Raw genomic sequence first — 54,513 nt, 5'->3', positions numbered from 1 at the left:
CCGAGCGGAGGGCTCTCCGACCGCCAACCACGTGATTGCCAGGAGGCGGAGGGCATCGATGCCTTCGTCGAGGGGCTCATCGGCTCGGCCGGTCTCTGAGGAGCGGTGCGGTGACATCCACCCTGATCCTGTGCCTCGACGCCCCCATGCAGTCCTGGGGCGCCTCCTCCCGCTTCGACCGCCGGGACACGGCCCGTGAACCGACGAAGTCCGGCATCGTCGGTCTGCTCGCGTCGGCCCTCGGCGTGGCGAGGGACGACGACGATCGCGTCCGGGAACTCGCCACACTGTCGATGGGCGTTCGGGTAGACCGCGAAGGCGAGTTGGAACGCGACTACCACACCGTTTCCAACGTGCCCAACACCAAAGGCGGTGCGAGAGCCACCGTCGTCAGCGAGCGGTTCTACCTGTCGGGGGCGCTCTTCCTCGTGGCTCTCGAAGGAGCGGACGAGGAGGTGCGCGGTCTGTACCGGGCCTTGAGACGTCCTCGATGGCCCCTGTACCTCGGCCGCAAGGCATTCCCGCCCGGTACTCCCGTCGTACACCCGGACGAGAGCCGTGCGGTACACGACGGTCACATGGACGACGTGCTGGAGGGCCATCCTTGGCTGGAGACACGTCCAGCGCGGCTGCGCCGTGCACGCGAGCGCCTGGACGCGGGTACACCGCTGCACCTGCGGACCGTGCGCGACACCGTGCCCGCGTTCGTAGGAGCCGAGTTGCGCCACGACCACCCGATCTCATTCTCGGCACGGCGGCGGCACGGAACGCGCGCGGTACGTGTCGGTCACGTCCCTCTGACCGCTCCGATGCTCCCACGACAGCCGGAGGCCACCTCGAAGTCCGAACAGGTGGAAACAGCATGAGCCTCTGGCTGACCCGGTTGACCCCCGATCTGCGCAGAGGGGACGTGTTGAACGACATGAATGACGCCCACTTGATGCACCGCCGCGTCATGTCCCTCTTCCCCGACCGCCCCTCCGACACCCCCCGCAGCGACGTGGGCGCCCTCTACCGGACGGAGCCCGTGCGAGACGCGGTACAGGTCCTCGTGCAGAGTCACGTGCAGCCCGAGATCGGATGCCTGCCCGAGGGATACGCAGAGACGGGGGTGCTGCACCTGAAGTCGTACCTCAACACGCTCGCGGGGGGCATGCGGGTGCGCTATCGGATCGCTGCCAACCCTTCGAAACAATTGGCCGTTCCCACAGCGGGAGGCGGCCGGGTCGGGCAGCGGGTGGCCTTGCACGGGGAGGCCGCCGAGGAGTGGTGGAGGTTGCGTGCGGCCAAGGCGGGGCTCCGTCTCCAGTCCGGGCTCGTGACCCCCCGGCATCCGCTCGTCAGCCGACTCCGCGCACGCGCAGGCCTCCGATTTCACCTCGCACAGTTCGACGGGGAGGCGGAGATCCACGACGTGTCCGCCCTGCGGGGAGCCATGCGGGAGGGAATCGGAAGAGGCAAGTCCTACGGCTGCGGGCTGTTGAGCATCCTGCCGATCCGGCAACCCACCAGTGAGCCTGCCGATCACGGACGCCTCCCCACCTGACCGCGGCACGCCGTCCTGACTGGCGGGTGGGGTGAAGCATAGGTTGGGGGATGCCGAATCGACTCGTGGGGGAGACTTCCCCCTATCTGTTGCAGCACGCCGACAACCCGGTCGACTGGTGGCCCTGCCCTGGGGCGTTGCCAGAAGGTAGTCACATGGACACTTACGATGAGCAGCTGGGCGCAAGTATCGACGCCTGGGTGGAGGCCGAATTGGCCGCCTCACCAGAGTGGGGGCCCGAGAAGTACGCTGCCATCCGCCAGTGCCTGGAGGGCAGCGGACCCGCCGTCACCGTTGAGGAGTATGGGCACGGGACCGCGAATTGCGGCTCAGGCGTCAGTGCTGTGGGCGAAGGGCGATAGGTCCTCGCCCACAGCACTGTCCGTAGCGGCGACGGTGGTCGGCGAGCTGGCCCGCTGCGGGTCAGGGACGTCTGCGAAGCCCTCGAAGCACGAACTGCTGCCGACGAGGCACGCCGTCAGGGTGACGGGCATCAAGCGGGGGCGGCTCCCCACGCGGCTTGTCCCCGGCGAGACAGTGTGGGTCGGCATCTGGTTGAAGCTCTGTACCTCCCCCACCGCACCGTCTACGACGCCTCTGGGCTGAGGGGGGCCGCCGCCCAGAGGCCCCCGGTTGTGGACATGTCTTAGTCCACAGGGCGTCGGAGACGTCGAGGGTGCGGGCGATTCCTCGTTGCTTACAGCGCCCCAAGGTCGACCGTGACAGGGAATGGCGCAGCGCCCTTCACGGTGCCGGTGAACATCTCGCCGTCCCGGTAAGCCTTGGTGGCGGGGTCGAGGACGTAGGTGTAGACGATCGGGACGCCAGTGGCGGCCTGCTCGATGCGCCAGTAAAAGGGGATGCCGGCCTTGGCGTACTGGTCCACCTTCACGATCCGGTCTGTGGTTTCTGACCCTGGGGACACGACCTCGACGACCAGGAGGACGTGCTCCGGGCGGGTGGGCGTGAGGTCGATGGTCTCCGCCCGGTAGACGGTGACGTCCGGACGGCGGTTGGTGAGCGGCACGTCCTGCAGGCGGACGTCGAAGTCCGTGTCCGCGTTCCAGTCCGGGCCCGCGGCGGTGTCCAAGGCATTGGCCAGGAGGCGGGCCAGCCGATTGTGCCGCTTGGAGGCGCTCGGGCTCACGACGACCATCCCGTCCACGATCTCGATGCCGGCGCACTGCTCCTCGGACCAGGAGTCGTACTGTTCCGCGCTGATCTGCGTGTGCATCCACGCGGGCGCCACCATCTCGGCGGTCATGAAGTACCTCCTTCGAGGATGCGGTGCTGCTCGACTCAGCGTACTGCCCGCTTCCAGCCGGACACCGGCTTTGGGCCGGGGCAGAGCCTCCAGCGTCCGCAGGGTGACCGGGGGCGCAAAAGGGGCGATCCGCATTCACTACGTGATGGCGCATGAGTGCAAATCGGCCAAGTGGGGCGGGGCTCGCGGGCTGAACCAGTAGGGCCGTGTCGGCGTGAGAGGCTGGGGCGTATGAACCGGTTGGCTGGTGCGACCTCGCCTTATCTGCTTCAGCATGCCGACAATCCGGTCGACTGGTGGCCCTGGTCGCCGGAGGCGTTCGAGGAGGCGCGGCGGCGGGACGTGCCGGTGCTGCTGTCGGTCGGGTATTCCGCGTGCCACTGGTGTCACGTCATGGCGCACGAGTCCTTCGAGGACGCGGAGACCGCCGCGTACATGAATGCGCACTTCGTGAGCGTCAAGGTGGACCGTGAGGAGCGGCCCGATGTCGACGCCGTGTACATGGAGGCCGTGCAGGCCGCTACGGGGCAGGGCGGGTGGCCCATGACGGTGTTTCTGACGCCGGAGGGGGAGCCCTTCTACTTCGGGACGTACTTTCCGCCGCGCCCGCTGCACGGCACGCCCGCCTTCCGGCAGGTTCTGGAAGGGGTACGGGCTGCCTGGGCCGATCGGCGTGAGGAGGTCGCCGACGTGGCCGCGCGGGTCACGGCCGACCTCGCCGGGCGTGGCCTCGGGCTGCCCGAGGGCGCCTCTCCGCCCGGTGCCGAAGCGCTCGGCGCGGCCCTGCTCGGGCTGACCCGTGACTACGACGCCCGCCACGGCGGCTTCGGGGGCGCGCCCAAGTTCCCGCCGGTCATGGTCCTGGAGTTCCTGCTCCGGCACCACGCCCGCACCGGCTCCGACGGCGCCCTCCAGATGGTCACCGACACCGCCGAGCACATGGCCCGCGGCGGCATCTACGACCAGCTCGGCGGCGGCTTCGCGCGCTACGCGGTCGACCGCGAGTGGACCGTGCCCCACTTCGAGAAGATGCTCTACGACAACGCCCTCCTGTGCCGTTTCTACGCCCACCTGTGGCGGGCCACCGGTTCGGCTCTCGCCCGGCGGGTCGCCCTGGAGACCGCCGACTTCCTCGTCCGCGAACTGCGCACCCCCGAAGGCGGATTCGCCTCGGCGCTCGACGCCGACAGCGACGACGGCACGGGCCGCCATGTCGAGGGCGCCTACTACGTGTGGACCCCCGGGCAACTGCGCGAGGTACTCGGTGAGGCGGACGCCGCCCTCGCCGCCGCCCACTTCGGCGTCACCCCCGAGGGCACCTTCGAGCACGGCAGCTCGGTCCTCCAGCTGCCTCCCACGGACGGCACCGACAGCCCGCCCGTCGACGCCGCCCGCCTCGACCGCGTACGGCGTGCCCTGCTCGCCGCGCGCGACGAACGCCCCGCACCCGGCAGGGACGACAAGGTCGTCGCCGCCTGGAACGGCCTCGCGGTCGCCGCCCTCGCGGAGACCGGCGCCTACTTCGACCGCCCCGACCTCGTCGAAGCCGCGCTCGGCGCGGCCGACCTCCTCGTCCGTGTGCACCTCGACACCCACGGGCACCTGAGCCGCACCTCCCGCGACGGTCTTCCCGGCGCGAACTCCGGCGTCCTGGAGGACTACGCCGACGTCGCCGAGGGCTTCCTCGCCCTCGCCTCCGTGACCGGCGAGGGCGTGTGGACGGACTTCGCCGGGCTGCTCCTCGACAACGTCCTCGACCGCTTCCGCGACGACAGCGGCGCCCTGTACGACACCGCCACCGACGCCGAAGCACTCATCCACCGCCCCCAGGACCCCACCGACAACGCCACCCCGTCCGGCTGGAACGCCGCGGCGGGCGCCCTCCTCACCTATGCCGCACTCACCGGCTCCACCCCCCACCGCGCCGCCGCCGAACAGGCCCTCTCGGTCGTCGGCGCCCTCGCGCCCCGCGTGCCCCGCTTCGTCGGCCACGGCCTCGCGGTCGCCGAGGCCCTCCTCGCGGGCCCCTACGAGGTCGCCGTGGTGGGCGACCCCGACGACCCCCGCACCCGCGCCCTCCACCGCATCGCCCTCCTCGCCACATCGCCCGGCGCGGTCGTCGCGGCCGGACTCCCGTCCACGGACCCCGAGTTCCCCCTGCTCGCCGACCGCCCCCTGGTGGATGGCGCCCCCGCCGCCTACCTCTGCCGGGGCTTCGTCTGCGACCGTCCCGAGACGGACCCGGAGGAGGTGGCGCGGCGGCTGGTCAGCTGGGAGGAGTAGGGCCGAAGGGGCGCGGCCCGGGTTCGCGCCAGCTTTCCTCCCGCTCCGCGCCCTCCCTTCCCCGCCACGCCCACGCCCACGCCCACGCCCACGCCCACGCCGGCAACGGTCCGGCCCTCCTGAACCCCGCACGCTCCGCGAGGGTCGGCGACGCGCCCCGTTCGTAGCCCACCAGGGGGAGGCCGGACCTGGTGGCGTGGGCGAGCGCCGTGTCACGAAGCGGCGCTTCCCCGGCGTCCGCCCACACGGGGAGACGCCGATGACCCCGGCTCCCTCGTGGAGAATCGCCCCGCCCCGCAGGGTGGGTCCCCCCGGGCGTCCCGGATCTCCAGGACGCGTTGCGCCCCGTCCCTGAGCGGCGTGGGGCGGGACACGCCGCTCGCCTGCTGCCCGTCCGCCCCGGCCCAGACGCGCTCCCAGCTTCCAGCGCCTCCGTGGTGGTGACGGCGGTCGCCTCCCCGCCCGGGGCCCCCGCCCTGAGGTGCCGATCGCTGCGAGGACCGCGGCCGGGGTGGCGTCCGGCGTCGGCGTCACCGCGTCCGGGCAGTGCGGCGGCGGGCGGCGCGGCACCGACCACAGGGCGCGGGGGCGTACGCCCGTGAGGCCGTGGGCGGCGCACGGCCTCGCACACCACTCGGCGTTGTCGCCGATCGTGAGATCGAGCGGGTGTCACGCGGGCGCCTCCGTCCCCGCGTCGGGACCGTCGGGCCCGGGGCCCGGGGCCGTCCCCGCGTCCGGCCCCCGGTCGCGGTCCCGGTCGCGGTCCCTGCCCTCGTCCTGGCCGACCGTCCTCAGCGCTTCGGCGACGATGCGGGCCAGGCCGCCGTGGTGCGCGCCGCGCCAGTAGACGTGGCCGCAGTCGGGGCACTCCGCGTAGACGTCGTACGTGGCGCGCGTACCGCCCTCGACGCGGTCGGCCACGTCCTCCCCGCGCGCCGGGCGCAGGATGCCGTTGCACGCGGTACAGCGGGTCCACGGGCGCAGGTGGGGGCGGAACCTGCCCAGGACGTCGGCGAGTTGTTCCTCCGGGCGGTGGCTGTACACGTACGCCCCCGCCCACGGTTCACGGCGGCGCAGCAGCCCCCGGTCGCGGCTGAGCAGCACCCGTCTCTCGTCGGCCGACCGGGTGGCGAGGGCCTGGTCGCCCGGGTCCTCCTGCTGGTAGGCGGCGTCCACGCCGAGCAGCCGCAGGCGGCGGGCGAGGGTGCCGAGATGGACGTCGAGCAGGAAGCGGAGCGGGGCGCCGGGGACCCGTTGGGGGCGGTCGACCGGGGCGACGGCGATGTGCTCGCCGCCCTCCGGTATGGCGGAGACCGGCACGGCGGCGCCGTCGCGGCTGAGGCCGCCCACCTCGGTGAGCGGCACGCCGAGCGACTCCACGAGGTGGCCCAGCGTGGAGACGCCGTCGGCGTGCGCCGTCAGGGTCGGGCGGCCCTGCGGGAGGAAGGTCTCCAGGCCGGGCGCGAAGGTGAGGACGAGGTCGTTTCCGTTCACACCTGAAGACTTGCACGGGGTCCGGACAGAGTGCCGGACTTTATCCACAGGTGCTGTTGACCGTCAGGTCGTCATATTGTCGACGGCGCTTCCTTCGTGCCCCGCCCACGCCCGGGCCCCTCACCCGTGCTGGTACGCCACCAGCGAGATCCCCACGTAGTGCACGACGAACGCCGCGAGCGTGAGCGAGTGGAAGACCTCGTGGAAGCCGAACCAGCGCGGCGAGGGGTTGGGCCGCTTGATCCCGTAGATCACCCCGCCCGCGCTGTAGAGCAGGCCCCCGACGAGCACGAGGACGAGCACGGCGACGCCGCCCGCGCGCATGAAGTCCGGCAGGAAGAAGACCGCCGCCCAGCCCATCGCGATGTAGCAGGGCGTGTAGAGCCAGCGCGGGGCGCCCACCCAGAAGACCCGGAAGGCGATGCCCGCCGCAGCGGCCGCCCAGATCGCCCACAGCAGCCACGTGCCCTTGCCGTCGGGCAGGAGGAGCAGCGTCAGCGGCGTGTAGGTGCCCGCGATGATCAGGAAGATGTTGGCGTGGTCCAGCCTGCGCAGCACCGCTCCGGCCCGCGGCCCCCAGTTGCCCCGGTGGTACAGGGCGCTCACGCCGAAGAGCAGGCAGGCCGTGAGGACGTAGATCGCGCAGGCGACGCGGCCCCTGCCGGAGTCGGCGAAGGCGGTCAGGACGAGACCGGCCACGACCACCGCGGGGAACATCCCCGCGTGCAGCCAGCCGCGCATCCGTGGCTTGACCAGGGACGGGAGGGCGGGAGCGGGGGGCGCGGAGCCGGCCTCGGCCGTCGCCGCGGAGGGATCGGGGGCCGTCGTGGAATCGTGCGTCGTGGTCATCTGCCGCGTGTCCTTCGAGCCGGTGTCCGGGAGAGGAGAGGTGTGCGCGTGCCCGCGCCGTGCGCGCGGACCGGCGGGGCCGGGAGGTGGGGGAGCGAGGGCCGGGGCGGTGCGCCCGGCGGGTCGGGGCAAGGGCGCGTCGCTTCGGGAGCGGGCGCGGTCATATCGGCATCGTAGCGAGGCGGGTTGAGCGGGTGGCGTCCCGCCCGCTCAAGGACGCGGAGGGCGGCGCGCGGGCACGGAGTGTGGCGTGCCCCGTACGTCGCCCGGTGCCCGCTCGCGTACGTCGCCCGGTGCCCGCGGCCGTACGTCGCCCGGCGCCCGCGGCCGTACGGAATCCGCGCATCCGTACACGTACACGCCCACGTATCCATGCCCGTACCCGTACCCGACCCGTACCCACCCGCCCCCGTACCCGTACGTCGCCCCGCGGCGACCCGCCGTCCGTACGTCGTCGCCGTGCCGGTACGGAGCCGACGCCCCCGCCTCAGCCGTGTCCGGCGTCACTCCGCTCACATGGGCGGCCCCCTGGACAGATGGGCGGAGAAGGCGCAGGATCATATGAGTGCGGTCGGCACCGGATGAGCGGCTACGAGAGCGTCCGGGTCGCGGCCCCCACGGGGCAGACAGACTTCTCACCCTCGCTTAGGAGCAATTCGTGGCGCGCGACATCGCGGCTCCCCTGTCCTCCGACACCCTCGGCACGACCACCGGCATCCCCGCCCCCGGAAGCGCCCGCGCTTCCGGCACCCCGCCCACCCGGCACGCGGAGCTGCGCGCCTGGGTCGCGGAGATCGCGGCGCTCACCGAGCCCGATCAGGTCGTCTGGTGCGACGGCTCCGAGGCGGAGTACGACCGGCTCGCCGCCGACCTGGTCCGCAAGGGCACCTTCCGCAAGCTCGACCCGACGCTCCGCCCGAACTCGTACTACGCCGCTTCGGACCCCTCCGACGTCGCGCGCGTCGAGGACCGGACCTTCATCTGCTCGGAGAAGGAGGCGGACGCGGGTCCGACGAACCACTGGCAGGACCCTGCCATGATGCGCGAGACCTTCCAGGGGGAGAACGGCGTCTTCCGCGGCGCGATGCGCGGCCGCACGATGTACGTCGTCCCGTTCTGCATGGGGCCGCTCGGCTCGCCGCTCTCCGCGATCGGCGTCGAGCTGACCGACTCGGCGTACGTCGCCGTGTCGATGCGCACCATGACGCGCATGGGGCAGGCCGTGCTGGACGAGCTGGGTGAGGACGGCTTCTTCGTCAAGGCCGTGCACAGCGTCGGTGCCCCGCTCGCGGAGGGCGAGGCCGACGTGCCGTGGCCGTGCAACTCCACGAAGTACATCTCGCACTTCCCCGAGGACCGCGAGATCTGGTCGTACGGCTCCGGCTACGGCGGCAACGCGCTGCTCGGCAAGAAGTGCTACGCGCTGCGTATCGCCTCCGTCATGGCACGCGACGCGGGCTGGCTCGCCGAACACATGCTCATCCTCAAGCTGACGCCGCCGCGTGGAGAGGCGAAGTACGTCGCCGCCGCCTTCCCGAGCGCCTGCGGCAAGACGAACCTCGCGATGCTGGAACCGACGGTCAAGGGCTGGACCGTCGAGACCATCGGCGATGACATCGCGTGGATGCGATTTGGCGAGGATGGCAGGCTCTATGCCATCAATCCGGAGGCCGGTTTCTTCGGGGTCGCGCCGGGTACGGGTGAGCACACCAACGCCAATGCCATGAAGACCCTGTGGGGCAACGCCGTCTTCACCAACGTCGCGCTCACCGACGACGGCGACGTGTGGTGGGAGGGGATGACCGAGGAGCCGCCCGCGCACCTCACGGACTGGCGCGGCAACGACTGGACGCCCGCGAGCGACACACCCGCCGCGCACCCCAACGCGCGCTTCACGGTCCCCGCCGCGCAGTGCCCGATCATCGCGCCGGAGTGGGAGGACCCGAAGGGTGTGCCGATCTCGGCGATCCTCTTCGGCGGACGCCGCGCGAGCGCCGTCCCGCTCGTCACCGAGTCCTTCGACTGGAACCACGGCGTCTTCCTCGGCGCCAACGTCGCGAGCGAGAAGACCGCCGCGGCCGAGGGCAAGGTCGGCGAGCTGCGCCGCGACCCCTTCGCCATGCTGCCCTTCTGCGGCTACAACATGGGCGACTACATGGGGCACTGGATCGACGTGGCCAAGGGCAAGGACCCCGAGAAGCTCCCGAAGATCTACTACGTCAACTGGTTCCGCAAGGACGAGACCGGGCGTTTCGTGTGGCCGGGCTTCGGCGAGAACAGCCGCGTCCTGAAGTGGATCGTGGACCGGCTCGACGGCCGTGCCGAGGGTGTCGAGAGCCCCATCGGCGTCCTGCCCGCGAAGGGCGCCCTGGACACCGAGGGCCTCGACCTCTCCGCCGCCGACCTCGACTACCTGCTCACGGTCGACAAGGAGGTGTGGCGCGAGGAGGCCGCGCTCGTCCCCGACCACCTCAACACCTTCGGCGAGCACACCCCGAAGGAGCTGTGGGACGAGTACCGCGCGCTGGTACGGCGGCTCGGCTGAGCCCGACGACGGTGCGGAGGACCCGTGACCCCGACGACGGTGCGGAGACCCCGGTGAGGACCCCGGCCGGCCGGTGAACCCCGAGGGGCGGGGCCCCTCGCACAATGGCGTGCGAGGGGCCCCGTCTCTTGGCCCCGGCCCCGGCTTCGCGCGGGCCGACCCTGGTCCTGCGCGCGTACGTGCGGCGTCGCCCGGCCACGTACGGGGTGCGTACGTGCGGCGTCGCGCGGCCGCGTCCATGCGGCTTCGCCCGGCCACGTACGGGGTGCGTACGTGCGGCCTCGCGCGGCCGCGTCCATGCGGCCTCGCCCGGCTGTGTGCGGCCGCGTACGGTCAGGCCGCCAGGGCCTCGCGCGGCGCCTGCTCGGTGAGATCGGCGGCCGCCGCGTGGGCCTCCATGCGGCGGGCGGTCAGGATCGCCGCGCCCGTGTCGGCGCGCGAGGCCGCGACGACGAGCGCGCGTCCGGCGAGCGCGTGGGCGCGCCGGTGCAGGGCCGCGCGGTCGTGTCCGTGCACCGCTCCCGCGGCGGCGCGTACGGGGCTGCCGCCGCGCAGCCTGCGGAGGTGGTCGCTCAGTTCCTTGCCCGCTTCGCCCAGCTCGGCCGCCTCGTCCGCGGGGGAGAGTGCGCGCAGCTCGTCGGTGAGCGCGAGCAGGGCCGCGAGGTGACCGGCGAGCTGGATGTCCAGCTCCTCCTCGCGCGAATGACGGGGAAAACGGGACTGCTCGCCGGAGGTGGAATGGATGGATTTGGTGCGGATCGGCTCGTACATGAGGGACCTCCAGGGTTGCCTGAGAGCATCCTACCTTGGAATCCGTCTAACTTAGAATCCGTCCAGAGAAGGAGTCTGTACGAGCCTGTGCCGGTCGGTGGGCGCAGGGAGGGAGCCGGGTGCGGGGCGTCCGTGCCGGGGCCAGGGGTGAGCGGCGGGGCCGTCCGGGGCCGGGGCTGGGGGTGGAATGAGCGCGGGGCCGTCCGGGCCGGGGCCGGAGGCGGGGTGGGAGTGGTGCGGGGCGAGTCGGGGGCGGAGGGGCTCAGTTCTGCCCGTACCCGCTCAGGAAGTGGCCGATCCGGCCCACCGCCTCTGTCAGGTCCTGCACGCTCGGCAGCGTGACGATCCGGAAGTGATCGGGTTCGGGCCAGTTGAAGCCCGTCCCCTGCACGACCATGATCTTTTCCTTGCGGAGCAGATCGAGGACCATTTCCCGGTCGTCCTTGATCTTGAAGACCTTCGGATCGAGGCGCGGGAAGAGATAGAGGGCGCCCCGGGGCTTGACGCAGGTCACGCCGGGGATCTGGGTGAGGAGTTCGTACGCGGTGTCGCGCTGCTCGCGCAGTCGCCCGCCCGGCAGGACCAGCTCGTTGATCGACTGGCGCCCCGTGAGTGCGGCGACGACACCGTGCTGGCCCGGCATGTTGGCGCACAGCCGCATGTTCGCCAGGATGTTCAGCCCCTCCAGGTACGAGGAGGCATGGGCGCGCGGCCCGGAGACGACCATCCAGCCGACGCGGTAACCGGCCACGCGGTACGCCTTCGACATGCCGTTGAACGTGAGCGTCAGCAGATCGGGGGCGAGCGCGGCGGTCGGGGTGTGCGTGGCGCCGTCGTAGAGGATCTTGTCGTAGATCTCGTCGGAGCAGACGAGCAGGTTGTGGCGGCGGGCGATGTCGGCGAGCCCGCGCACCATCTCCTCGTCGTAGACGGCGCCCGTGGGGTTGTTCGGGTTGATGATGACGAGCGCCTTGGTCCTGTCGGTGACCTTGCGCTCGACGTCGGCGAGATCCGGCATCCAGTCGGACTGCTCGTCGCAGCGGTAGTGGACCGGAGTGCCCCCGGCGAGCGAGACGGCCGCGGTCCACAGCGGGTAGTCGGGTGCGGGGACGAGGACCTCGTCGCCGTCGTCGAGCAGGCCCTGCATGGCCATGACGATCAGTTCGGAGACCCCGTTGCCGATGAAGACGTTCTCGACGTCGGACTCGACGCCGAGGGTCTGGTAATGCATCGTGACCGCGCGGCGCGCGGCGAGCAGGCCCTTCGCGTCGCCGTAGCCGTGCGCGGACGAGACGTTCCGGAGGATGTCCTCCAGGATCTCGGGCGGGGTCTCGAAGCCGAAGGCCGCCGGGTTACCGGTGTTGAGCTTGAGGATGCGGTGGCCCGCCGCCTCCAGTCGCATCGCCTCGTCGAGCACCGGGCCGCGGATTTCGTAACAGACATTGGCGAGCTTCGCCGACTGGATCACCTGCATGCCGGTCACCTTACGACCGTGTTAACCGGCCCGCATGACGTATACGGCGGGGCGGGACAGGGGCGGGCCTGTGACGGCTTCCATTCGTACGCGCCGGACGCCGACAGCCGTGGCTCTGCGGGGCGGCGGCAGCTTTACGGCTTGGATTCCCACCTATGGGGGATGAATTTCACCTGTACGGGTGAGTTCGGACACCTGCGGGATCTTGGCGGGTGCCGCCCCCGTTCTCCAGGCAGCACGCGCAGGCGAGGACGTCGGGTGGCACGCGCGTGCCAGTACGTCGGGCGGCACGCGCGTGCGGGTACGTCGCGGAACTCACGAGGAAGTGGAGGTGGTCCAGCCGGGGCAGCGCCCTGTGGTCTCCAGGAGTACACCGATCCGCTCGGGCGGTACGGGACGCGAGTAGAGGTAGCCCTGCCCCATGTCGCAGCCCATCGCCCGCAGCCGCTCCGCCTGGCCCCTGGTCTCCACGCACTCGGCGGTCACGGTGAGCCCGAGGCGGTGGGCGAGGCCGACCAGGGCCTCGACGATCACCTCGTCAGCCGGTCGTCCCTCGGCGGTCGTGGACCGCGCGGGCCCGCCCGCGATCGCCGTCGCGGCATCCCGGTCCCTGGCGCCGGGGGTGCCGGGAGTGCCGGGGGCGGTGGGGCCGGGGGTGGCAGGGGCGGCGGGACCGGGGGTGGCAGGGGCAGCCGGGACGGCTGGCGCGGAGGTGTCGGGATCGGGGACGGAGCCGGTGAAGGGGAAGCCGCGTACGAAGGAACCGTCCAGCTTGAGAACGGAGACAGGGAGGCGACTGAGATAGGAGAGATTCGAATAACCGGTGCCGAAATCGTCGATGGCGATCCGCACCCCCATGTCGCTCAGTTCCTGGAGCGCCCGGAGCGGGCGGCCGGTCTGCCCGACCACCTCGGACTCGGTCAGCTCCAGTTGCAGCAGGGACGGCGGCAGCCGGGTCTCGGCGAGCACGGCGGCGACATCGGCCACGACGTCCGAGTCCCACAACTGCCGCACCGTCACATTGACGCTGACGTAGGGAGGCCGTGCTCCCGGGCGGGCGAGCTGCCAGGTGCGGGCCTGGGCGCAGGCGGTACGGAGGACCCAGCGGCCCAGCTCGACGATGGAGCCGTCCCGCTCGGCGACGTCGATGAACCGGTTCGGGGCGAGCCGGCCGAAGCGGGGGTGCCGCCACCGCACGAGGGCCTCGACGCCGAGCAGGGTGCCGTCGGCGAGGGCGACGAGTGGCTGGTACTCCAGCTCGAACTCGCCGTCGCGCACGGCGGGGCGCAGCGCGGTGGCCAGCAGGTCCTCGCGGGTACCGTCCTCGCTGCGGGCGGAGTCGAAGAGGGCCCAGCCGCCCTTGCCCTCGGCCTTGGCCCAGCCGAGCGCGGTGGTGACGGCACGCATCAGCTCGGCGGGGCTCGTCTCGCGGGCGGGCAGTTCGGCGACTCCGGCGGAGGCGGAGACGGAGAGGCGGCGCCCCGCGATGTCGTAGGGCTCGCGCAGTTCGCGCAGCACGGTGGTGGTGAGTGCGGTGAGCTGCGCGGGGCCCGTCGACTCGCGGACGAGGACCGCGAACTCGTCGCCGCCGAGGCGGGCGAGTACGGGGGCCTCGCCGTGCGGGGACGCGAGGCGCGGGGCGAGCCGGGCGAGTCGCGCGGCCACCGCGCGGAGCAGGTGGTCGCCGACGCGGTGGCCGTGGGCGGTGTTGACGTGCCGGAAGCCGTCCAGGCCGAGGACGCACAGGCCCACGCGCCCCCGGCCGCCGCGCAGCCCGTGCTGCTCCAGCGTGTCCGCGAGGCGGTCGAGGAAGTGGGCGCGGCCGTCGAGCCGGGTGAGCGGGTCCTCGCGTTCGGCCGCGAGCAGGCGCGCCCTGAGGTCGTGGCCGAGCGTCGTGTCGCGGACCGTGAGGAGGGCACCGCGTGCGGGCGGGAGGTGTTCGACGCGCAGCTCGGCCCAGGCCTCGCCGCCCCGGGGGGAGGCGATCCGCCGGGTGCACACGAGGTGGTGGCGGCGGCCGGAGAACACCTCCGGGAGGCCGGGGGCCGTCTGCGGGGTGAGGCCGAGCGGGGTGAGGTGGGCGAGCGGGCGCCCCGCGAGGGAAGCGGCGGGGAGGGCGAGGTACTGGTGCAGGGCGGGGTTGGCCGCGGTGATGGTGCCCGCCTCGTCGACGAGGGCCATCGGCAGCGGGGCGGCCTCGAAGGCGGCACGGTGAGCGGCATCGGGGGACGCGGCGGGGTGGGACGGAGCGGGGGCGGGGGCCTGGGGCGCGCATCCTGCGGGCGGGGCGGGCGGGGCGGGCTGGTACGGGGGGCCCGTGGGCGCGGGGGTCCGGTGCGGGACGTCGCTGCGCGGGGGAGCCGGAGGCGCGGCTGCCCAGGGGGCGGGGCCGGGCGGCGGGGCTGCCTGCGGGGAGGAGGGCGCGGGCGCGGTGGACAGGGAGGTGAGGTCAGTGGGCGCCGTGGGCCGGGGGGCGGGGCTCGTTCGTGCGGCGGCCTCGTACGCGGGCGCCCGCGACGCGGCGGCGGGGGGAGCCGGGGTGTCCAGGGAATGGGAGGCGTCCGGGGTGGGGTCCGGCGAGGTCCCCGGCAGGGGCGGGAGCACGGCGGGCAGCGGGGTGTGGTGGTCCTCGGGGTGGGGACGGGCCTGGGTGCGGGGGAGGGAGTGATCGGGAAGGAGGGGGAGGCCCTCGGCGAGGACGGTGAGGTGGCGGCCGCCGCCCAGGCGCTCGCGGGGCGCCGCGTGGCGCGGGCGCGGCGGGGGCGGGGGCTCGGGTGAACCGGCGCGGGGGCGGGTCGGGCGGTGCGCCGCGTGCGGGGAGGGCTCGCGGTGCGGCGGTTCGGCCGGGGGCCGGGCCGGGGTGTCCCGCTCGTGGGGGTGGGGCGGCGGGAGGGGGGCGGAGGCGTGGGCGCGGGAGGCGGCGGACTGCGAGGTGGGGAGCGGCCACCAGGCGGGCGTGGCCTCGGCGTGGGCCGGGTCCGCGCCGAGGCCGTGTGCCGCCCCGCGCACGGGTTCCGCCGGGCGGTGCGTGGACTCGCGGCGAGTGGGCTCGCGGACCGGGGTCTCGCGGTGGGGGCTGTCGCGGTGCGGGGCTTCGGGGCGCCGGCCCTCGCGGTGCGGGGCTTCGTGAAGCGGGCCCTCGTGGTGCGGGGCGTCGCGGACCGGGCCCTCGCGGTGTGGGGCTTCGCGGTGCGGGGCTTCGCGGTGCGGGGCTTCGCGGTGCGGGGCTTCGGGGCGCGGGGTCTCGCGGCGCGGGCCCTCGGGGGCGGCCGTCGGCGCGGCGTGGGGCTCGGGGGGCGGGTGGTGTGCCGCCTGGCCGTGGGTGGGCGGGGCCGAGGGGTGCGAGGTGCCCGCTCGGGTGGGGGCTGGAGGTTGTTCGGGGGGTCCGTTCACCGCTCGCTCCCGCCGTTGGCCAGGGTGTCCGTGCTGGAAAGTGTGCCGATCATAGATGCAGGCCAGAGGCCGTCGCAGCGGCCATTCGGGGGTGTGGGACTGCGGGCGACCGGAGTTGAACGGTTTGCTTTCGCTCCCGTTTCTTCTGGTGGGTGTGAAGGGCGGAAGTGTGCGTTCAAGGCGCGTAGACGACGCTGCGTGAAGCTTGAACTTTTACCCCACCGTTGGTCGTGTCCCGTGGTGCCGTCCCCGGCGTCCGGGTCGCCCGGGTGGCGGCGGGTGGAGGGCCGAGCGGGTGGCCCTTCACCCGCGTAGATCAGACAAACAGTGCATATGTACTTATAGCGCTCCAAGGTGGGGGGCGTGTTTCGCCATCGACCGCGCCCCGAGCACCGCGTCCCCCGGCCCCGAGACCCGCAGACCGCCGCGAGCGGCGCGTGGCGGGACGCGGGCCGGAGGGGCGGCGGTGCGGCGCGCTCGTGGCGCCTGCGGATCGGGGCGGCCGCGACCGCTTTCCTGGCGCTCGTCTCCGGGTCCCTCGTCCTCGCCCCGGCTCCCGCGCTCGCCGGCCTGCGTTCCGGGCCCTGTGTGCTGCCCCGTACCGGCGTGCACCACTCGGAGGGCCTCGACACGTGGAACGCCGCCTACCCCCGCCCGGCCGGGCGGCTCGACGCTGCGCTCGTGTACCTGTCCTTCCCCGGCGCGACGCCGCACGCGACGCCCCGCGCGCTGAGCCGTGACTACTTCCCCGCGACGACGGGGTTCTACGCGCGTGCCTCGTACGGGCGCATGAAGCTCGTGCCGCACGTGCGGAGCGACTGGGTGCGGATGCCGCGCCCGGCGAGCGATTACGCGATAGAGCGGGACTGGAGCGACGGGGGGCGTTCGGCGTACCTGCGCGACGCGCTCGCGGCGGCCGACCCGGGAACGGACTTCAGCAAGTACGACCTCGTGTACCTCGTCGCGGACCCGGACGCGCCCGGTGTGAACTCGGACGCCACGAAGGTCGTCAATCTCGGTACGCCCCTGCACGCCGACGGGACCGAACTGCGCCGCTTCGTGACCGTATTCGAGCAGCATCCGCCCGACCACAACGTGCTCGCCCACGAGACGGGTCACGTCTTCGACCTGCCCGACCTCTACCGCCGCCCGGCGGACGGCAAGGGGGACTGGGACACGCACGTCGGTGACTGGGACCTGATGGGCAGCCAGTTCGCGCTGGCCCCGGAATTCTTCGGCTGGCACAAGTGGAAGCTGGGCTGGCTCGACAACGCCCGCGTCGCCTGCCTGCCGGAGGACGGCGACAGCCGCGTCGACCTCGCCCCGCTCGCGGCTCCGCTGCCGAAGGGGATGCGCGGCGCGCCGAGGCTCGCCGTGGTCCGTACGGGTCCGTACCGGGCGCTCGCGATGGAGGTACGGACCGCGCGCGGCAACGACGCCACGACCTGCGCCGAAGGCCTCCTCCTCTATGAGGTACGCACCGACACGGCCTCCGCGCAGGGTCCCGTCAAGGTCTTCGACACGCACCCGCGCACGCAGGGCTGCGCCGCCCGCTCCGTCCAGCCCGGCCTCGCGGACGCCCCGCTCGGTGTGGGCGAGACGTACACCGTCCCGGGCGGCGCCCTGAAGATCACGGTCGAGGCGAAGACCCCGGACGCCGAATGGACTGTCCGCGTCCGCAGGCCCTGACCTCCGGCGAGGGCCCCGGCGCCCTCCATCCCGAACGGGCCGCACCCGGCCGCACCCGGCCGCACCCGGACCCACCCGGACCCACCCGGCCGCACCCGGACCCACCCGGCCGCACCCGGACCCACCCGGCCGCACCCGGACCCACCCGGCCGCACCCGGCCCCAGCCTCCGCCGCGCGGGCTGCGCCGCGCGCCGCTCACCCCGCGCCGTCGTCCCCGGCTCCGGCGCCCTCCGTACGAAGCGCCGGGCTGCCACTTCCCGCGCTCGTGCGCGGCGCCGCTTCCGGTGGGGCGGGAGGGCGGGTGAGGCGCACCGCCAGGCGGGCGCGGCCCGCATCTGGCGGCCCTCGCCCGTAGGTGGCCGCCGTTGCCGACGTCCGCCACGCGGGGCGCCGGACCGGTACGGCGGCGGGGGGCGCGCCCGATCCGGAATCGGGTCCGGCCTCCTGGTCGCCCGGGTCGTCGCGTGGGCGCGGCTCCGCGCGGGGGCAGCGCCGCCGGGCGCGTGCGGGGGAGAGGGGCGTCGGGTCCCGCTTGTGCCACTGCGGCTTTGTGCCACTGCGGCTCGTCCCGTCGTGGTTTCCGGGCGGACCGGGCGCAACGAGAAGGCCCCCCGATCACTCGGGGGGCCTTCTCCGTCTGTGCGCCGCCAGGGACTCGAACCCCGGACCCGCTGATTAAGAGTCAGCTGCTCTAACCAACTGAGCTAGCGGCGCCTGCTGACGTCGTAGACATTAGCACCCTGGTCGGCGGCGCGCGAAATCGATATCCGCACACCTGTCCTGGCCGCCCACAGCAGGGCCTCCGGGCCCCGGAGCCAGGGGCGCGGCCCCTTCGGAGGGACCAGCCAGCGGTCTCGCGACCCGCCGGGGGCCAGGGGCGGCAGGCTCGCGAGGTCGCCGCGCCCGTGGCAGAGGAGGGGCGGGAGGGGGTGGCGGGGGCTGCCGCCCCACTGTTCCCAGCGCAGCAGGGCGGCGAGGCGGTCGGCCGTGCCCGGCGTCGCGAGGAGCAGGAGGCGGTCGCCGCGTTCCGCGAGCGGGCCGCAGCCGGGGCCCTCGGCCCACAGCCGCTCGACCATGCGGCGCCCGAAGAGCAGGGGCGCGCTCACGAGGTCGAAGGCCGTGCCGCAGGGGAGGCGGAGCGGGTCTCGCGGACGCGCGGACCAGGTGCGCAGTGCCGCCTCCGGGTCGGGCGTCGCACTCGCGAGCCAACGGGCCCCGCCCGGGTCCCGTACGCCCTGCGCCTCCGCCTCGCCCGTGATGCCGTGCCGCTCCCGCTGTGTGCTGCTCGTCATGTCCCCACGGTCGCCCGGCCCGCCCCGCGAGCGGACGAAGTTCGCAGAAACGGGGACAAGACGTGCCGTACGGGCGTACCGTGCCCTGTCACTCGGCATATGCCCCGCGCGCGTGCCTCGCGCCCTCGGGCGTCAGGCCCTGTCGGCCCCACGCCGCGCCCTTGGCAGGGACGTCACCCCTCCTCCGGCTCCCCCTTGAGCAGATCCCGCCCGAACTCGATCATCTTCCGCGCGTAATCCTCCGTCCACTGCGCCCGCTCCCCGATCGACGCCGCCGAGAGGCGGTCGAAGCGGCGCGGGTCGGCGAGCTGCGCGGCGGCGATGGCCTGGTACTCCATCGCGCGATCCGCGGCGGCGCGGAAGGCGAGGCTCAGTTCGGTCGCCCGGTCGAGCAGGTGGCGCGGGTCATCGATCGCTTCCAGGTCGAAGAAGTGCTCGGGATCGGCCGCCACCTCCCTCGGCTCGTGGAGCAGCGGCGCGGGACGCAGCCGCGGTCGCCGTTCGGGCTCCGCCATAGAAACTTCCTCCATCGCACAGGTGGGAGCGGCGCGGACCACCTCCGCACCACCGACCATTGTCCCCCGGCCCCGCAAGACCGGCCCTTGGCCTCCGCCCGGGCACCCGCGCCCGGACACCCGGCACCCGGCACCCGGCACCCGCGCCCGGACACCCGGCACCCGGGCCCGGAAACCAGGCCCCGGACCCGCAGGCCCTTCGGCCCCCCCGGCTCGCAAGCCCCCAAGCCCCAAGTCCAAGCCCCAAGCCCTGGCCACCAAGCCCTGGCCACCAAGCCCTGGCCCCCAAGCCCCGAGCCGACTGAACCCCGCCCCCGTTCACGCCCGCCCCTCACACCCCCACCCGATGCTCCCCCAACCTCGCCAGCACCGCGTGATGCGCCTCCCACCCGTCCGGGAACCGCAGCTCGACCCCCAGCCGCACCGGCTCCGTCGAAGGGTGCGCGTCGAGCAGTTCGGCGACCCCCGCCCTGCACACCACGAGGCACGCGTGCCGGTGCCGTGAGGTGAGCACGCACAGGCGGCCCGTCTCCAGGTGGAAGGCGGTCGCGTCCGGGCGGCCCGAGAGCGGGTGCAGGACCACGGTGACGTCGTACTCACGGCCCTGGAGCCGATTCGCCGTGTCCACGGTGACGTCCGTGACGCCGAGCGCGGCCAGCGCCTCCCGTACCGCCGCGGCCTGGTCGCGGTGCGCCGTGCCGACGGCGATACGGGCCGCCGTGAGCGGCACCGGGTCCTCGCCCGGCGAGACCGAGGTGCCCTCGCGGTCCAGGAGCCGCCGTACGAGCCGCGCGATCGCGGTGACGGCCTCGGGGTCCGTACGGGGCGTGAGCTTCGCGGGGAGTTCGAGCAGCCCCCAGCCGCTCGCCGCCCCCTCGTCGATCACCGCGTCGTACGGGGACCCGTCGCCGGGCCCGGCGAAGCCGAGGTGCCGGTCGCCGGGGCCGGTACCGCTGCGGAACGGCGTGTACGGGTAGAAAGCCTCGCTGACCAGCGGCGCCGCCGACGCGGGCAGCCGCCAGGAGACCGGCAGGCGGTGCTGCGGGAGGCCGGGGTTGTGCGCGAGGAGGGCGGCGACGGCGGAGGCCGAGGGATCGTGGGCGAGCCCCGCCCACTGGTCGGCGCCGACGAGTGCGAACGGGTCGAGCTGTCCCGGGTCGCCGACGAAGAGGGCACGCTCGAAGAGGCCGGCGACGGCGAGCAGCGCGTCCGAACGCATCTGGTACGCCTCGTCGACGATCGCGTGCGGCCACGGCTCGACCTCGCGCACGTGCGCCCACTTCGCCGCCGTCGACACGACGACGGGCAGTTCCGCGAGATCGCCGACGCGGCTCGACTTCACGACCTGCGTGTGCGCGTCGAGCGCGGCGTCGTACGCGTCCTGGTCGCTGCTGTGCAGGCGGCCCACAGGCAGCTCGGGGTCCTTCGCGACGAGCCGCAGCACGAGGTCGTCGACCTGCGCGTTCGTCTGCGCCACGATCATCAGTCGCCGCCCGGCCGCGACGAGTTCGCGCGCCGCGCGCACGACGAGCGTGGACTTCCCCGCGCCGGGCGGCGAGTCCACGACGACACCCCGGTGCGTCCCGTGCAGCGTGTCAGCGAGGATCGCCTCCGTCGCCCGCGCCGCCTCGGCACCCGGGTCGAAGACGGCCTCCGCGCAAGCCACGGCGTCGTTCGTCACAGCACGTCCTCCTCGGTCACCGCGTCCGCCGCCTCGGCCACGGAGGCGGGCGGCCCGCCGTGCGTCCACGGCGTCGCCTCCGCGTCCGGCAGCCCCGGCCCCGGCCGCTGATCGTGCGGGAACAGCGTGAAGCACAGGGTCTCCCCGGCCACGGGCACGGACCCCGCGTCCGGCTCCGCGCCCCGCCCCATCCGGTCCCGCACCGTGAGCAGCAGCGCCCCGTCCTCCGTGCGGCCCGTGACGTCGCAGGTCTGCGGCTTCCCTTCGAGTACGCGGAACACCGGCGTCCGTTCGGCGAGTTGCGGCAGGTCATCGGTCCGCACGGTCAGGACGGGACGTGGTCGTGGCCTGCGGCCCTCGGTGTACGTCATCTCGACGGACTCGACGCGGCCGTGGAACGCCTCGCCCGCGAGCCGCCGTTCGGCCATGACGAGCGGGTCGTCGAGGGCTTCCTGCGCGTCGAGCCGCGCCTGCTCGCGCTCGCGCGCGGCGAGCTTGCGCGCGGCGGTCACGGCGTCGTCGCGCCGCGGCTGCGGCGGCTCGCCCGCCGCGAGGCGGTCGCGGTGGCTCGTGTACGACAGCCGGTCGCGCGTCCAGCGCTCCCGCGCGTACGGGGCCTCGGGGAGCGTACGGAGCAGGTCCAGCCCGTGCCACACGGCGTCCCACGTGGGCCGGGTCGCGCGCAGGACGAGCTGCCCGATCGCGTGCTCGGCCTCGTGGAGGGCGCCGAGGAGCGCGTCGGCGCGCTCGGGGTCCTCGGCGGCGGCGAACCGCAGGCGGGCCGCGTCGTAGCGCTCGATCGCGGGGGCGAGGAGCTTGTTGTCGAAGGCGGGATCGGTCGCGGGCCCCGCGGGCGGGTGCCGCAACTGCCCCTGCTCGTCCCTGTCCAGCTCGGCGGCGAGCGCCGCGGCGGCGCCGTCGCTGCCCTCGGGCGGGTCGAGCCAGCCGAGGAGCGCGCCGAGGTGCTGCTCCTCCATGCGGCTCTGCCCCGTCGCCCAGTGCCGCCCGAGCAGCCCCGTCATCGGCAGCAGCAGCGCCGAGCCGGGCACCCGCGCCCGCTCCCCGAAGTGCGTGAGCCACCGGCCGAGCAGCGGCACGCGCGCGGGCGCGGGATACGGCTCGTCCGGGTCCTCCTCGGCGGTCCGCCGGAACCGCATCGAGCGCCCGAGCAGCCGCACGAACTCGACACCGGCCGTACTCGGTACGAGCAACTGGGGCGCGTCCCTGCACAGTTCGGCTTCGACCGTGATCTTCTTGCCGCTCTCGGGATCGGTCTCCTTGCGCTCGACCGTCTCGACGTCGCCCGCGAACGACTCGACGTAAGGGAGCACTTCGGCCGCGAGCGCCGCGAGGAAACCGAAACGCAGCTCACGGTCGCGCGGCTGCGGCACGTACAGCAGCCGGGGCCGCTCGCGCGCGGTCCCGACGAGCGCGCCGAGCGGGGCGCCCGTCTCCCCCGCCGTGGTGAGCGGGACGAGGACCAGGGGGCGCTCCGACAGGTGCCGGTGCAGGCGCGTGGCGAGCGGCTGCGCGCGCCCGGCACGCACCGCTTCCAGCCGGGCCAGGGTGGCGATGAGCGACATCAGGCCGCCTCCCCGGCGCGGGCCTCGTCGGCGGCGGTACGGGCACGGGGCGCCCCGAAGGAAACGGCGCCGCCGGGCCCCGTACCCGTACCGCCGAAGGAGCCGGAGCCGAGGCCCGAGGCCTCCAGCGCCTCGCCCCGCAGCCGGTGTGCGCGCCGCAGGGCAGCGACCGCGGGGTCCGCCGGGTCGCCCGTCTCGCCGTGGGCGGCCGCGAGGACCGCGCCGATCGTCGCGAGACCGCCCAGCTCGCCCCGTACCGCCCGCCCGAGCGCCGTCACCTCGTCGTCCGAGCGCGCCGACGCCCGGCAGTGGAAGGCGAGTTCGCACGCCGAGAGGCACTCGGGGGCGTACGCGGCGGGCACGGCGGCGACGGCGGCGCGCAGCTCGTCGGCGGGCAGCGCAGGGTCGAGGACCGTGCCCTCGGGGAGCGCGGCGAGCAGCTCGGGGACGCGGGTGAGGCGGGTGAGCTGGCGACGCGTGACGGAGAGCTGCTTGCGGACGTCGACGGGCGCGGCCGTGGGGAGGTTGGAGAAGTCGCGCGGGCAGACGAGCAGCGCCTTCTCGCGCACGCGCGCCCCCTCGGGGGCCAGCCCCTCAAGCGCCAGTACGTACACCGCCGACTGCCGTGCCGCCGCGCCCACCTTCGCCGGGTCGGCGGCCCCGTCGATCATCGGGAACGACTTGATCTCGACGACCGTCCACGTGCCGTCAGGGGCCACGACGACCGCGTCCGGCTCCAGATACGCGGGCGAGCCCGCCACGTCGAGCACGAGCATCGGGTGGTCGAGCAGCGTCCACGCCTCGCGCCCGGCCGCCTCGCGCAGCGCCCCGGCCGTGCGCGCCGTACGTGCCTCGGGGCCCTGTGCCGCGAGATCGGGTACGTGCCGGGTCGCGGGCGTCGGCTCGGGGCCACCACCGAGCAGCGCGTGTGTGAGGCGCAGGAGTTCGGCGCCGCCGTCCGCCTTGACCCGTGCCTCGAAGGCGTTGCCGCGCATGAAGGCGAACTGGGACTGCCCGGCGTCCGAGGGCGCGCCGAGCGTGGTGGCGAGCGCGTTCTTGTCGATGCCCGCGCCGTCGAGCAGGGCGCGGCGGTCGCAGCCCGGGTTCGCGGCGAGCGCGGCGAGCGCGCGGGCGTCGAGCGGGCGTGGCTCCGTCCCGGGTCCGCGCAGCTCAGCGAGCCGCCGCCGGAGCCCCGCCGGGGTGCTCGGCCGGGGTCCTGTGCGAGGGTCGTTGCTGGGGTATTCGCTCACCCGGCGAAGTCTCGCATTCCCCACTGACAACAGCCCCACCACCGACACTCGTGCCGGTCCCCGCGCTGCCGCCGCCGGGGGTCCCGCCCGTGGCCACCGTGTACGCCGCCCCGCCCGCGAGCAGCGCGGGGCGCAGCTGCCGCGGCAGCCGGGGCCGCAGCCACTCCCGTACCCGCGCGGCGCCGCGCAGCACCGGGCGGGTCAGGAGCGCGCCCGCGCCCATCACGGCGGCGCCCGCGAGCGCGTCGAGCAGGTAGTGGTTCGCCGTGCCCATCACGACGAGCGCCGTGATCGTCGGGTACGCGATGCCCACGGCCCGCATCCACCGGGTGCGCGCGTGGCGCCACAGCAGGAAGCCGCACCACAGGGCCCAGCCCACGTGCAGGCTCGGCATCGCCGCGTACTGGTTGGTCATGCCGCCGAGGCCGCGCGGCGCGCTCGCCTCGCCGCCCCACCAGCCCCAGTTGCTGAACTGCGCCATCGTGTCGACGAAGCCGTGTCCCGCGGCGAGCAGCCTGGGCGGGCACGTGGGCAGGAACGTGAAGCCGACGAGGCCGATGAGCGTGGAGGTCATCAGCCAGGTGCGGGCCGCGCGGTAGACGGTGTGCCGGGCGCGGAAGAGCCAGATCAGCACGAGCGGCGTGACGACGTAGTGCAGCGAGGCGTACCAGAAGTCGGCGGGGACGCCGAGCCAGGGCTCGCGGGTGAAGAGGCGGTTGAGCGGGTGTTCGAGGTTGAGGCGGAGGAACTTCTCCAGGCGGAGTATCGCGAGGCCGTGGCCTATCGCGTCCTGCACGTCGCCGCGGGCGAAGAGGCGGCCCGCCGAGTAGACCCCGTACAGAAGGGCGAGCAGGCATATCTCGCTCCACCAGCGCAGCCGCACCCCTCGCGGGGCGGCGACGGGTATCCGGGAGTCCGCGGGCTCGCGGTCCCCACCCGGTTCCCGGCGTACGGGGCCGGGCCCGCGTGGGGCCGGGGCCTCGGTCTGCTGCATCCGTTCGTTCTCCTCGCTCCGCTTCCAGGCCGGGTGCCCGCGCCCGCCGCACCCAGACCTCGCCCCGGCGCGGCGGCCCACTTTACGTACGGATGCGGCCCTTGTGGCGGGGGTGGTCCCTTCCTCGTGCGATCCTCGCGCTTCACGCGGGCTTACGGGGCGGTTCTCCCGGGGTTTCCCCGAAAGGATCACGTCGGGGGCGAAGAACGGGGGGACACCGCCCAAGCGGGACGAACCCGCGCGGAGCGGGCGCGGGCGGCTGCGCGATGATGTGTCGGCGCGCCGTCGACCCGTACGCCCCGCGCCCGTCCCCACCCGTACAGGAGAGCCCCGTCATGTCATCGCCGTCCGCCGCCCGTGTCCTGCTCGTCCGCCACGGGCAGACCGCCTGGTCCCGCTCCGGGCAGCACACCGGGCGCACCGACATCCCGCTGCTCGACGACGGCAGGAGGGACGCGGCGCTGCTCGGCAAGCGGCTGCGCGGCGTCGAGGGGCTGGAGGACGCGGTGGTGCGGACCTCGCCGCTCGCGCGGGCCGCCGAGACGTGCGACGTCGCCGGGTTCGGCGGGCGCGCCGAACCGTGGAACGCGCTCATGGAGTGGGACTACGGCGCGTACGAGGGACTGACACCGGCCGAGATCCAGGAACGCGAGCCCGGCTGGTTCCTGTGGCGCGACGGCGCTCCCGGCGGCGAGTCGGTCGGTGGGATGACGGAGCGTGTGGACTCGGTCGTGGAGTGGGCGCGCGCGGTGGGCGGCACGGTGGTGCTCTTCGCGCACGGGCACGTGCTGCGGGCGGTGTGCGCGCGGTGGCTGGGGGAGCCGCTGGACTTCGGGGCGCGCATCCGCCTGGCACCGGCCTCGCTGTCGGTGCTGGACTGGGCGTACGGCCGCCCGGCGATCGACGTCTGGAACGACACGGCCCACTTGGCGGGGTGAGCCCGGGCACGGGCGCGTGGCGGGACCCCGCAGTGCCCGTCGCGCGCGGGGGGCGGTGTGCTGGGGCCGGGGCACCCGGGTCGGCGCGCTCGGGCCGCCCCGCTCACGCCGCCGCCAGGAAGCTCGCCACCTCTCCGCTTCTCCCGCCCCCGTACCTGGCCAGGCGACCCCGGGTCGTACGCAGCAGCTCGTCGATGCGCGAGGAGCGGACGTCCCGGCTCAGGAGGCGCAGGACCGCCCGGCCTGTCGCCGCCGCCTCCTCCGGGTGGTCCGAGGCGCTGAGGCTCTGGGCGAGTTCGGCGGTGTAGAGGGCCTGGTTGCGGGTCAGGTGCGGGGTGCGCGTCGCGGCGTGGGAGGCGGCGCGGCGGGCGTGGGTGAGGGCGCGGGGCCAGTCGCCGAGGCTGCTCCAGCACTGCGCTTCGAGCCAGTCCAGCTCCGCTTCGCTGTAGAAGGACAGGAGCCACTCCGGGTCGTCGGGCCCCGGGCCCTTCGCGTAGAGCCGGTGGCCGCGGGCGAGCGCCTCCTCGCAGGCGGCGCGGTCCCTGAGCGCCGCGCGGCCGCTCGCCTCGCGCAGCGCGAGCAGCGAGGCGAGGCGCGGAGCCGCGAGCCGCCGCGCGGCCCGTGCGCCGGCCTGGGCCGCGAGCACCGCCTCACGCGGGTGCCCCGCGTCGCGCGCGAGGAAGGCCGAGTTGCAGAAGGCGTGTGCCTCCAGGCCCGCGTCGTCCGCGAGACGGGCGGCGGCGAGCGCTTCCCCGTAGTGCGCACGCGCGTCGGCGACGCGGCCCGAGTCGTGCGCGAGCCAGCCCACCGAGAGGGACAGCTCGCCCGCCGCCGCGTGCAGTCTGTCGCTCGTGGACTGCCGCGCGGTGCCCGCGTCGAGGAGCGCGTGGGTGGTACGGAGCACTCCGGCCGCCTCCTGGAAGAGACGGCCGGCGCCGTGCCTGTCGTCGATGCGCCTGATCTCCCGTACGGCCTGCTCGACGGCGGCGGCCTCCCGCTCGCCCGCCCGCTGTCCCGGGACCGTGGCGATACGTGGTGCGGCGGCCGCCGTACCCGCCGCGCCGAAGAGCCCGGTCGCGAGCGCGCCGGCCGCTGCCGCCCCTGAACCGATGAACGCGCGACGGTGCACGTCGCTCTCCTCGTCGTACGGGTACGGCTCGCCGTCGTCGGGCGCGTGCCGGCGCTTGGCCGCCCGCTGCGCGCCCGGTCGCGGCGGCGCGTACGGCGGATGCTGGCCGGGGGGCGCGGGGCGAGCCGCTCTGCGCCCCCGTACCGTCTCGCGCGGAGCGAAACCGAGGTCACTGAGTGTGTGCCCGGGAAACAGGTGCAGGAACACTCGTTCGTAGGCGTAATTCGGGCAGCGGATCTCGCCGGACTCGACGCGCCCGATGTACCGGGCGTCGCACGAGACCGATTCGCCGATCTCGCGTCCCGCGCGCCGCACCCGTGCCGCGAACTCGCCAGGCGAGAGCGGACCGCGCAGGGCGCGGAAGACCGTGTTGGGCCGTGGCGCGCGCTGCTTCGGCACCTGCGGGGGCGTGGCGGCACCCCGCTCTCCCGAAGGCTCCTGGAACGAAAGCGGTTGCGGTGCCGACGAGGTCATGACCGGCCTTTCGTGCGGTACGGGGCGGGGCGTGGCGGCCGTCGAGCCGTGGCCACTCGTGTTCCGACGGAGCAGAAAGATACCCGCTGTGACCGAATCGACACAGGGGGTTTCGTCGAGGTCAGAGGGAGGGAGCCATGATCCGCCATGAAATGCCATGCTTCGCGGCGGTGTCGTGCCGTAGCCCCTGACGCGGTGTGCGCGTTGGACGGTGCGGGGAACGAGGAGCCGTGCCCCCAGCCTGTCGGCCGGGAGGCACCCCAGGCTTCGCAGCGACCAAGGAGGGGTTCCCGTGCCGGAGTCCACTGCGTCCACCGATCCGATGTCCGCCCAGCCGCCGTCGGGCCCGCCCGCCTGGGACCTCGTCACGGTCCCCGTGCGGCAGGGCCTCGAAGCGGTCGACATCCTGCGCCGCAGCACACCACTGCTCGGTCCCGTCGTGCACGACGCCCCGTGCGAGACGCTCGGCTTCGTCGTCCCCGAGGGGACCGCGCGCGGCTGGGACGTCCCCGGCAGCGCGTGTACGGAGACGGCGGGGCGAGGGCTGCGGCTCACCACACCACCGGACGCCTGCGGGCACACGGGCAACGCGACGGGTACGTGGCTCCTGCCGCCCGAGGAGAGCGGCGAGTCCACGGACCCGGCGGTCCTGCGCCACGCGCTCGGCGAGGCGGCCCGCACGATCGAGGCGGCGGACGGCAGGCGCTGACCACCGGAGGGCGCCGACGGCGCCGGGTGACGGCGGCCGGTGCCCGGCGTCCGGTGGCCGCCACGCCGCCACCGGTGCTCGCCGCCGCGCACCCCTGGCCCGCACCCCGCGGCCGCCCCGCGCCCGCACCCCGCGGCCGCCCCGCGCCCGCAGCCGTCGTCCCCGCGCCCGGCCCCTGCTCCCCCTGTTTCCCTACTCCGCGAACACCCCCGCGGGCGGGGCGGGGGACCGTTTCGCCGAGGCGTCCCGCACCACCGCCGCGCCACCCGCGAAGTCCCGGAGCGCGCGGCCGTGTTCGACGCGGCCCGGGTGGGGGTCGGAGGCGACCGCGCGGGTGTAGGGGGCGAGGGGCAGCGGCGTGGCCGAGGCCGCGAGGACCGCGTTGCCGAAGCGCTTGCCGCGCAGCACGGCCGGGTCGGCGGCGAGGGCGAGTTCGGGGAAGACCTCGGCCGCCGTCGCGATCTGGCCGCGCAGGAAGGCGAGCGGCGGCCCGTCGGTGAGGTTCGCGACGTACGTGCCCGAGGCGGCCAGGACGCGGCGGATCTCGCCGAGGTACTCGGCGCTCGTGAGGTGCGCGGGCGTGCGGGCGCCGGCGAAGACGTCCCCGACGACCAGGTCCGCCCAGGCGTCGGGGAGCTTGGCCAGCACCTCGCGCGCGTCGGCGGCCCGTACCCGTACCCGCGCCTGCGGGTCGAGCGGCAGGTGCTCCCGTACGAACGCGGTCAGCTCCGCGTCGACCTCGGCGACCTGCTGCGTCGAGCGCGGGCGGCTCGCCGCCACGTACCGCGCGAGCGACAGCGCCCCGCCGCCGAGGTGCAGGACCCGCAGCGGGCGCCCCGCGGGGGCGATCAGGTCGGCGAGGTGGCCGATGCGGCGCTGGTAGGCGAAGTCGAGGTGCTGGGGCGCGTCGAGATCCACGTACGACTGCGGTGCCCCGTCCAGCGTCAGCGTGAAGGCCCGCGCGCGCCCGCGTTCCGGGACCAGCTCCGCGTGCCCACCGGCCACCTCGGCGGTGAGCCGCCCGGCCTCGCTCCTCTTCCGTGCCATCCGGGCATTTTACCGGGGTCGCGCGACGATCCCGCAGGTCACGCCCGGGCGCACGCGCCCGCACGAGCCGTACCCTGGCGGCTCCCGGCGCGGAACACCACCCGTCCCACCCTCCCCTATCGCGTCAACATCACGCCCGCCAGGGCCGTTTGGGCCCTTGTGGGGGACCTGCGCGGACCGGATGGGCTACCGTCCCTGCCTATGGCGCGTGTGCTCGTGGTGGAGGACGACCAGTTCGTGCGTTCGGCCCTGATCCGGCACCTGTCGGAGGCCGCGCACGCGGTGCGCAGTGTCGGCACGGCGCTGGAGGCGCTGCGCGAGGTCGCCCAGCACGAGGTGGACCTCGTCGTCCTCGATCTCGGGCTCCCCGACCTGGACGGCGCCGAGGCGCTGCGGATGCTGCGCGGCCTCACCAACGTGCCCGTCATCGTCGCGACCGCCTGCGAGGACGAGGCCGAGATCGTCCGCCTCCTCAACGACGGCGCGGACGACTACCTCGTCAAGCCCTTCTCCGCCGGCCACCTCCTCGCCCGCATGGCCGCGGTGCTGCGCCGCTCCCGCCCGGGCCGCGAGGAGCCCGCCGGGGTCCTCACGGTCGGCGGCCTGCGCGTCGACCCCTTGCGCCGCCGCGCCGAACTCGACGGCACCGTACTGGAGCTGACGCGTCGCGAGTTCGACCTCCTCGCCTTCCTCGCCGGGCGCCCCGGCGTGGTCGTCCCGCGCCGCGAACTCCTCGCCGAGGTGTGGCAGCAGTCGTACGGCGACAACCAGACCATCGACGTACACCTGTCCTGGCTGCGCCGCAAACTCGGCGAGACGGCGGCGGCCCCGCGCTACCTGCACACGCTCCGGGGGGTCGGCGTGAAGCTCGACCCCCCGCCGGTGCGGAGCGACGTCCCGCCGGTGCGGAGCGACGTCCCGCCGGTGCGGAGCGACCCCCCGCCGGTGCGGAGCGACCCCCCGCCGGTGCGGAGCGACGTCCCGCCCGTGACGGGCGAGGCGCCGTCCGTACGCACCGTGTGAGCGCGCGTCAGCTCCCCGACCGCTGCCGCCACTCCTCGGCGTACTCGTCGAAGACGGCCCGCACGTAGTGCCCGATCCGCAGGTAGTCGAGGTCGTCGAGGTTCGCCAGCGAGACCCGTACCGACCACTCCGGACCCTCGAACCCGCCCCCGTTGAGGAGGACCACGCCCGTCTGCTCGGCGAGGCGGAAGAGCGGGTCGATGGGCTCGTAGGTGTCCTGGAGCCAGCGCGCGAAGGCGGGGCCGCGCATGCGTTCGGCCTCGGCGAGGAGGTCGAGTTCGATGTAGTACCCGGCTCGCAGCGGGTCCTCGGCGATCTTCATCTCGGCGCCCTCCAGGAGCAGGCGGAGGCGGTCGGCGACGACCTGCCGGACGCGGTGCTTGTACGCCCGGCCCTCGTCGAGCAGGCCGAAGAGCGAGAAGAGTGTCATGAGGATCTGCTGCGGGGTCGAGAGCCCCGCCGTGTGGCGGAGCGCGACGTCGCGCGAGTCGGCGACCAGGCGGTCGATGAAGCGCATCCTCTCCGGTTCGAGCGTGAGCGTCCCGTACCGCTTCGCGAGCCGGTCCTTCGCCTCCCCGGGCAGGGCGGCGATGCGCCGGTCGATGACGTTGTCGTCATGGAGCGCGATGACGCCGAGCCGCCAGCCCGTCGCCCCGAAGTGCTTCGCGTACGAGTACACGAGCAGCGTGTGGTGCGGGAGGTCGGCCGCGAGCGAGGTGAAGCCGTCGACGAAGGTCCCGTACACGTCGTCCGTCACGACGACGAGGTCCGGATTGGGTCCCGCGACGATCTCCTTGAGCTGGTTCCTGACCCGCTCGCTCAGCGCGAGGGACGGCGGGTTGCTCGGGTTGACGAGGCACACGAGCGTGATCGAGGGATCGGCGAGCTTCGCGACCTCCTCCTCGGGGTAGCGCCACTCCCGTACCCCGTCCTCGGCGTACATGCTCGCGCGCACGAGGACGACGTCGAAGCCGAAGGTGTCGAGCGCGGGGATCTCGATGTACGGCGTGAAGACGGGCACCATGAGCGCGATGCGGTCGCCCTTCTTGACGACCTCGTTCTTCCGGAGCGAGTCGAAGATGTAGCAGATCGCGGCCGTGCCGCCCTCGGTCGCGAAGAGGCTCACGCCGCCTTCCGGCAGTGTGCCCCCGTACATCTCCTCGCCGAGGTAGCCGCGGATGATCCGCTCGGCGCACGGCAGGACGCGGTCGGGTACGGGGTAGTTGTCGCCCGTGACGCCGTCGGCGAGTTCGTGGACGAGCGTGTCCTTGTCGAGCCCGAAACGCCGCAGCGCCTCGTCGACGCACCGCTCCAGGAGTTCCACACCCGGCAGGCCAGGGTGGCGGCGCAGGAACGAGTCGAAGCGCCCGCCCGCGCCGTGCGCCTCGGGCATCCCGCCGAGGTTGTCGGCCGTCCACACGCGCCGCGACTCCTCCAGGGCGAAGTAGCCGAGGGCGTGGAAGGCCTCGCGCGGCCCGGTCGCGACCCAGTTCGGGTTGCCGCGGCCCGCGTTGAGCATCTGCGTCTGGGAAGTGCCCTTCTGGCCCGGCTCGTCCGCCTGCTTGTGCTGGGCCAGGTCGATGAAGACGTTCCTCAGCTCGAACGGGCTGAGCCGCCCGTACCGCCGGATCTGCTCGCGGCTGTAGCCGGAGGAGTGGCCGACGGCGCGGGACGCGGGCTGGTTCATGCGTACTCCTTGGAACGGTGAGGGCTCGGCGGTTCAGCGGGACGAGGACCGCGCCGGGGAACGGCGGCCGCCCCCCGGCCCTCGCCCTCGCCCGGGTGCGGGTTCGTGCCGCGGTGGAGGAAGCCGGACGGCAGGAACCCCTGCGCCCCACGAACACCGTCCTGGCGAGGAGATCCCCACGCGCTCAGCCGGGGGAAGCGAAGGGAATACCGGGCATAACGGAGAAATTAGCAGTGCGCGCCGGGGGCGGCAGGGGGCGCGCGGAGCGGAAGGAGGTACGCGGCGGGGCGGGGCGGTACGGGCACGCGGCGCCGTACCCGCGGGGCCCGGCGTCCGGACCCCCCTCCCGCCGCGCGCGCCCCATGCGCACAATGGGCGCGCGCGGGTGTGCCGGTGTCGAGGCGCCCGTACGGCAGGGCGAGTGGCGGGAGAGTGCGATGACGCGGGTGAAGCGGGGCGCGGGGCGGCCGACCCTGGAGGAGGTCGCGAGCCGCGCGGGCGTGGGGCGCGGCACGGTCTCCCGGGTCATCAACGGCTCACCGAAGGTCAGCCCGCAGACCCGCGCCGCCGTCGAGGCGGCGGTGCTCGAACTCGGCTACGTGCCGAACACCGCCGCTCGCGCCCTCGCGGCGAACCGCAACGACGCCATCGCGCTCGTCGTCCCCGAGCCGCAGACCCGCTTCTTCGCGGAGCCGTACTTCTCCGACATCGTCCTCGGCATCGGCAGCGCGCTCGCCGACACACCGCTCCAGCTCCTCCTCACCTTCGCGGGCGGCGAACGCGAACGCGGCCGCCTGGCCGGATACCTCGACGCGCACCGCGTCGACGGCGTCCTCCTCGTCGCCGTCCACGCCGACGACCCGCTCCCCGACCGCCTCGCCGAACTCGGCATGCCCGCCGTCATCAGCGGTCCCCGCTCCGCGGCCGAGACCCTTCCCTCGGTCGACTCCGACAACTACGGCGGCGCGGTGGCGGCCGTCCGCCACCTCCAGAGCCGGGGCCGCCGCCGCATCGCCCACATCACGGGCCGCCTGGAGGTCTACGGGGCCGAACGCCGCCTCGCCGGCTACCGCGCCTCGATCACGGGCGAACCCCTCGTCGCCGAGTCGGACTTCACGGAGGAGGGCGGCCGCCGCGCGATGGCCGAACTCCTGGACCGCGCCCCCGACCTCGACGCCGTCTTCGCCGCCTCCGACCTCCTCGCCTCCGGCGCCCGCCACACCCTGCGCGCCGCGGGCCGCCGCATCCCCGAAGACGTCGCCCTGATCGGTTTCGACGACAGCGCCATCGCCCGCCACCTCGACCCGCCCCTGACCAGCGTGAGCCAGCCGACCTCCGAAATGGGCCGCGTGATGACGCGGATGCTCCTCGACGAGATCGCGGCGCGAGGCCCGGGGGGCGTACCCGCCGCCGCGGAGGGGGCGGGCGGACGGCAGACGGTGCTTGCCACACGGTTGGTGGTGCGCGAGTCGAGCTGAGCGTCCGCGCGGGCCGGGCGGGGCGGGGGGCGGTTCGGGGGCGCTTCGCCGAGCGGGTCCCCGGCCGCCGCGTCCTGACCCTGCGGGCGCGGCAGGTGCCCGGTCCCGCTCGCCGCCCGCGCCCGGCCCGACCGCTCGCCGCCCGCGCCCGGCCCGACCGGTCGGCGAGGCGCGTACGGCGGCGTTCCCGTGCGCGGGCGAGGCCCGCCGTTGCCCACCGGGTTCAGCTCCCGGGCCCGCGTGCCCGGGTTCAGCTCCCGGGCCCGCGCGAGGCGTGCTCCTTCACGTCGTCCACCACCTTCTTGTCCAGCGCCGCCCGGACCAGCGCCGCCGCGAACGTCGCCGGGTCGTCGGTCAGGCGGGCGAGGCGGCGGGGGTCCTGGGGGAGGTCCAGGCGGGCGGCGCCCTGGAGGGCCTTCGCGTCGAAACGGGGGGCGTATTCGGGCCAGACCGCTTGGGCCTCGCGGAGGAAGATGTCGACGCCCGTGGGGCCGATGCCCGGGACTTCGCGGAGTTCCGACGTGAGGGCCCGCGCGTCGCCGTTCGCCTTGTCGCGGGCCTTGCGCAGGTCTCCCGACCATTCCGCGCGGATCAGGTCGGCGCCGTCGCCCAGTTGCGTCGCCGTGCGTTCGTCGTAGCGGCGGTAGTGGCCCTCGCCCAGCGCGTCCACGCGCTCCTGCCAGCTCGCCTCCTCCATCGCCTTCGGCGTGCGCAGGCCGTGCGCGAAGAGCGCGCGGGCCGCCGCCGTCGCCACGTCGGCGCGGATACGGGCGGACAACAGCAGGCTCAGGACGAGGAGTTGGTAGAGCGGTTGCGGGGTGTCGCGGAGCGTGATGTCCGCGTCGGCCGCGTAGGTCGTGCCATGACGGTCCAGGAGGGTCGCCGCGGTGCGGGCTTGGGTCGTACGTGCCACGGGTCGTCCTTTCACTCCTCGTCGGCCACCTGGCCGAGCGTCCTTCCGGTACGGGCCGAGCGGGCGCGGTGCGGGTCCGGGGTGCCGTGACCCTCGCCGGGGCGCAGGCCCTTCTCGCGTGCCTTGATCAGGAGCCACGCCTCCTCGCCCTTGCCGCCCGTGCGGAAGCGCGTCAGCGCGTACTCGCCGTGGAGCTTGTCGCCCTCCAGGCGGAAGGTCGCGTGGCCGGATTCCAGCGCCTGGTCGAAGGGGAGCGGGTGCCCGCGCTTGTCGTGGCTCAGCGGCTCGTACGTGCCCTGGTCCCAGACGAGGACCGTCCCGCCCCCGTACTCGCCCTTCGGGATCACGCCCTCGAAGGTGCGGTACTCCATCGGGTGGTCCTCGGTGGGGACCGCGAGGCGCTTGTCGCGCGGGTCGTCCGAAGGGCCCTTCGGCACCGCCCAGGACTTCAGGACCCCGTCGACCTCCAGACGGAAGTCGAAGTGCATCCGGCGGGCGTCGTGGATCTGGACGACGAAGCGCGGGCGGGCCTTGCCGTCCGCCGCGAGCGATCCCGGGCTGCCCGACGGTTCCTTGGTACGGGCGAAATCGCGCCGTTCGCGGTACGTGCCGAGCGGTTCCATGTGCGGGCCCCTTCCGGCGGAGGCGGCGGTCCCCGTGTCCAGCATGACGCGTACGGGCCCGTCCCGCCTGCGGGCGAGCCCGCGCGCAGGCACGCGGGCGGGCCCGCGCGTGGAGGCACGCGTGCGAGCCCGCGCGTGGAGGCGCCCGGGTACGCGTGCCGGGGCGCGTCGAGAGCCCGGACGGGGTGAAGGGGCGCGACGCGCTCCGGCCGGAGCGGCTTCGGTCAGGGCCGCGGCCAGGACCGCCCGCTCAGCCGCTCGATGTCCGTGTTGAAGCGCCGCAGGTAGGAGGCGAAGGCGGCGATGTCCTCCTCCGGCCAGTCCTTCATGACGCGGTCCAGTGAGGCGATCAAGCCCTCGCGTTCCTCGGCGAGTTGGCGTTCGCCCTCCGCCGTGAGGCGGAATTTGCGGGCCATGCCGCCCGCCGGGTCGGGGATGCGCTCGATGAGGCCCGCGCGGGTCGCCGCCGCGGTCTGGCGGTTGAGGGTCGAGGCGTCGAGGCCGAACGCCTCGCTCAGTTCGCCGATCGACATCGGGGTGCCCTGGACGTCGATACGGCTCAGCAGGAGGTAGGCGCTGCGGTCCATGAGGCCGTCCTGGCGGCGGCCCCCGCCTCTGGCCAGGTAGCCGTGTCTGCTCAGCAGCAGCTGTTCGTACTCGACCTCGGCCGTCGGCCGCACGTCTCACCTCCGCACCTCACTGGGCCTCCATCCTCCCACGCAGGGGTCCACGCGACTCCGGCATGTGCACGTTACATGTCGCATGTACGATGCACAGCCTCCGTACTCCGAACAGCCCGAGGACTTCCCCATGAGCACCGTGGACACCGCCGGTACCGCCACGTCACCACCCCACAGCAAGGGCGTGGTCGCCACCCTGGCCTTCGCCGGGATCGTCGCGGCGATCATGCAGACCCTCGTCACGCCGCTCCTCGCCGACCTGCCGCGGATTCTGCACAGCAGCGCGGGCAACACCGCGTGGGTCATCACCGTCACCCTGCTCACGGGCGCCGTCTGCGTCCCCGTCGTCGGGCGCCTCGGCGACCTCGTCGGCAAGCGCCCGATGCTGCTCATCTGCTGCATACCGCTCATCGCCGGGTCGGTCGTCTGCGCGCTCTCCTCGTCCGTGCTGCCGATGATCGTCGGGCGCGCGCTCCAGGGCATGGGCATGGGCGTCCTTCCGCTCGGCATCGCGCTGCTCAGGGACGTCGTGCCCGCCGAGAAGCTGTCCTCGTCGATCGCGCTGGTCAGCGCATCGATGGGGATCGGTGGCGGGCTCGGCCTGCCGATCGCGGCCGCCGTCGCGCAGTACGCGAACTGGCGCGTCCTCTTCTGGGGCTCCGCGGTCCTCGCCGCCGCCGTCACCGCGCTCCTGTGGTTTCTCGTCCCGAACGTGCCCGCGGGGGCGCGCGGCCAGCGCTTCGACCTGCTCGGCGCGCTCGGCCTCGGCGCGGGGCTCGTGTGCCTGCTGCTCGGCATCTCCAAGGGCGCGGACTGGGGCTGGGGCTCGGCCACGACCCTCGGCCTGCTCGGCGCCGCGGTCGTCGTGCTGCTCCTGTGGGGCGTGTGGGAGACCCGTACGCAGGACCCCGTCGTCGATCTGCGCACGACCGCGCGGCCCCGCGTCCTGCTCACCAACGCCGCTTCGATCTTCACCGGCTTCGGGATGTACGCCTCGATGCTCGTGCTGCCCCAGCTGCTCCAGTTCCCGAAGGAGACCGGGTACGGGCTCGGGCAGTCGATGCTCGCCGCGGGGCTGTGGATGGCGCCGGGCGGGATCATGATGATGTTCGTCTCGCCGCTCGGCGGGAAGCTCTCCAACGCGCGCGGACCGAAGTTCACGCTGGTCAGCGGCGTACTCGTGATCGCGGCCGGGTACGGGCTCTCGCTGCTGCTCATGGGCTCCGCGTGGGGCGTCATGATCGCGCTCATGGTCATCAACAGCGGGGTCGGACTCGCGTACGGGGCGATGCCCGCGCTCATCATGGGCGCCGTGCCGCTCTCCGAGTCGGCCGCGGCGAACGGCTTCAACGCGCTCATGCGCTCGCTCGGCACGTCGATCGGCGCGGCGGTCGTCGGGGTCGTGCTCGCGCAGCTCACGACCGACTTCGGCGGGCACGCGCTGACGTCCGAGAACGGTTTCAGGACCGGGCTGCTCGTCGGCTGCGGGGTCGCGCTGCTCGCGGGGCTCATCGCCGCGGCCATTCCCTTCAAGCGCGAGGCGGAGGGGCCGCGCACGACCGGCACGGTACGGGTGGAGAGCCGGGAGGTGGCGGTCGAGGGCTGAGCCCGTGTCCCGCGACCCCGGGGCTGTCTGACGGCCACTCATGACGACGGGGGCGCCCGGAGCCGGTTCGTACGGCTTCGGGCGCCCCCGCCGCGTACTCCGCCCCGCCGCCCGCGCGCACCCCCGTCACGCGCCGGCCGCCGGGGCGGGGCGTGCGTCAGGACAGCAGCAGGACGATCCCCGCGGCTGCCGAGACGGCCGCCGTGGCGCCGTGCACGCCGAGGTACGCCGAGGCCCGGCCCCCGCCGAAGCGGACCGCGAGCGCGTCGGCGGCCGCGGCGAAGGCGCCCGCCAGCGTCATCCAGCCCGTCAGGTGGTCGCTCGCGCCGAGCAGCGCGATCACGAGCATGAGCCCGAGGGTGATGTCGCGGTTGCCCTTGACGGAGCCCCAGGCGCGCAGAGCGGGCAGCTCGGTGGGGGTGTCGGGGATGCCGAAGTCCGCCACGGCGCGCGGGGTGAACTGGAAACGGACCCCGATGAGCACGATCCCGACGGCGATCACCCAGACGAGGACGGTGGCGGTGGTGGTGACGGCGGTAGGCATGGCGGACGTTCTCCCCCTTCGGCGGGCGCCGACCGTGTGTCGAGCGCCGCTCTCTTCGCTAGCGATGCTAGACGTAGCGTTGGCCTATTGTCTAGCGGCGCTAGAATATGAAGCATGTCCATCACAGGGAACCGTCGCGAACGGGAACGAGCGGAGCGCCACCGGCTGATCCTCGCCGTGGCAAGGGAGTTGGCCGAGACCGAGGGCTGGGAGGCGGTCACCACGCGCCGCCTCGCGGAACGGGTGGAGTACAGCCAGCCCGTGCTCTACAGCCACTTCAAGGGAAAGGACGCGATCGTCGAGACCGTCGCCGAGGAGGGTTTCGCCGAACTGGGCGTGCTCCTGCGCCGGGCGCGGGCCGAGGCGGGACCCGGGCGGCCGGGGCTGCGGGCGGTGTGCCGCGCCTACCTGGACTTCGCCGTCGCTCACGAGGCGCTCTATCAGGCCATGTTCGTCATGCCGACCGGGCTGAAGTTCGCCAGCGAGGAGACGCCGGAGGCGCTGCGCGACACGTTCCACGCCTTCGTCGAGGCGCTGCCCGAGGAGACGGAGACGCGGGAGGGGCGTGCGGAGCTGCTGTGGGCGGCGCTGCACGGCATCTCCGCGCTGTCCGCGACGGGGAGGGTCCCCGCGGAGGCCGGGGAAGCGCGCCTCGACCTGCTGATCGACGGGATCGTGCCCGGGAAGTGAGCGACGGGGACCGCGCCGGTGCCCGCCCCGCCCCACGAGGCACCGGCCCGGCCCCCTCGGGCGCGTCCGGCGATTTTCCGTGCTCCGTCGCTCGTGGGGGCCGCGGGATGGCTGCCGGGCCGGTGCGGTCAGCCTGCGGTGGCGAGTTCCTGGCGGATTCCGTTGAGGAGCAGGCGCAGGCCGTAGAGGAAGCGCTCCTGCGGATCGGCGTCGAAGGCCGCGAGGGCGACGCCGTCGGCGAGTCCGGCGAGGGCGTCCATCTTCTGCGGCCATGAGCCCTCGTCGACCAGGCCCGCGCGGGACTGCTCTTCGATCGTGTGGCCGATCACGTAATGGCTGACCGCCGTGACCGCCCAGGCCGCCTGCTGGGGAGGCAGCCCGGCTTCGAGGAGCAGGGCGGCGGAGGTGTTGCCGAACAGGACGGTGTGCGTACCGGCCGTGTAGGAGCCGGCCACGACGCGGGCGCCGTCGCGGTGGCGCAACAGGGCGTGCCGGAGCCGGCCGGCCAGGATCAGGCCGCGTTCGTCCCAGGGCCCGGGTTCCAGCGTGAGGTCGATCGACTCCAGGATGCGCTCGGCCATCGCGTCCAGCAGTGCCTGCTTGCCGGGGAAGTGCCGGTACAGCGCGCTGGCCCGCACCCCCAGCGCGTCGCCGAGCCTGCGCATGGTCAGGTCGTCCAGCCCCGTGTCGTCCAGCAGGGCCAACGCTCCGTCGACCACGTTCGCCTTCCGCAGCAGCATCCCGACCGCTTTCCGTCGTCGTGTGCGGCCCGGCCGGTGCCGGGGCCGGTCCGCGACAGATTCTCCACGCCCGGAATCGGTTGACACCCGGCTGCACCCATCCTAACGTGAACACCGTTCACCGTGAACATTGTTCACTCATCGGCATGCCCATGCCCATGCCCATGCCCGTGCCCATGCCCGTGCCCGTGCCCCTGCCCGCGCCATGCCCGTGCCTGCGCCAAGCGGCAGGCGTCCGGCACCGCGCGACGGGACGGCCGGGCACGGTCCACCACGCGCACTGATCGAAAGGTGCTCATCGTGCGAGTTCTCATCACCGGCGGCGGGCCGACCGGCCTCACGCTGGCCATCGACCTGGCCCGACGCGGCCTCGACGTCCGCGTCGTCGACAAGGCCGACGACTTCTTCGACGGATCGCGCGCGGACACGATCCAGCCGCGCACGCTGGAGGTCTTCGATGATCTCGGGGTGGTGGACGCCGTGCTCGACGCGGGCTGTCCTCCGCCGGCCTACCGCGTCCACCTCGACGGCCGCGCGGTCGAGGAGCGCCGGATGGCGGAGCCGCGCGCCCCCCGGCCCGACCAGCCGTATCCCAACCCCTGGACGCTCGGCCAGTCGCAACTCGAAGGCATACTCCGTTCCCGGCTCGCCGCACTCGGCACGCGGGTGGAACGCGCGACGGAACTGGTCGGCCTGGAGCAGGACGAGCACGGGGTGACCGCGCGTTTCCGTACGGGCGAGACCGCGCGCTTCGACTACCTGGTAGGGGCCGACGGCGGCGCCAGCACCGTCCGCAAGGCGATCGGCGTCGCTTTTAGCGGCACCACCGACGAGACCGTCCGGCTCGTGATCGGCGACGTGCGCGCACCGGACCTCGATCCGGCCATCGGCCACTGGTTCGCCGCCGCCGCCGACCCCATGACCGGCGTGGCGATGACCCCACTGCCCGGCACCGGCATGTTCCAGCTCAACACCGCCATCGGCACGGACGACCACGCCACCCTGACCGCCATGCAGAGGGCCCTCGACGGCTTCTCCGCGGGCGTACGCCTGACCGGCTGCCACTGGTCCACCGTGTGGCGCCCGAACATCAGGCTCGCCGAACGCTTCCGCGTCGGGCGCGTCTTCCTGGCCGGGGACGCCGCACACGTCCACCCGCCCACCGGCGGCCAGGGGATGAACACCGGCATCCAGGACGCCTACAACCTCGGCTGGAAGCTGGCCGGACAGACCCTGCTGGACAGCTACGAGACCGAACGCAGGGCCGTGGCAGCCACCGTGCTCAAGGTGAGCGACGACCTGCTGCGGCGGTACGCCGCAGGCCACGCCGAGGCCCACCGGCGCGGCGAAGAGCATCTCGGCCTCCACCTCAGCTACCGCGCACAGACCGCCCGCGGCACCCTCGCCCCCGGCGACCGCGCCCCCGACGCGCAGGTCCAGGACCCCACCGGCAAGCGGATCAGGCTCTTCGACCTCTTCCGCGGCCCCCACGCGACCCACCTCGTCCTCGGCGCGCCCGCACCGGACACGGACCACGCCTACGCGGTCCTGCGCCCCGGCGACGACCCGGCCGGCTGTGCCCGGTACGTCATCGACACCGACGGCGGCGCCTTCAGCGCGTACGGCCCGCTCGGCGCGTCGGCCGACGGCCACGTCCTCGTCCGCCCCGACGGCCACCTGGCCCAGCCCCACGCCCCCCGGTAGCCCCCGCGCCCCCGGTGGACCCGCCCCGGTGGTCCCCGCCCTCCCCGGCGGCTCAGCCCCACACCGCCCGCGCCGCCATCAACCCGACGGCCACCGCGCCGAGTCCCGACAGCACCGTCGACGCCGCGTTGCCCGCCGCCCTGACCGTGTGCCCGGTTCTGGCCAGGTGGACGGTCTCCCAGGAGAAGGTCGAGTACGTGGTGAGCGCCCCGCACAGGCCCGTCGCGACGAAGTCCTCGTACCGCGCGCCGCCCTCGCCCGCCAGGAGCGCGCCGGTCAGGACGCCGAGGAAGAGGCAGCCGAGGGTGTTCGCCGTGAAGGTGCCCCAGGGGAACGCGGTGGACTGGCGGCGCTGCACCGCGCGGTCGACGAGGAAGCGGGCGGGCGCGCCGAGCGCGCCGCCGAGCAGGACGAGCAGCCAGTTCACCGGGCGGCCCCCGGCGTGCGGGCCGTCCGCCGTGCGTGGGCCCAGCGCCGCGTGAGCGCCGAGGTGAGGGCGAGCGCGGCGAGCGCGGCGCACAGCGTGCCCGCGTAGTAGGCGAGCGCGATCCCCGCGCGGTCCAGGCGGGCGAGCCGCTCGGTGTCGGCCGCGTACGTGCTGAGCGTCGTGAAGCCGCCGAGGAAGCCGGTGGCGAGGAAGGGCCGCAGGAGCGGTGGCGCCTGCCACACCTCCATGAAGAGCACGACCACGATCCCCATGACCGCGCACCCGGCCACGTTCACGGTGAAGACGGCCCACGGGAAGCCGTCGGGCGGTGCGGGCCAGCGGCGTTCGAGCGCGTAACGCGCTGTGGCGCCGAGCGCGCCGCCGAGGGCGACGACGGCGATGGTGGGGAGGAGCGCGCCTACGGGCGAGCGCCGCTCGCGCGCGGCCACGTCCATGTCGGTCGGCAGCAGCCGCTCCCCGTCGGGGGCGGCAGGGGAGGCGGAGGGACGGGGGTCGTCCTGCGGCTCTTCGGCGGGCATCGCGGGCCTTCCGGGTGGGGACGAGGGGCCTACGGCGGTACGGGGAAGGGGCGACGGCACGGGGCGGGGCGGGCCGTGCGGGGCCGGGCGGGGCGCGCGCGTGCGGCACAGGGGCCCGTACGGCCAAGGGGCCCGTACGGCCAAGGGGCCCGTACGGCCAAGGGGCCCGTACGGGAAAGGGGCGGCCGCCCACCGATCGGTGGACGCCCGCCCCGCCCCGTACCGCCGCTCCCGCCCGCGGCTACCGCCGTCTCACTCCGCGTCGGCGGACGGCAGCTTCCAGTTCGGCCGCGGGAAGTGGCACGTGTAGCCGTCCGGGTAGCGCACCAGGTAGTCCTGGTGCTCCGGCTCGGCCTCCCAGAAATCGCCCTCGGGCTCGACCTCGGTCACGACCTTGCCCGGCCACAGGCCGCTCGCGTCGACGTCCCTGATCGTGCGCTCGGCGATCTCGCGCTGCTCCTCGTTCGTGTAGAAGATCGCGGAGCGGTAGCTCGAACCGATGTCGTTGCCCTGCCGGTCCTTCGTGGACGGGTCGTGGATCTGGAAGAAGAACTCCAGGAGGTTCCGGTAGCTGGTGCGCTCGGGGTCGTAGAGGATCTCGATCGCCTCGGCGTGCCCCTCGTGGTCGCGGTACGTCGCGTGGGCGACCTTGCCGCCCGTGTACCCGACCCGGGTCGAGACGACCCCGGGCTGCTTGCGCACCAGGTCCTGCATCCCCCAGAAGCAGCCGCCCGCGAGGACCGCCTTCTCCGTCTGCGCCATGCCGTCATCCCTCTTCAGTCGTGTCAGTCGCGGCGGACGACCGTCGTCGTCCGCCGTCCGCGCACGGCACACCGTCCGCGGCTCCTACCTTGCCGTCACCCGCGCGAGCGCGCACACCAGGGACCGCAGGAACGCGCCCGCCGGAGCCCGGCCCCGCAGGGACGCACGCGCGGCCCCGCCCGGACGTGCGGGCGGGTGCCCGGGCGTCCGCGGCACCTTCCGCCGCGGGCCGCCCGCCTTGACTGAACGCAGGACCACCACCTGGTATGCCCCACCCCGCCCCGTCCCCGCCCCCTGTCCCCGGCGCCACCGGCGGGACCGGCCGCCGCCCCGCAGCCCTCGGGGCACCCGCCACACCCGCGTCCACACGGTCAGGCCGCTCCGTACCGGCTCCCGCTTGAACATGTTCAAAAACAGGTCTACCGTCATCGACGACGGCACTTTTGAACGCGTTCAAGTGTTCAGCCGGTTCGTGGAAAGAAGGGTGGGGCAATGGACCTCACGGTTGTCACGTACGTCGTGTACCTGGCCCTCAGCGTCGGGCTCACGGTCTGGGTCGCGCGGACGCTCAGCAGCAACGGGCGGGTCTTCCTCGCGGATGTGCTCAAGGGGAACGAGCCGCTCGCGGACGCGGTGAACCGCCTGCTCGTCGTCGGCTTCTACCTCGTCAACCTCGGCTTCGTGGCGCTCTACCTGCGCTCGGACAGGGCGGTGAGGGACGCGTCGGGCGTCTTCGAGGCGCTCTCGGTCAAGCTCGGGGTCGTCCTGCTCGTGCTCGGTGTCCTGCACCTGGGGAACGTGTACGTGCTCAGCAGGATCAGGCGGCGGGGCGTCATGGAGCGGGACCAGCGCCCGCCGGTGCCCCCGCAGCAGTGGCTCGCCCCGGGTGCGGGCGCGGGCGCGGGGGCGTGAGCGGGGCACGGGGGCGGGGGCCGGGCCCGGCGCGGGAAACGGCGCCGGACGCGGCTTCGCGAGCCGCCGGGGCGGGGGAGCCCGGGGCGGGGGAGCCCGGGGCGGGGGACGCCCCGGCGGATGGTGCCCCGGTCGTCGGGGGCGGGCCGGTCGGGGGGCCGGCCCGCCCCGGGCGCGAGGGGTCCCCGGTCCGGGGCCTCACGGTCCTCTACGACGCCGACTGCCCCCTGTGCGCGTACGTACGCAGTGGCTCGGTCACCGGCGGCAGCTCGTCCCGCTCACCTTCGTCCCCGCGGGGTCCGCCGAGGCGGCGGCCCGCTTCCCCGGCCTCGACCAGGCGGCGACGCTCGCCGAGATCACGGCAGTCGGGGACGGCGGGCAGGTCTACCGGGGCCCGGCGGCCTGGATCGTGTGCCTGTGGGCGCTCCGCGAGTACCGGGCGCTGGCCCACCGGCTGAGCACTCCGACGGGCGCGCGGCTCGCGCGGGCGGCGGTGCTGCGTGCGGCGAAGTGGCGTGGGCCGGGGAGCCGGAGCGAGGACTGGGGCGGAGGGGTCTACCGCCGCGCGGACGGCTGGGAGTACCTGCCGGACAGGGGATGGGTGCACAGGGGCGCGGGGCCGGACCGCGGGGGAGGGGGCGAGGTGGCCTAGGGTCGGTTGTCGTGGCCGAGCAGACGAACAGCGAAGAGGCGCGGGGTCCGGAGCCGGAGGGCGCGGGCCCCACGTCGCGTACCGCGAAGGCCGGGAAGGCGGGGGGCACCGGGAAGACCGGGGCCGCGGGGAAGACGGGGGGTGGCGCCCAGCGGAAGAACCCGCCCAAGGGCGAGCAGACCCGGGCCCTCATCATCGAGACCGCGTTGCGCCTCTTCCGCGAGCGCGGGTACGACAAGACGACCATGCGGGCCATCGCGCAGGAGGCCGGGGTCTCGGTCGGGAACGCGTACTACTACTTCAGCGGCAAGGAACACCTCATCCAGGGGTTCTACGACCGCATCGTCGCGGAGCACGCGGTGGCCGTGCGCCCCGTGCTCGACCGGGAACGGGCCTTCGAGGCCCGCTTCCTCGGCGTCCTCACGGCCTGGCTCGACGTGGCCGCCCCGTACCACGAGTTCGCGGGCCAGTTCTTCAAGAACGCGGCCGACCCGGAGAGCCCGCTGAGCCCCTTCTCGCCCGAGTCCGAGCCGGCCCGGCGCGTCTCGCTCGACATCCACCGCGAGGTGCTTGCCGGGTCCAAGGCGAAGGTGGCGCCCGAACTCGTGGACGCCGTGCCCGAGTTGATGTGGCTCGCGCAGATGGGCCTGGTCCTGTACTGGGTCTTCGACCGTTCCGAAGGCAGCGAGAAGACCTACCGCCTCGCCGAGCGCGGCGCCCGGCTCACGGCCCACGGCGTCCGTCTCTCCCGCTTCCGCGTCCTGCGCCCCCTCGTCAACGAAGTGCACAGCCTCTTCAAGGACTTCCTCCCCGGCATGGCCGAAACGGTCGCCCGCCGTGCCGCGTCGCGCGACACCTCGGACTGACCTCATGCTCCCCTCCGCCCCCGCGTCCGCGCGCAAATCCCTTTGCGGGGCGAGCGTGCGGTGCCGACGATGGGGGCCGTCTCATCCTCGGGAGCCACAGTGATCGTTGTGACCGCCGCCGCCGGGCAGTACGGGCGCCTCGTCGTCGAGGGGCTGCTCGCGCGCGGGGTGCCCGTCGCCGCTGTCGTGCGCCGTCCCGAGCGGGCCGCCGGGCTCGCCGCCTCGGGCGCTGAGGTGCGGTACGGGGACTACGACGACGCGCGGCCTTCGCCGGCGCCGAACGGCTCCTCCTCGTCTCCTCGCCCGAGCTGGAGACCGGGCGGCGCGTGGCGCAGCACGTCACGGCGGTGGACGCGGCGCGCGCGGCGGGCGTCGGCCTCCTCGCGTACACGAGCTTCCTCGGCGCGGACGCGCGGGCCGAGGGCATGACGGCGGCGCACCACGCGACCGAGCGGCACATCGAGGCGAGCGGGCTCCCGTACACGCTGCTGCGGCACCCGTTCTACAGCGACGCCTTCCTCCACGCGGGCCTGCGCGAGGCCGTCGCTGCCGGTGTCCTGGAGGACGGTACGGACGGGCGCGGCCTGAACACCGCCTCGCGCGCCGACCTCGCGGAGGCGGCGGTGCGGGTCCTGACCGGTGAACGTGCGTGCAGCTCGTACGACTTGACGGGCGCCCCGTGGACGTACCGGCAGCTCGCCGAGACCCTGACGCGGGTGAGCGGCGCGCCCGTCGCGTACACCGGGCGGACCAGCCCCGTGCCGGGACCGGCGGGGTGGCTCGACGGGCAGATCCGCGCGGGCGCCCTGGAACACTGGACGGACGACCTCGCCGACCTCCTCGGCCGCCCGCCGACCTCGCTGGAGGAGGCGGTGCGGGCGGTGCTGGCGAAGTGAGAGGCCCCTCCCGGCCGTCAGGTTCCGGCGTGCCGTCCGGCATCGAGGCGTTCCGTGCCGGGCTGGCCGCCCAGGTGGCCGGTGGCGCTCCCCTCGCGGCGGGCCACGGTTTCCGTGGCGCTGTCCTCGTCGAGGGACTCAGCGACCTGGCCGCCGTCGAGGCCCTCGCGGCGCGCGAGGGCCGCGACCTTCCCGCCGAGGGGATCGCCGTCGTGCCGATGGGCGGAGCCATGAGCATCGCCGCATACGCGGAGGCCCTCGGCCCGCACGGGCTCGGCCTGCGCCTGACCGGACTGTGCGACGCGAACGAAGAGCCCGTCTACGTCAGGGGATTCGAGCGGGCGGAGGTCCACGACCCCTCCCTGCACGTCTGCGTGGCCGACCTGGAGGACGAACTCCTGCGCGCGCTCGGCACGGACCGCGCCGAGGAGGTGGTGACGGCGGCCGGTGAGGAGCGCCGCTGGCAGACCTTCCGCCGACAGCCCGCGCAACTCGGCCGCTCCCGCCACGACCAGCTCCGCCGTTTCCTCGGCACGGCGAGCGGTCGCAAGATCCGTTACGGCACCCTCCTGACCGAAGCTCTCGCAGCGGACCGTGTCCCGGCCCCGCTGACGGCGCTCCTCGCAGGTCTGTGACCCTCCCACGCGCCCCCGCCCACTCCCTGGACAGATCGGAACCCCCATGCCCGTACGACTCGACGCGCTCAGCCTCCGGGCACAGGACCCGGCGCGCCTCGCCCGCTTCTGGCACGACCTGCTGGGCGGCGACGCCGTACGCGAACGGGCGGACGGGGAATACGAGTTCACCCCGGCCTCGAATCCCGGCCTTCCGCTCCGCCTCCGCCCGGGAGCCGCTCCCAAGACGGACCAGAACCGTCAGCACTTCGACCTGACGAGCGAGTCGCCCGACGACCAGGAGGCCACCGTCGCCCGCGCGTTGTCGCTCGGCGCGCGCCATACGGACGTGGGGCAGCGCCCGGAGGAGGGGCATCGCGTGCTCGCGGACCCCGAGGGCAACGAGTTCTGCGTGATCGAGCCGGGCAACGGGTTCCTCGCGGGCTGCGGCAGGATCGGCGCGCTGGCGTGCGACGGCAGCCACGTGGTGGGCGTCTTCTGGAGCGGGGCGCTCGGCTGGCCCCTGGTGTGGGACGAGGGCGAGGAGACGGCGGTCCAATCCCCGGACGGAGGAACGAAGTTCACATGGGGCGGCCCGCCGCTGATGCCCCGCACCGAAGCTGACCGCTTCGCCCCGGATCTCGTCCCGGAGGTTCCGACCGGGTACGAGGCCGAGGTGGCCCGCCTCACGTCGCTCGGCGCCCGCGTCCTCACGCGGGAGGCCGGTCACACGGTCCTCGCGGACCCGGACGGCAACGAGTTCCGCCTGCTCGACGGAGCGGAGTGACGAAGGCCCCGCGAGCGGCGCGGGGAGATGCGAGCACCTAAGCGGGCGCGCCTGTGGTCGTGGGCACGCACTTGCCGGGGTGGCCCGGGTAGAGGCCGCACGGGTGGGGGCCGGGCTGTTCGCGCGGGCAGGGCGGGAGGCGGCGGGCCTGGTACGGGGGGACTTCGCGCGTGAACGTGACCCAGACGGCCCCGTCGCACAAGGGCCGTACTATACCGACGTGTTCGACCCCGTCATGCGCGGCGAGACCGCACCGGGTACGGGCCACGACATCCCCGCCGGGGACTCCGGAACTCGCGCGCTTCGCGAAGATCCCCATGATCTCGGGGATGTCGGTCTCGGCGTCGCAGCGGACGGGCGGGAGCGGCGCGGGGGCGTCGCTCGCCCGTACGGGGTGGGTCCCGTCCGGGGGAATCGGCCGGGCGCCCAACTCGTACCAGGTGCCGCCGACGTCCGGGCACCGCAACGTGAACGGACAGCCCAGGGCGAGCAGTTCTCGTACGCGTGCCTGCCGCCCCGCGTCCTCGGCCCACGCGCGCAGCGCGGCCGGGGCGTCGGGCCACCGCGCCACGACGGGCCGTACGAGCCCCGGCACGAGCCACCGCGCCACGGGCCCGGGATCGAGCCGCACCGCCAGCCGCAACGCCTCGTTCCGCAACCAGCCGGCCGCCTCGTGATGCGCGAGCACCGGCACCCGCCCGAGCAGCACGGCCTTGCGCACGTCCCCACCCCGCGACACCACGGTGTAGGGGGTGTCCCCGACGGAGACCGCCGCCGCGACGGCGCCCGGGGCCGCGCCGCTCACCTCGACGCTCCCTCGTGCGGGTGGCGAGCGATGAGGACGCGGCAGTCGGTGGCGCGGGACTGATCCCCGCAGGCGACGGCCTCGCGTTCCTCACGGCTGAGTTTCGCGCAGGTGCGGCAATCGCCGGAAGGGCCGATCGGATGCGGCGTCGGGGCGGCCATCGGGCACTCCTCGCTCAAGGGGATGTGGGGTTGCCGGTGCACCCGCCCGGACGGAACCGAAGGCGAGTCAGCGGGCGCGCGGCAAGGCGCAGTTGGACAGTGCGTAACCGTCCGACTACTTGCACAACCATGACCTATGAGAAACGTTGCTCGCAACCGAAAGCGAATAGAACAGATGCCGTCCAGAGAACTGGCATATGCCAAACGTGGCCTTCCGGGTACTCTGCGTGCCCAGGGAGGGTGATCGAGTGGAAGCACGACCGAACGTGCACAGACGCCGTTTCGGCTCGATGATGCGATCGCTTCGTCAGCAGGCCGGTTTGACGATGGAAGCGGCGGCCAACCAGCTCGGCCTGCCGGGCAAGCCCGCGCTGAGCAAGATCGAGAACGGCAAGCAACGCGTCACCGGCCTCGGCCTGACGGCCTTCTTCAGCGTCTACGGGGTGGACTCGGAGGACGTGCGAACCAAGGTCAGGGCGATGGCGACGCAGGCGGCGTCGGGCAAGCGCACGAACCTCCTTGACGAGTACCGGGAGGCGATTCGCAGTCCAGGGTTCGAGGACTACCTCCACCTGGAGGAGCTGGCCTCCCGCGCGGAGTCGTACCTGCACGTCGTGCCGGGGTTGCTCCAGACCCGTGAGTACGCGACGGCGATCGTGGACGGCAGCCGTAAGTGGCACTCGCGGCACGAGGTTCAGCGCTTCGTTGACCTCCGCCTCGCACGCCAGGCCGTTTTGACGCGCGAGAACCCGATCCAGCTGCGGTGCGTCCTGGACGAGTCGGCGTTGCGACGTGACGTCGGCGGGGCGGAGGTGATGAAGGGGCAATTGCAGCGTCTCCTCGACGTCACCGAGGAGAGCGCTCATGTCTCGATTCAGATACTCCCGTTCGGGGCGGGTCCCCACGCCGGGATCGACGGTGCTTTCCAGCTCCTACACTTCGAAGTGGGGGCGCCGGTCTGCATCGTGGAGATGCTGACGACGTCCGTCTACCTGGAGGAAGACGCGGACGTCAGTAGATACACGACAGCCTTGGAACACCTCCGGGCGCAGGCTCTTGACGAGAAGGCGACGCGTCGTTTCATTCATCAGTTGATCAAGGACCCGACACATGAACAAGAAGGTTGACCTCACGAACGCCGCGTGGGCGAAGAGCGAACTGTCCAATGGTGGTGACAACTGTCTGGAGGTCGCGTTTGTCGATGGTGTCGTCGCGTTGCGGGATTCCGTGGACGTGGGCGACCCGGCTGCTCAGGTTCTTATCGTCTCGCGCAAGGACTACGAGCTGTTCACGGCGAGCGTGCGTGCGGGGCAGGCGGACCTGCTTCCGTAGGGGCTGGCCGGTTCTTGGCGGTCCGTCGCGGTCTGTCGGCGGCGGCGGGCTTCGTCGTGTCGCGTGACGGGTATTGGCGTGTCGTCATCGGTCGGGAGCGGGGCACGTCCCCCGCAGCGGATGCCGGTGGGGCGTTCAGTGATGCGCGAGGCGAGGAGAAACCTCATGGCGGCACGACTCCCACGCTGGTTCACGTCCTCCTACAGCGGGCAAGGCGGCGATTGCGTCGAGGTCGCGGCCAACTTGGCGCCCCTTACCGGCACGGTCCCCGTCCGTGACAGCAAGCGCCCCGAAGGTGACGTGATTGCCTTCGGCCGCAGTGCCTTCACCTCGTTCCTCGGGGCTGTTCGCCAGGGGTGATTTCCTGGAGTTCGCCTTCGCGAGAGCCCGTCGTCTCCCCGGCGGGGGGCGACGGGCTCTGCTTGTGCGGGCCGTGGCCAATTTTCCCGGCCGGTGCGGGCGGCCGGTCAACCGGCGGATACTGGCCGAGTGCTGGGGCTCCATCTGGAAGAGCTGGCCTCGCGCGCGGAGTCGTACCCGCACGTGGTGCCGGGGTTGCTCCAGACCCGTGAGTGCGCGAGGGCGATCCCGCACGCCGGGCCGTTGTGACGTGTGAGAACCCCGTCCGGCTGCGGGGCGTCCCGGACGACGTTGTGACGTGACGTCGGCGGGGCGGACGTGATGATGGGGCGATTGCAGCGTCCCCTCGGTGTCATCGAGGAGAGCGCTCATGCCTTGATTCGCAGCTCCTACACTTCGAAGTGGGGGCGCCGGACTGCATGAAGGACCCGACACATGAACAAGAAGGTTGACCTCACGAACGCCGCGTGGGCGAAGAGCGAACTGTCCAATGGCAGTGACAACTGTCTGGAGGTCGCGTTTGTCGATGGTGTCGTCGCGTTGCGGGATTCCGTGGACGTGGGCGATCCTGCCGCTCAGGTTCTGGTCGTCTCGCGCAAGGACTACGAGCTGTTCGCGGCGAGCGTGCGGGCGGGGCAGGCCGACCTGCTTCCGTAGGGTCTGGCCGGTTCTTGGCGGTCCGTCGCGGTCTGTCGGCGGCGGCGGGCTTCGTCATGTCGCGTGACGGGTATCGGCGTGTCGTCATCGGTCAGGAACGGAACACGTCCGGTGGCGCGTTCAGTGATGCGCGAGACGAGGAGAAACCTCATGGCGGAACGACTCCCTCACTGGTTCAGGTCCTCCTACAGCGGTCAGGGCGGCGAGTGCGTCGAGGTCGCTCCCGGTCTCGTCGTCTCCCACGGCGTCGTTCCCGTGCGGGACTCGAAGCGGCCCGCCGGTCCCGTGCTCCGGGTCGCCGTCCCGGCCTTCGCCGGGCTCGTCGCGATGGCGAGGAGCGCCCGGCCCGCCGCGTAGGAGGAGGCGAAATGCCTGCCGACGCGTCGCCGCTGGCGGCGGGGAGGCGTCATTCGGTGGCGCGGCGCCGGGACGGGACCGTGGTCGCCGTCGGCGCCTCCGCCGCCGGTGAATGCCGTGTCGGGCGGTGGCGCGGGATCGTCGCCGTCGCGGCCGGGAACGTCCATGCCGCGCGGAACACGGGCCGCTCCCACACGGTGGGGCTCCGGGCGGACGGCACCGTGCGCGCGACCGGCTGGAACGGGGACGGGCAGTGCGAGGTCTCCGGGTGGGAGGGCGTCACGGCCGTGGCCGCCGGGTGGCGTCGCACGCTCGGCCTGCTGGCCGACGGCCGCGTGCTGGCGGCCGGCCGGGGTGCGGAGGGGCAGTGCGACGTGCGGTCCTGGCGCGAGGTGGTCGCCCTCGCGTGCGGTGACTGGCACTCGGTCGGCCTCCGCTCGGACGGTTCCGCCCTGGCGGTGGGGAACGACCGGCGCGGGCAGTGCGCCGTCGAGGGGTGGCGCGACCTGCGCGCCGTCTCCGCCGGGACGCTCCACACCGTCGGCCTGAGGGCCGACGGGCGGGTGGTGGCGACCGGGGACCCCGGTTCCGGGGCGTGCGAGGTCGGCGGGTGGGAGGACGTGGCGGCACTCGGCGCGGGCAGTCACCACACCGTCGCGGTGACCGCCTGCGGACGGGTCCTCGCGGCGGGGGACAACAGCCACGGGCAGTGCGACGTCGGGGGCTGGCGGGACGTGGTCGCCGTGGCGGCAGGCGCGGCGCACACCCTCGGCCTGCGCGCCGACGGCACGGTGCTGGCGGCCGGGAGCGACGCGGACGGGCAGTGCCGAACCGGCGCCTGGTCCGGGGTCCACGCCGCGTAGCGCCGAGCGCGAGGGGGCGCCCCCGGCCCGCGAGGCACCCGCCGTCCCCCCGGACGCGGCGGGTGCCTCGTGGTGGGGCCCTGCCTCAGCCCCGTACGCCTCAGCCCCGTACGCCTCAGCCCCGTACGCCCCAGTCCAGGCGGTCCGCCAGACCGGCCTTTGTGAAGGCCGCCTCCAGGTCCGTGCGGCCCTCCGTGAAGTGGGACCAGCCCTCGTAGTGGACGGGGACGACGCGGCGGGCGTCCAGGAGACGGGTGGCCTCGGCCGCGCTCGCGCTGTCCAGGACCAGCGGGGCGCCGTCGAAGCGGACCGGGAGGGAGGGCGCGCCCGCGAAGAGGAGGGCCGTGTCCACCGGGCCGACGCGCCGCGCGATGTCGGCGACCGCGTCGAGCGAGGCGTTGTCGCCGCTCACGTAGACCGTCGGCAGGCCCTCGCCCGTGAGGACGAAGCCGACGACCTGGCCCGTCAGGGGCTCGACCTCCTCGCGGCTCCCCGGGCCGTGCACGGCGGGCACGCCCGTGACGCCGACCCGGCCCCCGGCGAGGTCGTACGACTCCCAGTCCGCGAGTCCGCGCGCGTTGCCGCCGAGGCGCCCGGCCCCCGAGGGGGTGGTGAGGACGAGTCCGGCGGAGGGCAGGAGTGCGCGGCCCGAGACGTCCAGGTTGTCGCCGTGCTCGTCGTGCGAGAGGAGGACGACGTCCACCGGGCCGAGGTCCTCGGGGGCCGTGGGGGACGGGGCCGTCTTGGTGAGCAGGGGGCCCGCGCCCGGGAAGTCGCCCGGCTCGTCGAAGGCGGGGTCGACGAGGAAGCGGATGCCGCCGTAGGTGAAGAAGGCGGTGGGGCCGCCGAAGACGCGGACGGGGAAGTCGGCTTCGGTGCGGGACCCGGCAGGAGCGGACGCGGTCATCGGTCGCCTTTCGGAGAGGAGGTCCTCGTGGACCTCGCGGCTTCTCAGTCCTCACGGATAGAGAGCGCTTCATCCGTGAGGAAGTACGCAGGGAAAGGTAGACCGTTCTCACGGATCAGCGCAACGTCATCCGTGAAGTCCGGGACGTAAACTGTCCGGCGTGAGCGCGCGCGAGGAGACCCAGGAGCACGGCAGGAGCGAAGCGCTCCCGCCCGCGCCCGGCGAGTCGGCACACTCCGCGCTCGCCCTCGCCAACACCGCGATCACCCTCCCCGGCGGCCGCGCGCTCGATCTCCTGGCGGTCCCCGCCGAGGCCGAGGACTGGCTCGCCGCGCACGGGCTCGCCCCGGCGGGCATCGGGGTGCGCGAGCAGTGCGCCACCCAGCTCCGCGCCCTGCGCGAGCACGTGCGCTCGCTCCTCGCCGCCCACGTCGAAGGACTCCCGCCGCACCGCTCCGCGCTCGCCGCGCTCAACGAGGCCATGACCCGCGCGCCCGCCGTACCGCTCCTGTGCTGGGACCCCGCGCGCGGCCTTCACCGCGCGGCCCCGCACCCCGTGGACGCCGCACTCGACCACGCGCTCGCCGCGCTCGCCACCGACGCCGCCGACCTCCTCGCGGGCCCCGAAGCGGCCCGCATCGCCGCCTGCGCCTCGCCGCCCTGCAACCGCTTCCTGCTCCAGCACGGCCGCCGCCGCCACTGGTGTTCCACGCGCTGCGGCGACCGCGCCCGCGCCGCCCGCGCCTATGCCCGCCGGACGGGCCCGGGCGCCTGAGCGGCGGTCGCGCCCGGGAGCCACACTGGACGCATGACGCCCCTCACCACCCCGCGCCTCCTCCTTCGCCGCTTCCGCCCCGAGGACGCTCCCGCCCTCGCCGCCTACCGCTCGGTGCCCGGCGTGGCGCGGTACCAGGGGTGGACCGCGCCGGTGAGTGAGGAGGAGGCGCGGCGGCTCGTACGGCAGTTCGCCGAGGCCGACCCCGAGGTGCCGGGGTGGTTCCAGTACGCGGCCGAGGAGCGCGAGTCGGGGGCCCTCGTGGGGGATGTCGGGGTGCGGCTCGACGCGAACCTCCGGCAGGCCGACCTGGGCTTCACGCTCGCCCCCGCCGCACAGGGACGCGGCTACGCCACCGAGGCGGTACGGGCCGTGCTCGGCGACCTCTTCGACCGGCGCGGTCTGCACCGGGTCTCGGCCGTGTGCGACGTCCGCAACGCCGCCTCGGCCCGCCTCCTCGAACGGGTCGGCTTCCGGCGCGAGGGGCTGCGCCCCGCGTACACCTGGCTCAAGGGCGAGTGGACCGACGACCTGCTCTACGGGCTGCTCGCGGACTGGTGGCGCGAGGAGTAACACCCCCCCACGGCGCCACCCGGAGCGCCGGGAACGCCCCGGGAACGCCTGAACCCCCCGATGGCCCGAACCCCCGAACCCCCGGATGGCCCGAACCCTCGAACCTCCGCACGCCCTGAACGCCCCGCACCCCCCGCACTCCCCGCACGCCCCGGGGCGGCTTCGGCGTGCCCGGGTGCTGACGCGCCGTCATCCTCGATGACGCATCGTGGCAGTTCTGTCCCGGCCGTTGACAAATCTTTAACTTGTCAGAAATCTGTGTCCAAGTAGCCGCAAAACATTGACGAGTTCCCTCAAAAAATCACCAACCCGCCCCACCGGCCGGGTACTTCGCGCTGCCCGTGGCAGGGGAGCGGCGGCCGGGACAGCAGAGGACACAGAGGACAGCATGAGACGGAAGCCATCCGTCCGGCGGGCGATCACCGGGCTCCTCGCGGCCTGCCTGATCCCCCTCGGACTGCTCCCCGCGACGGCGCACGCCGCCGCCCCCGACGCCCCCGGACCCAACCTCGCGCTCGGCCGCCCCGCCACGGCGAGCGGCGCCAACGGCCAGTACGGCGCGGGCAACGTGACCGACGGCAACCAGAGTTCGTACTGGGAGGGGCCCAGCGCCTCCTTCCCGCAATGGGTTCGCGTCGACCTCGGCGCCAGGACCTCGG

The 54,513-nt window shown here is 73.9% G+C and carries 52 protein-coding genes, 1 tRNA gene and 3 pseudogenes (2 of these 56 running past the window's edge); 29 read left to right on the top strand and 27 right to left on the bottom strand.

Translation table 11 applies throughout. From position 1 onward, the window contains the following. The 4 genes and pseudogenes from cas7e to ACQYWQ_RS10210 form a co-directional block, all read left to right on the top strand. On the top strand, nt 1–99 hold the 3' end of the coding sequence (gene cas7e, locus ACQYWQ_RS10225) for a type I-E CRISPR-associated protein Cas7/Cse4/CasC (protein ID WP_431033945.1). 1,098 nt of this gene lie to the left of the window's left edge; the window shows 99 of its 1,197 coding nt (coding positions 1,099–1,197); its start codon lies off the left edge, out of view; its stop codon occupies nt 97–99. Between the two features lie 11 nt (nt 100–110). Beyond that, nucleotides 111–866: a type I-E CRISPR-associated protein Cas5/CasD gene (cas5e, locus tag ACQYWQ_RS10220; protein WP_431033944.1), complete on the top strand. Its 756-nt coding sequence runs from the start codon at nt 111–113 to the stop codon at nt 864–866. Further along, the gene (gene cas6e, locus ACQYWQ_RS10215) at nt 863–1,546 is read left to right on the top strand and encodes a type I-E CRISPR-associated protein Cas6/Cse3/CasE (protein ID WP_431033942.1); all 684 of its coding nucleotides are present in this window, start codon (nt 863–865) and stop codon (nt 1,544–1,546) included. The genes cas5e and cas6e overlap by 4 nt, the downstream gene beginning before the upstream one ends. A gap of 50 nt (nt 1,547–1,596) precedes the next feature. Continuing rightward, a pseudogene (locus ACQYWQ_RS10210) lies at nt 1,597–1,671 on the top strand (DUF255 domain-containing protein); the annotation flags it as partial. 572 nt (nt 1,672–2,243) lie between these two features. On the opposite strand, the gene ACQYWQ_RS10205 reads toward ACQYWQ_RS10210, so the two are convergent. Further along, nucleotides 2,244–2,810, bottom strand: coding sequence for a Uma2 family endonuclease (locus ACQYWQ_RS10205; protein WP_431033940.1), 567 nt, complete (start codon nt 2,808–2,810; stop codon nt 2,244–2,246). Nucleotides 2,811–3,041: 231 nt separating this feature from the next. On the opposite strand from ACQYWQ_RS10205, the gene ACQYWQ_RS10200 reads away from it, so the two are divergent. Continuing rightward, nucleotides 3,042–5,093, top strand: a complete 2,052-nt coding sequence (locus ACQYWQ_RS10200; protein WP_431033939.1) for a thioredoxin domain-containing protein — start codon at nt 3,042–3,044, stop codon at nt 5,091–5,093. A gap of 669 nt (nt 5,094–5,762) precedes the next feature. On the opposite strand, the gene ACQYWQ_RS10195 is transcribed toward ACQYWQ_RS10200, so the two are convergent. Then, nucleotides 5,763–6,587, bottom strand: coding sequence for a Mut7-C RNAse domain-containing protein (locus tag ACQYWQ_RS10195; RefSeq protein ID WP_431033937.1), 825 nt, complete (start codon nt 6,585–6,587; stop codon nt 5,763–5,765). 120 nt (nt 6,588–6,707) lie between these two features. Further along, nucleotides 6,708–7,436, bottom strand: a complete 729-nt coding sequence (gene trhA, locus ACQYWQ_RS10190; RefSeq protein ID WP_431033935.1) for a PAQR family membrane homeostasis protein TrhA — start codon at nt 7,434–7,436, stop codon at nt 6,708–6,710. 658 nt (nt 7,437–8,094) lie between these two features. Here trhA and ACQYWQ_RS10185 point away from each other — a divergent pair. After that, nucleotides 8,095–9,981 carry a phosphoenolpyruvate carboxykinase (GTP) gene (locus ACQYWQ_RS10185; protein ID WP_431033934.1) on the top strand — a complete coding sequence of 629 codons (1,887 nt, stop codon included), beginning with the start codon at nt 8,095–8,097 and terminating at the stop codon, nt 9,979–9,981. Nucleotides 9,982–10,314: 333 nt separating this feature from the next. On the opposite strand, the gene ACQYWQ_RS10180 is transcribed toward ACQYWQ_RS10185, so the two are convergent. The 3 genes from ACQYWQ_RS10180 to ACQYWQ_RS10170 all read right to left on the bottom strand — a co-directional run bounded on the left by ACQYWQ_RS10180 (nt 10,315) and on the right by ACQYWQ_RS10170 (nt 14,830). Beyond that, on the bottom strand, nt 10,315–10,752 hold the full coding sequence (locus ACQYWQ_RS10180) for a hypothetical protein (RefSeq protein ID WP_431033933.1): 438 nt from the start codon (nt 10,750–10,752) through the stop codon (nt 10,315–10,317). A 262-nt stretch (nt 10,753–11,014) separates the two neighbouring features. Continuing rightward, the gene (locus ACQYWQ_RS10175; protein WP_431033932.1) at nt 11,015–12,226 is read right to left on the bottom strand and encodes a pyridoxal phosphate-dependent aminotransferase; all 1,212 of its coding nucleotides are present in this window, start codon (nt 12,224–12,226) and stop codon (nt 11,015–11,017) included. A 315-nt stretch (nt 12,227–12,541) separates the two neighbouring features. Continuing rightward, complete coding sequence (locus tag ACQYWQ_RS10170) at nt 12,542–14,830, bottom strand: putative bifunctional diguanylate cyclase/phosphodiesterase (protein ID WP_431039133.1); 2,289 nt, start codon at nt 14,828–14,830, stop codon at nt 12,542–12,544. Between the two features lie 1,152 nt (nt 14,831–15,982). Between ACQYWQ_RS10170 and ACQYWQ_RS10165 the strand changes: the two genes are divergently transcribed. After that, nucleotides 15,983–17,308 carry a M6 family metalloprotease domain-containing protein gene (locus ACQYWQ_RS10165; protein WP_431033931.1) on the top strand — a complete coding sequence of 442 codons (1,326 nt, stop codon included), beginning with the start codon at nt 15,983–15,985 and terminating at the stop codon, nt 17,306–17,308. A gap of 641 nt (nt 17,309–17,949) precedes the next feature. On the opposite strand, the gene ACQYWQ_RS10160 is transcribed toward ACQYWQ_RS10165, so the two are convergent. The 7 genes from ACQYWQ_RS10160 to ACQYWQ_RS10130 form a co-directional block, all read right to left on the bottom strand. Then, nucleotides 17,950–18,023, bottom strand: a tRNA-Lys gene (locus ACQYWQ_RS10160). Continuing rightward, nucleotides 18,014–18,601 (bottom strand): hypothetical protein, encoded by a 588-nt coding sequence (locus ACQYWQ_RS10155; RefSeq protein ID WP_431033930.1) that lies wholly within the window; start codon nt 18,599–18,601, stop codon nt 18,014–18,016. The genes ACQYWQ_RS10160 and ACQYWQ_RS10155 overlap by 10 nt, the downstream gene beginning before the upstream one ends. Before the next feature lie 173 nt (nt 18,602–18,774). Next, entirely contained in the window at nt 18,775–19,116 is a 342-nt protein-coding gene (locus tag ACQYWQ_RS10150) for a hypothetical protein (RefSeq protein WP_431033929.1), read from the bottom strand. A 331-nt stretch (nt 19,117–19,447) separates the two neighbouring features. Then, complete coding sequence (locus tag ACQYWQ_RS10145) at nt 19,448–20,797, bottom strand: AAA domain-containing protein (protein ID WP_431033928.1); 1,350 nt, start codon at nt 20,795–20,797, stop codon at nt 19,448–19,450. Continuing rightward, a complete protein-coding gene (locus tag ACQYWQ_RS10140; protein ID WP_431033926.1) occupies nt 20,794–22,380 on the bottom strand; it encodes a hypothetical protein in 1,587 nt (528 codons plus the stop codon). Before ACQYWQ_RS10140 ends, ACQYWQ_RS10145 begins: the two co-directional genes overlap by 4 nt. Then, nucleotides 22,380–23,630 (bottom strand): hypothetical protein, encoded by a 1,251-nt coding sequence (locus tag ACQYWQ_RS10135; RefSeq protein ID WP_431033924.1) that lies wholly within the window; start codon nt 23,628–23,630, stop codon nt 22,380–22,382. The genes ACQYWQ_RS10140 and ACQYWQ_RS10135 overlap by 1 nt, the downstream gene beginning before the upstream one ends. Further along, nucleotides 23,551–24,624 (bottom strand): phosphatase PAP2 family protein, encoded by a 1,074-nt coding sequence (locus tag ACQYWQ_RS10130; RefSeq protein WP_431033922.1) that lies wholly within the window; start codon nt 24,622–24,624, stop codon nt 23,551–23,553. The genes ACQYWQ_RS10135 and ACQYWQ_RS10130 overlap by 80 nt, the downstream gene beginning before the upstream one ends. Nucleotides 24,625–24,959: 335 nt before the next feature. Between ACQYWQ_RS10130 and ACQYWQ_RS10125 the strand changes: the two genes are divergently transcribed. After that, nucleotides 24,960–25,562 (top strand): histidine phosphatase family protein, encoded by a 603-nt coding sequence (locus ACQYWQ_RS10125; protein ID WP_431033920.1) that lies wholly within the window; start codon nt 24,960–24,962, stop codon nt 25,560–25,562. A gap of 103 nt (nt 25,563–25,665) precedes the next feature. On the opposite strand, the gene ACQYWQ_RS10120 is transcribed toward ACQYWQ_RS10125, so the two are convergent. After that, nucleotides 25,666–27,165 carry a hypothetical protein gene (locus tag ACQYWQ_RS10120; RefSeq protein WP_431033919.1) on the bottom strand — a complete coding sequence of 500 codons (1,500 nt, stop codon included), beginning with the start codon at nt 27,163–27,165 and terminating at the stop codon, nt 25,666–25,668. A 322-nt stretch (nt 27,166–27,487) separates the two neighbouring features. Between ACQYWQ_RS10120 and ACQYWQ_RS10115 the strand changes: the two genes are divergently transcribed. Continuing rightward, the gene (locus tag ACQYWQ_RS10115; RefSeq protein ID WP_431039132.1) at nt 27,488–27,874 is read left to right on the top strand and encodes a hypothetical protein; all 387 of its coding nucleotides are present in this window, start codon (nt 27,488–27,490) and stop codon (nt 27,872–27,874) included. Between the two features lie 192 nt (nt 27,875–28,066). Here the strand turns inward: ACQYWQ_RS10115 and ACQYWQ_RS10110 are convergent, their stop codons facing one another. Further along, nucleotides 28,067–28,921 carry a spermidine synthase gene (locus ACQYWQ_RS10110; protein WP_431033917.1) on the bottom strand — a complete coding sequence of 285 codons (855 nt, stop codon included), beginning with the start codon at nt 28,919–28,921 and terminating at the stop codon, nt 28,067–28,069. Nucleotides 28,922–29,122: 201 nt separating this feature from the next. Between ACQYWQ_RS10110 and ACQYWQ_RS10105 the strand changes: the two genes are divergently transcribed. Next, complete coding sequence (locus tag ACQYWQ_RS10105) at nt 29,123–29,944, top strand: response regulator transcription factor (RefSeq protein WP_431033915.1); 822 nt, start codon at nt 29,123–29,125, stop codon at nt 29,942–29,944. A 7-nt stretch (nt 29,945–29,951) separates the two neighbouring features. On the opposite strand, the gene ACQYWQ_RS10100 is transcribed toward ACQYWQ_RS10105, so the two are convergent. Further along, nucleotides 29,952–31,631, bottom strand: a complete 1,680-nt coding sequence (locus ACQYWQ_RS10100; protein WP_431033914.1) for a bifunctional aspartate transaminase/aspartate 4-decarboxylase — start codon at nt 31,629–31,631, stop codon at nt 29,952–29,954. 437 nt (nt 31,632–32,068) lie between these two features. On the opposite strand from ACQYWQ_RS10100, the gene ACQYWQ_RS10095 reads away from it, so the two are divergent. After that, complete coding sequence (locus tag ACQYWQ_RS10095) at nt 32,069–33,109, top strand: LacI family DNA-binding transcriptional regulator (protein ID WP_431033912.1); 1,041 nt, start codon at nt 32,069–32,071, stop codon at nt 33,107–33,109. Nucleotides 33,110–33,359: 250 nt separating this feature from the next. Here ACQYWQ_RS10095 and ACQYWQ_RS10090 read toward each other — a convergent pair whose 3' ends face one another. The 3 genes from ACQYWQ_RS10090 to ACQYWQ_RS10080 all read right to left on the bottom strand — a co-directional run bounded on the left by ACQYWQ_RS10090 (nt 33,360) and on the right by ACQYWQ_RS10080 (nt 35,325). Further along, a complete protein-coding gene (locus tag ACQYWQ_RS10090; protein WP_431033911.1) occupies nt 33,360–34,022 on the bottom strand; it encodes an endonuclease in 663 nt (220 codons plus the stop codon). 11 nt (nt 34,023–34,033) lie between these two features. Beyond that, a complete protein-coding gene (locus ACQYWQ_RS10085; protein ID WP_431033909.1) occupies nt 34,034–34,645 on the bottom strand; it encodes a DNA polymerase ligase N-terminal domain-containing protein in 612 nt (203 codons plus the stop codon). 224 nt (nt 34,646–34,869) lie between these two features. Next, entirely contained in the window at nt 34,870–35,325 is a 456-nt protein-coding gene (locus ACQYWQ_RS10080) for a MarR family winged helix-turn-helix transcriptional regulator (protein WP_431033908.1), read from the bottom strand. Between the two features lie 130 nt (nt 35,326–35,455). Between ACQYWQ_RS10080 and ACQYWQ_RS10075 the strand changes: the two genes are divergently transcribed. Continuing rightward, nucleotides 35,456–36,931, top strand: a complete 1,476-nt coding sequence (locus ACQYWQ_RS10075; protein ID WP_431033907.1) for an MFS transporter — start codon at nt 35,456–35,458, stop codon at nt 36,929–36,931. A 157-nt stretch (nt 36,932–37,088) separates the two neighbouring features. Here ACQYWQ_RS10075 and ACQYWQ_RS10070 read toward each other — a convergent pair whose 3' ends face one another. After that, nucleotides 37,089–37,475, bottom strand: a complete 387-nt coding sequence (locus ACQYWQ_RS10070) for a DUF4267 domain-containing protein (RefSeq protein ID WP_431033905.1) — start codon at nt 37,473–37,475, stop codon at nt 37,089–37,091. A gap of 114 nt (nt 37,476–37,589) precedes the next feature. On the opposite strand from ACQYWQ_RS10070, the gene ACQYWQ_RS10065 reads away from it, so the two are divergent. Continuing rightward, nucleotides 37,590–38,165, top strand: coding sequence for a TetR/AcrR family transcriptional regulator (locus tag ACQYWQ_RS10065; RefSeq protein WP_431033904.1), 576 nt, complete (start codon nt 37,590–37,592; stop codon nt 38,163–38,165). Nucleotides 38,166–38,293: 128 nt separating this feature from the next. Here the strand turns inward: ACQYWQ_RS10065 and ACQYWQ_RS10060 are convergent, their stop codons facing one another. Further along, the gene (locus ACQYWQ_RS10060) at nt 38,294–38,905 is read right to left on the bottom strand and encodes a TetR/AcrR family transcriptional regulator C-terminal domain-containing protein (RefSeq protein WP_431033903.1); all 612 of its coding nucleotides are present in this window, start codon (nt 38,903–38,905) and stop codon (nt 38,294–38,296) included. A gap of 300 nt (nt 38,906–39,205) precedes the next feature. Between ACQYWQ_RS10060 and ACQYWQ_RS10055 the strand changes: the two genes are divergently transcribed. Next, nucleotides 39,206–40,609 carry an FAD-dependent monooxygenase gene (locus ACQYWQ_RS10055; protein WP_431033902.1) on the top strand — a complete coding sequence of 468 codons (1,404 nt, stop codon included), beginning with the start codon at nt 39,206–39,208 and terminating at the stop codon, nt 40,607–40,609. 52 nt (nt 40,610–40,661) lie between these two features. Here the strand turns inward: ACQYWQ_RS10055 and crcB (ACQYWQ_RS10050) are convergent, their stop codons facing one another. The 3 genes from crcB (ACQYWQ_RS10050) to msrA all read right to left on the bottom strand — a co-directional run bounded on the left by crcB (ACQYWQ_RS10050) (nt 40,662) and on the right by msrA (nt 42,337). Continuing rightward, entirely contained in the window at nt 40,662–41,036 is a 375-nt protein-coding gene (gene crcB / locus ACQYWQ_RS10050) for a fluoride efflux transporter CrcB (protein ID WP_431033900.1), read from the bottom strand. Beyond that, nucleotides 41,033–41,575: a fluoride efflux transporter CrcB gene (gene crcB / locus ACQYWQ_RS10045; RefSeq protein ID WP_431033898.1), complete on the bottom strand. Its 543-nt coding sequence runs from the start codon at nt 41,573–41,575 to the stop codon at nt 41,033–41,035. The genes crcB (ACQYWQ_RS10050) and crcB (ACQYWQ_RS10045) overlap by 4 nt, the downstream gene beginning before the upstream one ends. 252 nt (nt 41,576–41,827) lie before the next feature. After that, on the bottom strand, nt 41,828–42,337 hold the full coding sequence (msrA, locus tag ACQYWQ_RS10040; protein ID WP_431033897.1) for a peptide-methionine (S)-S-oxide reductase MsrA: 510 nt from the start codon (nt 42,335–42,337) through the stop codon (nt 41,828–41,830). A gap of 492 nt (nt 42,338–42,829) precedes the next feature. On the opposite strand from msrA, the gene ACQYWQ_RS10035 reads away from it, so the two are divergent. The 6 genes and pseudogenes from ACQYWQ_RS10035 to ACQYWQ_RS10010 all read left to right on the top strand — a co-directional run bounded on the left by ACQYWQ_RS10035 (nt 42,830) and on the right by ACQYWQ_RS10010 (nt 47,064). Continuing rightward, on the top strand, nt 42,830–43,249 hold the full coding sequence (locus ACQYWQ_RS10035; protein WP_431033895.1) for a hypothetical protein: 420 nt from the start codon (nt 42,830–42,832) through the stop codon (nt 43,247–43,249). Between the two features lie 227 nt (nt 43,250–43,476). Then, nucleotides 43,477–43,901: pseudogene (locus ACQYWQ_RS10030) on the top strand (DUF393 domain-containing protein). Nucleotides 43,902–43,912: 11 nt separating this feature from the next. Next, the gene (locus ACQYWQ_RS10025; protein ID WP_431033893.1) at nt 43,913–44,767 is read left to right on the top strand and encodes a TetR/AcrR family transcriptional regulator; all 855 of its coding nucleotides are present in this window, start codon (nt 43,913–43,915) and stop codon (nt 44,765–44,767) included. Between the two features lie 108 nt (nt 44,768–44,875). After that, a pseudogene (locus ACQYWQ_RS10020) lies at nt 44,876–45,663 on the top strand (NAD(P)H-binding protein). A 29-nt stretch (nt 45,664–45,692) separates the two neighbouring features. Continuing rightward, nucleotides 45,693–46,298 carry a TOPRIM nucleotidyl transferase/hydrolase domain-containing protein gene (locus ACQYWQ_RS10015; protein WP_431033892.1) on the top strand — a complete coding sequence of 202 codons (606 nt, stop codon included), beginning with the start codon at nt 45,693–45,695 and terminating at the stop codon, nt 46,296–46,298. A 46-nt stretch (nt 46,299–46,344) separates the two neighbouring features. Further along, nucleotides 46,345–47,064 (top strand): VOC family protein, encoded by a 720-nt coding sequence (locus ACQYWQ_RS10010; protein ID WP_431033891.1) that lies wholly within the window; start codon nt 46,345–46,347, stop codon nt 47,062–47,064. 37 nt (nt 47,065–47,101) lie between these two features. On the opposite strand, the gene ACQYWQ_RS10005 is transcribed toward ACQYWQ_RS10010, so the two are convergent. Together ACQYWQ_RS10005 and ACQYWQ_RS10000 are read right to left on the bottom strand one after the other, a co-directional pair. Then, nucleotides 47,102–47,869: a formylmethionine deformylase gene (locus tag ACQYWQ_RS10005; protein ID WP_431033890.1), complete on the bottom strand. Its 768-nt coding sequence runs from the start codon at nt 47,867–47,869 to the stop codon at nt 47,102–47,104. Beyond that, nucleotides 47,866–48,030, bottom strand: coding sequence for a hypothetical protein (locus tag ACQYWQ_RS10000; RefSeq protein ID WP_431033888.1), 165 nt, complete (start codon nt 48,028–48,030; stop codon nt 47,866–47,868). Before ACQYWQ_RS10000 ends, ACQYWQ_RS10005 begins: the two co-directional genes overlap by 4 nt. 248 nt (nt 48,031–48,278) lie before the next feature. On the opposite strand from ACQYWQ_RS10000, the gene ACQYWQ_RS09995 reads away from it, so the two are divergent. The 6 genes from ACQYWQ_RS09995 (at nt 48,279) to ACQYWQ_RS09970 (ending at nt 51,599) form a co-directional block, all read left to right on the top strand. Then, nucleotides 48,279–49,157, top strand: coding sequence for a helix-turn-helix domain-containing protein (locus ACQYWQ_RS09995; protein WP_431033887.1), 879 nt, complete (start codon nt 48,279–48,281; stop codon nt 49,155–49,157). Beyond that, nucleotides 49,141–49,362, top strand: coding sequence for a DUF397 domain-containing protein (locus ACQYWQ_RS09990; protein WP_401642120.1), 222 nt, complete (start codon nt 49,141–49,143; stop codon nt 49,360–49,362). Before ACQYWQ_RS09995 ends, ACQYWQ_RS09990 begins: the two co-directional genes overlap by 17 nt. A 165-nt stretch (nt 49,363–49,527) precedes the next feature. Further along, on the top strand, nt 49,528–49,722 hold the full coding sequence (locus ACQYWQ_RS09985) for a DUF397 domain-containing protein (RefSeq protein WP_431033886.1): 195 nt from the start codon (nt 49,528–49,530) through the stop codon (nt 49,720–49,722). 435 nt (nt 49,723–50,157) lie between these two features. Next, a complete protein-coding gene (locus ACQYWQ_RS09980) occupies nt 50,158–50,379 on the top strand; it encodes a DUF397 domain-containing protein (RefSeq protein ID WP_431033885.1) in 222 nt (73 codons plus the stop codon). 150 nt (nt 50,380–50,529) lie between these two features. Then, the gene (locus ACQYWQ_RS09975; protein ID WP_431033884.1) at nt 50,530–50,736 is read left to right on the top strand and encodes a DUF397 domain-containing protein; all 207 of its coding nucleotides are present in this window, start codon (nt 50,530–50,532) and stop codon (nt 50,734–50,736) included. A gap of 11 nt (nt 50,737–50,747) precedes the next feature. Then, nucleotides 50,748–51,599 (top strand): RCC1 domain-containing protein, encoded by an 852-nt coding sequence (locus ACQYWQ_RS09970; protein WP_431033883.1) that lies wholly within the window; start codon nt 50,748–50,750, stop codon nt 51,597–51,599. A 115-nt stretch (nt 51,600–51,714) separates the two neighbouring features. On the opposite strand, the gene ACQYWQ_RS09965 is transcribed toward ACQYWQ_RS09970, so the two are convergent. Further along, nucleotides 51,715–52,506, bottom strand: a complete 792-nt coding sequence (locus ACQYWQ_RS09965) for an MBL fold metallo-hydrolase (protein WP_431033881.1) — start codon at nt 52,504–52,506, stop codon at nt 51,715–51,717. Between the two features lie 160 nt (nt 52,507–52,666). Between ACQYWQ_RS09965 and ACQYWQ_RS09960 the strand changes: the two genes are divergently transcribed. The 3 genes from ACQYWQ_RS09960 to ACQYWQ_RS09950 form a co-directional block, all read left to right on the top strand. After that, on the top strand, nt 52,667–53,281 hold the full coding sequence (locus ACQYWQ_RS09960; protein WP_431033880.1) for a CGNR zinc finger domain-containing protein: 615 nt from the start codon (nt 52,667–52,669) through the stop codon (nt 53,279–53,281). Between the two features lie 33 nt (nt 53,282–53,314). Further along, nucleotides 53,315–53,854 carry a GNAT family N-acetyltransferase gene (locus tag ACQYWQ_RS09955; RefSeq protein ID WP_431033879.1) on the top strand — a complete coding sequence of 180 codons (540 nt, stop codon included), beginning with the start codon at nt 53,315–53,317 and terminating at the stop codon, nt 53,852–53,854. A 388-nt stretch (nt 53,855–54,242) separates the two neighbouring features. After that, on the top strand, nt 54,243–54,513 hold the 5' portion of the coding sequence (locus ACQYWQ_RS09950) for a CARDB domain-containing protein (RefSeq protein WP_431033878.1). Its footprint extends 3,161 nt past the window's final position; 271 of the gene's 3,432 nt are visible here — the first part of the coding sequence; its start codon is at nt 54,243–54,245; the stop codon falls past the right edge of the window.

It is taken from the genome of Streptomyces sp. P6-2-1 (genome assembly GCF_050613165.1).
GTDB lineage: Bacteria > Actinomycetota > Actinomycetes > Streptomycetales > Streptomycetaceae > Streptomyces.
The sequence above is the reverse complement of the archived record's forward strand: the minus strand, read 5'-3'. Positions and strand labels throughout refer to the sequence as shown.

What these genes read in the sequence shown, in the direction of transcription:
- ACQYWQ_RS10000 (WP_431033888.1), bottom strand. Translation starts at nt 48,030, where the DNA reads ATGGCCGCCCCGACGCCGCATCCGATCGGCCCTTCCGGCGATTGCCGC.
- ACQYWQ_RS10010 (WP_431033891.1), top strand. Translation starts at nt 46,345, where the DNA reads ATGCCCGTACGACTCGACGCGCTCAGCCTCCGGGCACAGGACCCGGCG.
- ACQYWQ_RS10060 (WP_431033903.1), bottom strand. Translation starts at nt 38,905, where the DNA reads ATGCTGCTGCGGAAGGCGAACGTGGTCGACGGAGCGTTGGCCCTGCTG.
- ACQYWQ_RS10180 (WP_431033933.1), bottom strand. Translation starts at nt 10,752, where the DNA reads ATGTACGAGCCGATCCGCACCAAATCCATCCATTCCACCTCCGGCGAG.
- ACQYWQ_RS10125 (WP_431033920.1), top strand. Translation starts at nt 24,960, where the DNA reads ATGTCATCGCCGTCCGCCGCCCGTGTCCTGCTCGTCCGCCACGGGCAG.
- ACQYWQ_RS10065 (WP_431033904.1), top strand. Translation starts at nt 37,590, where the DNA reads ATGTCCATCACAGGGAACCGTCGCGAACGGGAACGAGCGGAGCGCCAC.
- crcB (WP_431033898.1), bottom strand. Translation starts at nt 41,575, where the DNA reads ATGCCCGCCGAAGAGCCGCAGGACGACCCCCGTCCCTCCGCCTCCCCT.
- ACQYWQ_RS09980 (WP_431033885.1), top strand. Translation starts at nt 50,158, where the DNA reads ATGAACAAGAAGGTTGACCTCACGAACGCCGCGTGGGCGAAGAGCGAA.
- trhA (WP_431033935.1), bottom strand. Translation starts at nt 7,436, where the DNA reads ATGACCACGACGCACGATTCCACGACGGCCCCCGATCCCTCCGCGGCG.
- ACQYWQ_RS10085 (WP_431033909.1), bottom strand. Translation starts at nt 34,645, where the DNA reads ATGGAACCGCTCGGCACGTACCGCGAACGGCGCGATTTCGCCCGTACC.
- ACQYWQ_RS09955 (WP_431033879.1), top strand. Translation starts at nt 53,315, where the DNA reads ATGACGCCCCTCACCACCCCGCGCCTCCTCCTTCGCCGCTTCCGCCCC.
- ACQYWQ_RS10115 (WP_431039132.1), top strand. Translation starts at nt 27,488, where the DNA reads ATGTCCGCCCAGCCGCCGTCGGGCCCGCCCGCCTGGGACCTCGTCACG.
- ACQYWQ_RS10100 (WP_431033914.1), bottom strand. Translation starts at nt 31,631, where the DNA reads ATGAACCAGCCCGCGTCCCGCGCCGTCGGCCACTCCTCCGGCTACAGC.
- ACQYWQ_RS10140 (WP_431033926.1), bottom strand. Translation starts at nt 22,380, where the DNA reads ATGTCGCTCATCGCCACCCTGGCCCGGCTGGAAGCGGTGCGTGCCGGG.
- ACQYWQ_RS10200 (WP_431033939.1), top strand. Translation starts at nt 3,042, where the DNA reads ATGAACCGGTTGGCTGGTGCGACCTCGCCTTATCTGCTTCAGCATGCC.
- ACQYWQ_RS09965 (WP_431033881.1), bottom strand. Translation starts at nt 52,506, where the DNA reads ATGACCGCGTCCGCTCCTGCCGGGTCCCGCACCGAAGCCGACTTCCCC.
- ACQYWQ_RS10035 (WP_431033895.1), top strand. Translation starts at nt 42,830, where the DNA reads ATGGACCTCACGGTTGTCACGTACGTCGTGTACCTGGCCCTCAGCGTC.
- ACQYWQ_RS10150 (WP_431033929.1), bottom strand. Translation starts at nt 19,116, where the DNA reads ATGGCGGAGCCCGAACGGCGACCGCGGCTGCGTCCCGCGCCGCTGCTC.
- ACQYWQ_RS10070 (WP_431033905.1), bottom strand. Translation starts at nt 37,475, where the DNA reads ATGCCTACCGCCGTCACCACCACCGCCACCGTCCTCGTCTGGGTGATC.
- ACQYWQ_RS10075 (WP_431033907.1), top strand. Translation starts at nt 35,456, where the DNA reads ATGAGCACCGTGGACACCGCCGGTACCGCCACGTCACCACCCCACAGC.
- ACQYWQ_RS10120 (WP_431033919.1), bottom strand. Translation starts at nt 27,165, where the DNA reads ATGACCTCGTCGGCACCGCAACCGCTTTCGTTCCAGGAGCCTTCGGGA.
- ACQYWQ_RS10205 (WP_431033940.1), bottom strand. Translation starts at nt 2,810, where the DNA reads ATGACCGCCGAGATGGTGGCGCCCGCGTGGATGCACACGCAGATCAGC.
- ACQYWQ_RS09975 (WP_431033884.1), top strand. Translation starts at nt 50,530, where the DNA reads ATGGCGGAACGACTCCCTCACTGGTTCAGGTCCTCCTACAGCGGTCAG.
- ACQYWQ_RS10175 (WP_431033932.1), bottom strand. Translation starts at nt 12,226, where the DNA reads ATGCAGGTGATCCAGTCGGCGAAGCTCGCCAATGTCTGTTACGAAATC.
- ACQYWQ_RS10110 (WP_431033917.1), bottom strand. Translation starts at nt 28,921, where the DNA reads ATGGCACGGAAGAGGAGCGAGGCCGGGCGGCTCACCGCCGAGGTGGCC.
- ACQYWQ_RS09985 (WP_431033886.1), top strand. Translation starts at nt 49,528, where the DNA reads ATGGCGGCACGACTCCCACGCTGGTTCACGTCCTCCTACAGCGGGCAA.
- ACQYWQ_RS10130 (WP_431033922.1), bottom strand. Translation starts at nt 24,624, where the DNA reads ATGCAGCAGACCGAGGCCCCGGCCCCACGCGGGCCCGGCCCCGTACGC.
- msrA (WP_431033897.1), bottom strand. Translation starts at nt 42,337, where the DNA reads ATGGCGCAGACGGAGAAGGCGGTCCTCGCGGGCGGCTGCTTCTGGGGG.
- ACQYWQ_RS09970 (WP_431033883.1), top strand. Translation starts at nt 50,748, where the DNA reads ATGCCTGCCGACGCGTCGCCGCTGGCGGCGGGGAGGCGTCATTCGGTG.
- ACQYWQ_RS10155 (WP_431033930.1), bottom strand. Translation starts at nt 18,601, where the DNA reads ATGACGAGCAGCACACAGCGGGAGCGGCACGGCATCACGGGCGAGGCG.
- ACQYWQ_RS10095 (WP_431033912.1), top strand. Translation starts at nt 32,069, where the DNA reads ATGACGCGGGTGAAGCGGGGCGCGGGGCGGCCGACCCTGGAGGAGGTC.
- cas6e (WP_431033942.1), top strand. Translation starts at nt 863, where the DNA reads ATGAGCCTCTGGCTGACCCGGTTGACCCCCGATCTGCGCAGAGGGGAC.
- ACQYWQ_RS10105 (WP_431033915.1), top strand. Translation starts at nt 29,123, where the DNA reads ATGGCGCGTGTGCTCGTGGTGGAGGACGACCAGTTCGTGCGTTCGGCC.
- ACQYWQ_RS09990 (WP_401642120.1), top strand. Translation starts at nt 49,141, where the DNA reads ATGAACAAGAAGGTTGACCTCACGAACGCCGCGTGGGCGAAGAGCGAA.